The sequence below is a fragment of the Qipengyuania flavescens genome (assembly GCF_029688735.1).
Classification (GTDB): Bacteria; Pseudomonadota; Alphaproteobacteria; order Sphingomonadales; family Sphingomonadaceae; genus Qipengyuania.
Window position 1 is genome coordinate 54,146 of the sequence record NZ_JARULD010000006.1, and the last position, 41,729, is coordinate 95,874.

Genomic DNA, 41,729 nt, shown 5'->3' on the forward strand with positions numbered 1-41,729 from the left:
AGTGCCCTGGGGGCAGAATTCGACTTCCAGCTCGCCGGAGAGGAATTGCCGTTCGAACTCCTTGTTCTCTCCGACATAGCTGGAGATCATCTTCTTCACCTGCTGCGTGCGCAGCAGCATGCCGATGCCTTCGTTGTCGATGCCGGCATTGTTGCTGGCGAAAGTCAGGTTCTTCACGCCCGAATCGCGGATCGCCTCCAACAGGCGCTCGGGAATGCCGCAGAGGCCGAAACCCCCGCTGGCAATCAGCATGTCGTCCTTCAGAAGCCCGTCGAGGGCGGCGGCGGCGTCGGGGTAGAGCTTGTTCATGGGCCGAGCGCTTAACCGCTTCGCTAAGCCCTGTCACCTCCATGCCGTAGGGTCGTCGATTGCGAGTAAGCTGACATTATAGGTTCGTTCGAGACGCCAGTTGCAATCCGCGCAACACAGCTTGTTCTTTTCGCATTTGCACAATCCGATGCTGCAGTGCACATAGAGCGTGCCTTTTAGGCATCCTCTCCCAAGACTTTCATAGCCCGGCTGGTTTTCCAGTCGGGCTTTTTTCTGTCTGCTGCGGACCTCTCGCAGGGGCTCGTTCATTGCATCGAAGAGGTCCAGTTCCCAGCTAGGCCCGGTTACGACAATGGACGAAGGGAAATCGCCCACATGGCAGATGCGGACGCCGCAGTAGCGGACAAGACGGTCAGGTTGCAGGTTGCAGCCGCGCGGAACGAGGAAAGCGGACAGGGCATCGCCCGCATGCCGCGCACCACTTTCCAGGCGCTGGGCATCACCGAAGGCGATGTCGTCGAGATCACCGGCAAGCGTTCGACCGCCGCCGTCGCCATGCCCGCTTATGACGAGGACCAGAGCCTCGAGGTTATCCGCCTCGACGGCCTGCAGCGGGGCAATGCCGAGGTCGGCTCGGGCGAGCATGTGAAGGTCGCCGTGGCGGAATCGCGCCCTGCGACGCGCGTAGTATTTGCGCCCGCCCAGCGCGAGATGCGGCTGCAGGGTCCGGCCCAGGCGCTGAAGCGCAATTTCTTCCGCAAGCCGCTGGTCGCAGGCGATCTCGTCGCAACCACCGGGCAGCAGCCGGTGCAGAACATGCCGCAGGAAGTGCGCCGCATGTTCAACGCCCCTGCCTATGCGCTCACCCAGATCCGTCTCAGCGTCGTCTCCACCACGCCCAAGGGCATCGTCCATATCGACGAGAATACCGAGGTGGAGCTGCGCGCCGAATTCGAGCAACCGCGCGACGCGCGCGCGATCATCAACTACGACGACGTCGGCGGCATGGGCGAAACGATCCAGCAGCTGCGCGAGATGGTCGAACTGCCGCTGCGCTATCCCGAGCTGTTTACGCGCCTCGGCGTCGATCCGCCCAAGGGCGTGCTGCTGCATGGCCCGCCGGGAACCGGCAAGACGCGGTTGGCGCAGGCTGTCGCCAATGAAAGCGACGCCAACTTTTTCACCATCAATGGGCCCGAAATCATGGGCTCGGGCTATGGCGAGAGCGAGAAGGCGCTGCGCGAAGTGTTCGAGCAGGCGAGCAAGTCCGCCCCCGCCATCGTCTTCATCGACGAGATCGATTCGATCGCTCCCAAGCGCGACCGCGTGCCGGGTGAGGCGGAAAAGCGCCTCGTAGCCCAGCTGCTCACGCTGATGGACGGGCTGGAGGCGCGCTCCAATCTCGTGGTCATCGCGGCGACCAACCGCCCGGATGCCATCGACGAGGCGCTCCGCCGCCCGGGCCGCTTCGACCGCGAGATCATCATCGGCGTACCCGACGAAAAAGGTCGCCGCGAAATTCTCGGCATCCATACGCGCGGCATGCCGCTGGGCGACAAGGTGGATCTCAACGAGCTGGCCAAGGGCACCTATGGCTTCGTCGGTGCGGATATCGCCGCGCTGGCGCGTGAGGCTGCGATCGACGCCGTGCGGCGGATCATGCCCAAGATCGACCTCGACGAGCGGACCATCCCGCCCGAAGTCCTCGACGAGCTTTACGTTGGCCGCGAGGATTTCCTCTCCGCGCTGAAGCGCATCCAGCCTTCGGCCATGCGCGAGGTGATGGTGCAGGTTCCCAATGTCGGCTGGTCCGACATCGGCGGCGTCGGCGAGTCGATCGAGAAGCTGAAGGAAGGTATCGAGCTTCCGATGAAGAATCCGGATGCCTTCCACCGGCTCGGCATCCGCCCGGCCAAGGGCTTCCTGCTCTATGGCCCTCCCGGCACCGGCAAGACCCTGCTGGCCAAGGCCGTCGCCAAGGAAGCGGAAGCGAACTTCATTTCGATGAAGAGCTCCGACCTGCTGAGCAAATGGTATGGCGAAAGCGAGCAGCAGATCGCCCGCATGTTCAAGCGCGCGCGGGCCGTCGCGCCCTGCGTGGTCTTCATCGACGAGATCGACAGCCTTGTGCCCGCACGCGGATCGGGGCAGGGCGAACCGCAGGTCACCGGCCGTGTCGTCAACACGATCCTGGCTGAAATGGACGGGCTCGAAGAGCTGCAGTCGGTCGTCGTCATCGGCGCAACCAACCGCCCGACGCTGGTCGATCCGGCGCTGTTACGCCCGGGCCGCTTCGACGAGTTGGTCTATGTCGGTACGCCGGACAAGGCCGGGCGCGAGCAGATCCTCGGCATCCATACCAAGGACATGCCGCTGGCAGACGACGTCAGCCTTGCGGATGTCGCTGGCGAGACGGCGCGCTTTACCGGGGCGGACCTCGAAGATGTCGTCCGCCGGGCTGGCCTAAACGCGCTCCAGCGGGCGGGCGGGGACGTGCAGAACGTCACTGCCGCCGACTTCACCGAAGCGTTGAAGGACAGCCGCGCGACAGTCACCAGCAAGATGGAAGCGGAGTATAAGAAGATGCGCGGTGAACTGAAGAAACGCGCCGCCGACATCCAGCCTATCGGCTTCATCCACGAAGGGATGGTCGAGCCGACGCGCGACCGGAAGCATGGCGTGGAGGTCGATGCCGACGGCAGCGAAAACGCTGCAGACTAACCGCCCGTAACGCGCTGGTTCGCCGCCTCGACTTCGAGCCGGTGGCGGATCAGCGCTTCGGGCTGGTTTTCCTTGAGCCAGCCGAGCATGTGCTCGCGCACGTCGCAGCGCAGTGTCCACAGATCGCCGATGGTTTCCGAACTCATCGCGAGGCGAAGCTCGATGCTTTCGGGGTAAGCTTCGGTCATCAACAGAGCGAGGTTGCGACCGTCCCACAGCGGGTGATCGGTCACGAACCGCTCGAATTCCTCGCGGATCGGCGTGATGTCGGCAATCGGATCGAGATGTAGCATCACCGGAGCTGTCAGCTTCTCGCTGACGCGCGACCAGTTTTCGAAGCTCTGGTCGAGGAAACGGCTGGTCGGCACGACGAGGACGCGCTCGTCCCAGGTTCGCACGGTCACGAAGCTCATGCGGATTTCCTCGACCCGGCCCGCTTGTCCGTCGACCTTGACGAGGTCCCCGATCCGCAGCGGCTGCGTCAGCGCCATCTGCAAGCCCGCGATGAGCGATTTCAGCGCGGGCTGGGCGGCTGCGCCGACCGCGAGCGCGGCGAGGCCGGCGGAGGCCAGCATCGTCGTGCCCACATCCCGCACACCGGGGATGTTCAGCATGATCAGCGAGATCGTTATGATGATGATCGCGACACGCAGAGTGCGCGACAGGATCGCGATGCGCGTCATCCGCCCGCGCTGGGCAACCGGGTCCTCGCTTTCGAGCGACTGCTTTTCGTAGCCGAGCGCCGCGCCCTTTACAGCGGCAAACGCGAGCCACCCGACCAGCGCCGGAACGATGAAGGATGCGAAGATGTCCCAGCCACGCCCGACCAGCGCATCGTTCTCCGCGGCGACGGAAATCGCGAAGCCGACCATAGCCCAGCGCAAGGGGCGGCGGACTGTATCGAAGACGATGTCGTCCACCTGGCTCGACGATTTGCGAACTATCCGCCGAAGCAGGGCGAACACGACCCAGTGCACGATCAGCGCAATCGCCACCGACCCGCCGAGCACGATCAGATGCTCGAGAAGGGCCTCGTAGGAAATCGGCCAGTTTCGCGGGTCGAAGCGTTCAAGCATTGGGCGACCGCTTATGGCCCGCCGCGCGGGCTGACAACCCCGACCGGTCAGGCGTCGTCGAGCGGGAGGTCGATATCGACGACAAGCCCGTCGGCTCCGAACTCGCGCTCGACACTGCCGCCGAACTGGCGCGCCGCGCTGTTCATCAGCATGCTGCCGAAGCCGCGTCTGTCGGGCTCGCCTTCGATGGCCTTGCCCGTTTCTCGCCAGGTAATGAAGACGCGCCCGTCGCGCTCCTCCCAGCTGACCCGCACCGTGCCCTTTTCGCTCCACGCGCCATATTTGACGGCATTGGTGGTCAGTTCGTGCAGCACCAGACCGAGCGGGGTCACGTGTTTGGCCGGCAGCAGAACTTCGTCCCCCTCGATCTCCGCAACCTGAGACGACGAACGATAGGGCGCGAGCGAGGTTTCGACGAGCTGGTAAAGCGATGCCACCGGCCGCTCCAGCTCGCCCTGGCTTACTTCGTGTGCGGTCAGCAATGCGCGAATACGTTGGGCGATGCTGTCGGTGACCTCTTTCGCTTCCGGCTTGTCGCGCGCGCTCATCTGCACGATGGCGAGGACCACTGCGAACAGGTTCTTGACCCGGTGGTTCAGCTCGCGCGCCAGGAGATCGGCCCGGTCGCGCGCTTCGCCGATGGCGGCGGCCTGGGCAGCCTGGGCTTCGGCCAGGGCAGCGCGCGACACCACCCGCATGCCGAACAGGATGGCGACGAGGATCAACAAGATCAGCCCGGCAAGCAACGGCAGTACGCGGGCTTCCAGCCTTGCGGTGTCCGCAGCCTGTTCGCCGAGGATCTGTCGTTCGATGTCGCGCATCTCGTCGAGCGAGCGACGCAGGCGTTCCATCGCTTCCTGCCCCTCGTCGGACAACACAGCGCGGCGAGCGTCCAGCAGGCGGCCCTCCTGCACCAGCCCGACCGTCTCTTCCATCTCGTCGAATTTCAGGCGGGCAAGCATGTCGATCTGGTCGACCAGCTCTTCCTGGCGCGGTGTGATCTCGGTTCCGAGCAGACGCCGCAATTCATCTAGCGCCGGATCGATTTCCTCGCTGCCTTCCTCGTAGGAAGATCGGTATCGCCGATCGAGCGTGATGATATAGCCGCGCTGGCCGGTTTCGGCGCGCAATGCGGCGCGGTCGATCTCTTCGAGAACCCGCACGACGGCGGCAGTCTGCGTCGCCTGCTCGCGTTGGCGGCGTTCCGCCTCCAAGGTCTGGTAGACGAGGTAGATTAGCCCGACCATTGCCCCGAAAAGGACCAGGAGAATGATCGCATTCGGCCAGCGCCGCGTGCGCTTGAGGGTCTTGGCAAGCTGTCTCAATGCGCCGCGCCCCAGCTCTTGCCGGTGCCGATCTCGACGCCCAGCGGCACGGTGAGCTCGACCGCAGGCTGCGCAGCCTCGGCCATCACGCGCTCGATCACCGGCCTGGCCTGCTCGACATCGCTTTCGGGCAGTTCGAAGACCAGTTCGTCATGCACCTGCAGCAGCATGCGGACATGGCCGAGCCCCGCTTCTTCCAGCGCGGGCATCATTCGGGCCATGGCGCGTTTGATGATATCGGCGCTGGTCCCCTGGATGGGCGCATTGATCGCCGCGCGTTCGCTGCCCTGCCGCTCATTCGGGTTCTTGGAATTGATCCGCGGAAACCATGTCTTGCGCCCGAAGAGCGTCTCCGAATAGCCGCACTCGCGCACCCGCTCGGTGGTTTCGAGGATGTACCTCTGGATGCCCGGAAAGCGCTGGAAATAGGTGTCGATCATTTCCTGCGCCTCGTCCGCCTCCACGCCCAGACGACCTGCGAGACCCCAGCGAGAGATGCCGTAGAGGATGGCGAAGTTGATCGTCTTGGCCCGCCCGCGCGTGTCGCGATTGACCTCTCCGAACATCTCCTTCGCCGTGCGCGAGTGGATGTCCTCGCCCTCTTCGAAGGCTTCCTTCAGGCTCGGCACATCCGCCATGTGGGCAGCGAGGCGCAGTTCGATCTGCGAATAGTCGGCGGCAAGCAGGACATTGCCCTCTTCTGCCACGAAGGCTTCGCGGATCTGGCGACCGATCTCGGTACGGATCGGGATGTTCTGGAGGTTCGGATCGGTCGAGGAAAGCCGTCCGGTCTGCGCGCCCACCAGGCTGTAGCTGGTGTGCACGCGGCTGGTTTCGGGGTTGATCGCTTCCTGCAGCGCGTCGGTATAGGTCGACTTGAGCTTCGCGAGCTGGCGCCATTCGAGCACCTTGTTAGCGATCTCCGCCCCTTCGCCGGACAGGCGCTCCAGCACGCTCTGGTCGGTCGAGTACTGCCCGCTCCTGCCCTTCTTGCCGCCCTTGTAGCCGAGCGTATCGAACAGCACCTCGCCGAGCTGCTTGGGGCTGCCGACGGTGAATTCGGTCCCGGCGATTTCGTGGATTTCGCCTTCGAGCCGGCCGATTTCCTTGGCGAATTCCTCGGACAGCCTGGCCAGCCGCGCGCGGTCGACCTTGATGCCATAGCGCTCCATCTGCGCGACGACCGGGACCAGCGGGCGATCGACCCGCTCGTAAACCCGCGTACCGCCTTCGGTCGCCAGCCGCGGTTTGAGCATGGTGTGCAACCGCCAGGTGACGTCGGCATCCTCGGCGGCGTATTCGGTCGCCTTGTCGAGCGGGACTTCGCCGAAGGGGATCGCCTTCCTGCCGGTGCCGCACAGCTCCTTGAAGGTCAGGCATTTGTGGCCGAGGTGCCGCTCGGCCAGCTCGTCCATGCCGTGCCCGCCGCCGATCCCGTCGAGCGCGCGGCCGGCGTCGAGATCGAAGCTTATGACCATGGTGTCGTCGATCGGATGGACCGCCACGCCGTTTCGCGCGAGGACATTGAGGTCGTATTTGCCGTTGTGGAAGACCTTCAGCACGGCATCGTCGGCGAGCAAGGGGCGTAGCGCATCCAGCGCGGCCGATATTTCGATCTGCTCCGGCTTGTCAGCGAACATGTCGCTTCCACCATGCCGCAGTGGAATATAGCAGGCATCGTTCGGACCAAGCGCGAGGCTGATGCCGACGAGATCGCATTGCATGCAGTCGAGCGAGCTGGTTTCCGTGTCCACCGCCACCAGCCGCGCGGCCTTGGCGCGCTCGATCCAGTGCTGCAGCCGCTCCATCGTCTGCACGCATTCATAGGCTGACCGGTCGACCTCCGGCATGTCCGGCAGGGGCTGGCGATTGCCGTCGCTGCTCGCTTCCGCGCCCTTCGTGTCCTGCTTGGCCGGATTGAGATTGTTGGCGCGCGTCGGGCTGCCGGTGCCTGCTTCAAGGCGCTTAAGCAGGCTGGTGAAGCCATGCTTTTCGAGGAAAGCGGCCAGAGGTTCGCTCGGTACGCCATCCAGCTTCATGTCGTCGAGCGCGACAGGCAGTTCGCAATCTTCCTTCAGCGTCACGAGCACCCGGCTGAGTTCCGCATCCGCGCGATGCTCGATCAGGCGCTCCTTCAGCTTGGACTTCTTCATGCCTTCGGCGAAATCGAGTGCAGCCGTGAGGTCGCCATGTTCCGCGATCAGCTTGCTCGCGGTTTTCGGGCCGACGCCGAAGATGCCGGGAATGTTGTCGACCGAATCGCCCATCAGCGCGAGGACATCGCCCACCTTTTCGGGCGGAACGCCGAATTTCTCCTCGACCTCCTCGATATAGATGCGCGCGCTCTTCATCGTGTCGAGCATGTCGATTTTCGCGCCGTCTTTCTCGCCGACGAGTTGCATCAAATCCTTGTCGGAACTGACGATCGTTACATTCCAGCCCTGCTCCTGCGCGGCGCGGGCGTAGGAGGCGATCATGTCGTCCGCCTCCACATCCGGTTCCTCGATGCAGGGCAGACTGAAGGCGCGGGTGGCATCGCGGATCAACGGAAATTGCGGGACGAGGTCCTCCGGTGGATCGGGGCGATTGGCCTTGTACTGGTCGTAAATCTCGTTGCGAAAGGAATAACTCGATTTATCGAGGACCACCGCCAGATGTGTCGGGCCGTCGGCCTTGTCGAGATCGTCGGCCAGCTTCCACAGCATCGTCGTGTAGCCGTATACAGCGCCTACCGGAGTGCCTTCCGGGTCGGTCAGCGGCGGCAGCCGATGGTAGGCTCGAAAGATGTAGGCGGAGCCATCGACGAGATAGAGGTGCGGTTGAGCGGCCATCGGGGCGACTTAGCAGCGTGATTGCGGCATGGGGAGAAATTTCACGCCTACCAAAATATGGCGGAAATCCGGCATTTTCGACAAAATAAGGCAGAAAAAAGGCGAGATTGGTCGCTAATCACTTGCGCTGCCACATTGTCGCCCTTATTTAGACATCGTGAGGCCTGATTTGGGACTCGCGCAGAGGGTCGGCCAAGGGTCGCCCCGATGCTCCAGACTCGCTGTTTGAGGAATTGTATTATGCGTAAGATCGCTCTTGTTGCTGCTGCTTCGGCCGCTGCTCTTTCGCTCGCCGCTTGCTCGGAAGCTACCGAAGATTCGGCTGAAACCACCATGGATTCGGCTGCTGCCGACACCGAAGCCAACATGGAAGCCGCTGGCGACACCATGGAAGCTGCTGGCGCCGAAATGGAAGCCGGTGCTGAAGAAATGGCTGCCGATGCCGACGCAGCTGCTGCTGAAGTCGAAGCTGAAGTCGAAGGCGAAACCGAAGCTGAAGCACAGGCCGACTAATCGCGCCAGCGCTTCGGAACGGTTTATCGGTTCGAAACAGGAAAGGGCGGTGCCGCAAGGCGCCGCCCTTTTCCTTTGTCATCACACATGGTCGAAGAGGTCCGGTAAGCTGACCTGGCGAGCCTTACTCGCCGCCATACTCCGCATTGGCCCAGGCGCGGCCATCATTGGCTGCGCGCCCGAACCCGCGATACAGCGCATCGGTGATCGTGGAGATGCGCCCGTCGCGCAAGCGCCGGGCTTCCAGCTTCTGCGCCCTGCTGCCATTCTCGACCGCCATCGAAGGGCTCTGCCCGGTTACGTAGATCGCGGCTGCGATCGCGCGTCCATCCGGCATATGGAATATGCCGATATCGCTTGCGGTGCGGCTGAGCGTCCCGGTCTTATGAGCGAGCATGGCACTCATCGGCAGGACGGAGCGCATCCGCCGCTTCCCGGTCGTCGTCTCCAGCATGGCATCGACCAGCACGCGACGTGAATTGTCGCTCAGCCAACGGCCTTGGTAGATCCCTGCGAGCAGCTGGCCCATTGCCCGTGGAGTCGCGCTGTCGCGGATGTCGATCGACGATGCCGGATCGCTTCGTCCGTCTTCGCGGATCAGCGTCTTGATATCGCGCGAGAGCGTAAAGCCCTCGATCCCGGCCTTCTGCATCCACGCATTCACCGCAGCAGGGCCACCGACGGCATTGAGCATGGCGTCGGTGCAATCGTTGCAGCTCTTGCTGATCATCAGGCTGATGTGACGAGACGCAGGCATATAGGCACCGCCGGGACGTGGCAGCTGCCATTCGCTTGTCAGGCTCCACTTGCCCGCATCGACGCCTGCGAGATAGGTCGCAGCAATCGCGACCTTGCTGGTGCTGGCCATCGGAAAGCGCTGGTCGGCGAGAACGCCGACTTCCTGACCCGTCGTCAGGTCGACCGCGTAAACGCCGATGCGCCCGCGTGAACCTTCCGCGAGGCGCGCAATCTGCCGCTCGAAGTCGGAATCGTAGCGCGCGACCATCGACGAAGGTTCGCGAACTTCGGTCCCGAGGGTCCTGTCGAAGGCTGATTCGAACGCCTGCGTATCGCTGTTGGCAATGGCGGGCGATGCCAGGGCGATGGCCCCCGCCGTAATAATCTTTCCGAAAAGTCCTGTCCGCATCCCGTCCTGTTACCCTTTGCGTGGTTTACCGATGCTTAAGATGGCTCAAGCGTCGCCAACAAGGGATATAGCGACAGAAAGTGGCGCGAATGCGACAATCGATTCGCTACCAAGGGAACAAACGGGGTGCGGCACGAAGGCTAAGCGTTGGCGATGGCCTTTTCGATCCGGTCGACGGGTTCGCCCGTCATCGTCTTGTCGATCTCGCCGACCAGCTTCTTTTCGAGTTCGCCGTGATAGTGGCGGCGCATTTCACCCAGCGTCTTCGGGTCGGCAATGACGAGCACATCGCTGATCTCCCCGGAGATGGCCTTGGCGTTCAGCCATTCGGCCGCAGCCGCGCCATGGGCCAGCTCTTCGAGGTCCGTCCGGCCGTGCTCCTGACCGATATCGTCCTGGTGCTTGACCCCGGCACTGTAGTTGGTCGCGGTGAGATCGGGCTTCTGGGCGTCCTCCAGCTTGGGTTCGAACATCTGCCCCGAATTGCGCATCACCGTAAAGTTCTCGCCATCCACGATTGCGACATGCGCCTTGTTGGGAAGTTTCATCCAGATTTCTCCTGCTGTGTCTGTTTCTGCACCATCAACGAGCGAGGCCTTGGACGGGTCCGGGCTTGAGCGGCGAAGCGTTTGCCTGCAAGCATGGACTGCATGGGAACGGATGACAGCCGGAGCGCGATCGAGCGCGGCTTGAACGAGGCGCTCGCGCGGGCGGGCATGGGGGAGGCCAACGGGCTCGCGCGCCTGACCGGCGGGGCGACGATGGAAAGCTGGCGTTTCGCTTGCGACGGGGCAGACTACGTCCTGCGCCGCGCGCCGAGCCTCGAGTTCATGGAGGGCCGGCCCTACGGTCACGACAGCGAGGCGGCGATCATCGGCGCCGCATTCGAAGCCGGGGTGACGGCACCCGAAGTCGTCCTGGTGCTCGAGCCGGATGACGGGATCGGCAGCGGCTTCGTGATGCGTGCTCTCCCCGGCACGCCCGATCCCCGCGCGATCCTGGCGATGGACAATCCTGGGCAATTGCTGCGCGAAGTGGCCCGGGACCTCGCCCGCATTCACGCACTCGAACCGGCTAAGCTCCCGGAAGATGTCCCCGAGATGGACTATGTGGAGGCTGTCGAAGGGCTGGCCGAACAGTTCGAGGAGGCGGGCGGCGACCGGCCGATCATCGCCCTTGGCCTAAAGTGGTTGCGCGACAATCTGCCCGAACGGGTTGAGCCCGTCCTCAATCATGGCGACTACAGGCTCGGCAATCTGCTGGCCGAGGATTCGCACCTCACCGGCGTGCTCGACTGGGAGCTGGCGCATTTCGGGGACCGGCACGAGGATCTCGCATTCGGCTGCATGGCGGTCTGGCGATTCGCCCGCGTCGATCGCCCGGCGCTGGGGCTCGGCTCGCTCGAAGACTATGTCGAAGCCTATGAGGCCGAAAGCGGCGTGTCGCTCGACGCCGGCCGGTTCCGCTTCTGGCTGATCTACCGCACCGTGTGGTGGGCGCTCGGCTGCATCCGCATGGCCGATTTCTGGCGCAGCGGAGAAGACCGCATGCTCGAACGCGTCGTCATTTCGCGCCGGACGAGCGAACAGGAACTCGATCTCCTCCTGCTGCTGGAAGACGACGCGCCAGAGGAAGAACAGGCGCGGCCGCTCCCGCCAAGCGATGTGAAGCTCGATCCGCTGGGCGAGGCGAGCGTCGGCGAGATCGCCGAGGCGATTTCCGAATGGCTCGCCACCATCAAGGACCGCATGGAAGGGCACGACCGCTTCCAGCTGGCGGTCGCCCGCAATGCGCTTGGCATGATTTCGCGCGGGGACCGGGTCGATATCGAATTCGCCGACGATCTGCTGGCGCAGGAGCTTCTCGATGGGGAACGCTCGCTCGCGACCCCCGGCCTGCTCGCGCTGCTGCGCCGCTCTGCGCTCGACAAGCTGGCGGCCGACGTGCCCAAATACCCGATGCTCGCGCTGGCTCGCGCAAAATGGACTGGAGAGGACTGATGGACTTCACGATCCCCGAGGATCTCGAGAATTACTACGAGGAACTGGTCGGCTTCATCGAGACAGAAATCATCCCGCTCGAACAGCAGGACGACAATATCCGCTTCTTCGACCACCGCCGCGAATATGCGCGCACCGACTTCGAGAAGGGCGGCCTGCCGCGCGAGGATTGGGAAGAGCTGCTGCGCGAAGCCCGCAAGCGTGCCGATGCCGCCGGCCACTGGCGCTTCAGCGCGCCGAAGAAATACGGCGGCAAGGACGGCTCCAACCTCTGGATGGCGGTCATCCGCGATCGCTTCGCCCAGCGCGGTTTGGGCCTGCATAACGATCTGCAGAACGAGCATAGCATCGTCGGCAACTTCCCCTTCGTCGAAATGTTCGAACAATGGGGCACGGAAGAACAGAAACAGGAATTCATCCTCGGCGGGTTCGAAGGCAGGCGCCGCGTCGCTTTCGGCCTCACCGAACCGCATCATGGCTCCGACGCCACGCATATGGAGACCAAGGCGGTGCGCGAAACGCGCGACGGGGTCGACGGCTGGAGGATAGACGGGGAGAAGATGTGGATCACGGGCATGCATGTCGCCACCCACTGCGCGATGTTCGCCCGCACCTCCGGCGAAGATGGCGATGCCAGCGGGATCACCTGCTTCCTCGTCCCCAACCCGATCGAGGGGCTGGAGATCGAGGAATGGCTGTGGACCTTCAACATGCCCACCGATCACCCGCGCCTCAGCGTGAACAACGTCTGGGTGCCCGACAGTGCCATTCTCGGCGTCGAGGGCAGGGGCCTTTCGCTGGCACAGAGCTTCGTTCACCAGAACCGCATCCGCCAGGCCGCGAGCAGCTGCGGCGCAGCGCAGTATTGTGTCGAGGAAAGCGTGAAATACGCCCGCGAACGCAAGCCGTTCGGGCAGGAGCTGGCGCGCAACCAGAGTATCCAGTTCCCGCTGGTCGAGCTGGCGACCCAATGCGAGATGCTGCGCCTGCTGATCTACAAGACGGCCTGGGAAATGGACAACATGCCACATGAGGAGATCGAGAAAACGATCTCCGACAAGGTCAGCATGTGCAATTACTGGGCGAACCGGCTGGTGTGCGAGGCGGCGGATCGCGCGATGCAGGTGCACGGCGGTATCGGCTATTCGCGGCACAAGCCGTTCGAGCATATCTACCGCCACCACCGCCGCTATCGCATCACCGAGGGGGCCGAAGAAATCCAGATGCGCAAGGTGGGCGCATATCTGTTCGGCTATCTCGGCCCGCGGCGCGGCAAGTTCGCATCAGGTTGATCGCATCAATTTTATCAGGGCGAGAGCGCCGTTCGTAGAACAATCGCTTGACCGCGCGGGCGCGTGAGGGGCTTATTGCACCTTCATACTTCGGGGACCGCACATCATGACAAATTCGCTCCGCGCGCTGGCCGCCGGCCTGCTGCTTACGACCTCCACTGCCGCACTGGCCCAACAGGTGCCCATCGTGCTGCCCGGCGCGCCGGGCGAGGCGCCGCGCGTCATCGGCGAGGACGAGGCGATCGCACTGTCGAAGACGGCCTACTCGCCGGCCGATGTCGCCTTCATGCAGGGCATGATCGTCCACCACCGGCAGGCCGTGGCCATGGCCGACCTCGTCGAAGGGCGCACGAACAACGATGCCATCGTCAAGATCGCCGAGCGGATCGATGCGAGCCAGAAGGACGAAATCGGGTTCATGACGACTTGGCTGGAAGAGCGCGGAGAGAAGCTCGAAGGCCAGCATTCGATGCACATGGGCCACGGCGCGCATAGCCTGATGAAGGGCATGGCGACGCCCAGCCAGATGCAGGCGCTCGCTGCCGCCAACGGCACCGAATTCGACCGCATGTTTCTCAAGCTCATGACCGCCCACCACCTCGGCGCGATCGACATGGTCGACGAACTGCACAAGGCGCCGGGCAGCGCTTACGAGCCGGTGATGTTCGAGTTCACGAATGAAGTGGTGACCGACCAGCAGGCCGAAATCGACCGGATGAACGCCGTTGCGGCGAACCTCTCAACCGATCCGCGCGCGACGCTCGCAGCCGGTTTCCGCGATGCCGAGGAGGCGATCCTGAACTTGCGCCTCGTTGCTGCGCAGCCCAAGCCTGCCGGCTTCTTCGATCCCGCCAATCCCGCCCAGCTCCAGCCGCTGATCGAGGACGACGAGGAAGAGGACGCCGCCGATACCGAAGTCGAGGAACCGACCGACAGCGCCGAAGCCGATGCCGAGCCTGAGGAAGAAGAACCCCGCTTCGGTGAGCGCGGCTCGCTGCTGAGCTTCGCCAATACCGACATCGCCTTCTCCGGCGACATCATGGTTGCGGGCAATTATCACGGCTTCAACGCCTATCGCCTCGGCGAGGACGGGGTGCCGACGCTGGTCAGCTCGACCGTCTGCCCCGGCGGGCAGGGCGACGTCTCGATCGCGGGCGATATCCTCGTGATGAGCGTTCAGGACAGCCGCGCGCGGATCGATTGCGGCTTGCAAGGGGTCACCGGCAATGTCAGCGAAGAGCGCTTCCGCGGCATCCGCATCTTCGACATCTCGGACATCACCCGCCCGCGCCAGATCGGCCAGGTGCAGACCTGCCGCGGCAGCCACACGCACTCCATCGTCAGCGCCGACGACACGCGCCTGATCGTCTACAACTCGGGCACCAGCTATGTTCGCGATGCCGAGGAACTGCCCGGCTGTTTCGACACGGCCGGCGACGAAACCGCGCTGTTCAGCATCGACGTGATCGAAATCCCGCTGGCCGATCCCTCCAAGGCCCGCATCGTCGACAGTCCGCGCGTCTTCGCCAGGGACGGGCAGATCGCCGGCCTGTGGCGCGGCGGCGACCATGGCCTGAACCCGGACGGCAGCCGGACGCAGGAAACCAATGACACCAACCAGTGTCACGATATTACTGTCTTCCCGGCCAAAAACCTCGCCGCCGGCGCGTGCTCGGGCAATGGCATCATCATGGACATTTCCGATCCGCTCAAGCCGCAGCGCATCGACGACGTGACCGACAAGGGTTTCGCCTACTGGCACTCGGCCACCTTCAACAACGACGGCACCAAGGTGCTGTTCACCGACGAATGGGGCGGCGGCGGGCGGCCGCGCTGCCAGGCGGGCGACCCGATGAACTGGGGTGCCGACGCCTTCTACGCGATCGAGAACGGCAAGCTCGAATATCGTGGCATGTACAAGCTGCCCGCGCCGCAAGGCGACAAGGAGAACTGCGTCGCGCATAACGGTTCGATCATCCCGGTGCCGGGGCGCGATATCTTCGTGCAGGCCTGGTATCAGGGCGGGTTGTCGATCATCGACTTCACCGATGCGACCAATCCGTTCGAGATCGCCTATTTCGACCGCGGCCCGGTGGACGAAGACCAGCTGGTCACCGGCGGGTACTGGTCGGCCTATTGGTACAAGGGCCGAATCTACGCGACCGAGATCAGCCGCGGGCTCGACGTCTTCGCGCTAGAGCCGAGCGAATTCCTGACGGCTGAAGAGATCGCTGCGGCGGAAGCAGCCGTCTACGAAGGAGATGTATTTAATCCGCAAACGCAGACGCAGGTGACCTGGCCGGACGAGGTGGTGGCCGCAGCGGAAGCGAGCCGCATGGGCGGTTGATCAAGCGGAGTAGAATTCGGAACATGGACGGGCCGCGGCAGTAATTGTGTCGCGGCCCGTTCTCTTTCGGGCCCGGGGCAAAAACAGTGGAAGACCAATGACCATGCGATCCGTCGCAGGGAAGATCGTGATCGGTGCGCTGGCTGTGCTGCTGATAGCGGCACTGGTGTCGCTATGGGGTACAAACCGCGGCGCGGTGCGCCTGCTCGACACATTGCGCGAACCGTCGATCTATCTTGCTGCGGCGCTCGTCGTATTGGGCCTGTTCGTCGCGAGATCGAAGATGGCGCTTGTTGTGGCGCTGGGACTTATCTCCATCGGTATTAATCTCTGGCGCATATGGCCTTACACCTTTCTGGCGCCCGCGCAGGTCCCGCTGCCCGACGAGGTAAACGGGATGAGCTGCGCCAAAGTGCTGTCGTTCAATGTGCTTCAGACCAATGATCGCTACGATGCGACGGCGCAGCTGATCGAGGCGGAACGACCCGACATCCTGCTGCTGATGGAAACGAACCAGGTGTGGCTCGACGCGCTCCAGCCCCAGCTCGCACGCTACGGCTATACGCTGGCCCGGCCGCTGGAGAATAAATACGGCATGGTCTTTGCGACCACGCTCCAAGTCGACCGCGCAGAGATGGTGGCCAACACGAATTCGAATACGCCCACACTCTACGCAACGCTGCGGATGGGCGACGGCGCGCGGTTCGAGCTGATCGGCCTGCACCCCCGCCCGCCCCTGCCGGGAGAGAGCACCGCTCAACGCGATGCCAATATCGCCCGCGCCGGGTCGCGCACGCCGGACATGCTGTCCAATGTGCTGGCGATCGGCGATTTCAACGACGTGCCGTGGTCCAGCACCACCCAGAAATTCGTCCACGACGGTGGGTTCAGCGACCCGCGCGCTGGGCGCGGCAGTTTCGCGACCTTTCCGGCGGACTACGCCCTGTTCGGCTGGCCCCTCGATCAGATTTTCGTGAAGGAGGGGGTGAAGGTCGAAACGCTGGAGATCGGCGAAGATGTCGGATCCGATCATCTGCCTGTGCTGGCGAAGGTCTGCGTCGATCCGATGTCGGCGAATTCCGATGTGGGCAGCGTTCTACCGATTGGCGACAGCTAACGAGTTATGCCCTCAGGGTAAGTCCACAAAATCAGGCGGCTTTCTCGTTGGCGACCGAACCATCGAGGAACTGCCTTACCAGTGCCCGCATATCGGAAGAAACATTGCCCAAAGCCGCTTCGGGGATGGACCCGTTCGCAATACCCACGCACTCCATCCGCCAACGCGGGAAGCTCCGCTCGCCGATTTCCTGCCGATGCAGGACCTCGATCGAGTGGTGCCTCGGATCGGCTTGCAAGCGCGCCATCAGGCCGTCGATCGCAGCGGCTTCGCCTTCGATGATCTGGAAGAAGCGGTCGTTTGCGAAGATCAGCATTCCCGTAAGATCGTCGCGCAGGTTGTTTCTGGCCGAGGTTTCGATGATTTCGAAAACCTCGTTCGAAGCCAGATCGCCGCGTGCGTCGCTGCTGTAAGCCAATTGGATCATCTGCGAGCTTTCCCTTATTTTATCCTTCGATAGTCGTCCCGACTTACTGCCGGGTTAAGCATGGAAATTATCGCAGCTCAGCGCCGAAGGGACGAAAAAGGCCCGGCGGATCGCTCCGCCGGGCCTTCCTGTTTCGAACCTGTAGGCTGGATGGCTGGTCTTAGAAGCCCATGCCGCCCATGCCGCCCATGCCGCCCATGTCGGGCATTGCAGGTGCAGCGCCCTTGTCTTCCGGCTTGTCGACGATCGCGGCTTCGGTCGTGATCAGCAGGCCGGCAACCGAGGCGGCGTTCTGCAACGCAGTACGCACGACCTTGGTGGGGTCGATGACACCGGCGTTGACGAGGTTCTCGTAGCTGTCGGTCGCAGCGTTGAAGCCAAGGCTTTCGTCGTTGCCGTCGGTCAGCTTGCCTGCAACCACCGCGCCGTCATGGCCGGCGTTGCTGGCGATCTGGCGGACCGGAGCGGCCAGCGCACGGCGGACGATGTCGATACCGCGGGTCTGGTCGTCGTTGACGCCGGTGAGGCCGTCGAGAGCCTTCGAAGCGTAGAGCAGCGCGGTACCGCCGCCCGGGACGATGCCTTCTTCGACGGCTGCGCGGGTCGCGTGCAGCGCATCGTCGACGCGGTCCTTGCGCTCCTTCACCTCGACTTCGGTGGCACCGCCGACCTTGATCACGGCAACGCCGCCCGCGAGCTTGGCGAGGCGCTCTTGCAGCTTCTCGCGGTCGTAATCGCTGGAGGTGTTGTCGATCTGGGTGCGGATCTCGCCGACGCGGGCCTTGATGTCGGCTTCGTCGCCGGCACCGTCCACGATGGTGGTGTTGTCCTTGTCGATGGCGACGCGCTTGGCTTCGCCGAGCATGCCCAGCGTGACGTTCTCGAGCTTGATGCCGAGATCTTCGCTGATCATCTCGCCCTTGGTCAGGATCGCGATGTCCTGCAGCATCGCCTTGCGACGATCGCCGAAGCCGGGGGCCTTGACCGCCGCGACCTTGAGGCCGCCGCGCAGCTTGTTGACCACCAGGGTGGCCAGCGCTTCGCCTTCGATGTCTTCCGCGATGATCAGCAGCGGACGGCCCGACTGGACCGCGGCTTCGAGCACCGGCAGCATCGACTGCAGGTTCGACAGCTTCTTCTCGTGGATCAGGATGTACGGGTTGTCGAGTTCGACCGTCATCTTGTCCGGGTTGGTGATGAAGTAGGGCGACAGGTAGCCGCGGTCGAACTGCATGCCTTCGACGGTCTCGAGCTCGAATTCGAGGCCCTTCGATTCGTCGACGGTGATCACGCCTTCCTTGCCGACCTTCTCCATGGCCTCGGCGATCTTCTCGCCGACTTCACGGTCGCCATTGGCGGAGATGATGCCGACCTGCGCGATCTCGCTGGAGCCCGACACGTCCTTCGAACGGCCCTTGAGGTTCTCGACGACCTTGTCGACCGCGAGGTCGATGCCGCGCTTCAGGTCCATCGGGTTCATGCCGGCGGCGACCGACTTCATGCCCTCGGTCACGATCGACTGGGCCAGCACGGTGGCGGTGGTGGTGCCGTCACCCGCCGCGTCGTTCGACTTGGAGGCGACTTCCTTGAGCATCTGCGCGCCCATGTTCTCGAACTTGTCCTTGAGTTCGATTTCCTTGGCGACGGTGACGCCGTCCTTGGTGATGCGCGGAGCGCCGAAGCTCTTGTCGATGACGACGTTGCGGCCCTTGGGGCCGAGCGTCACCTTGACGGCGTTGGCGAGGGTGTCGACGCCGCGCTGAATGCCTTCGCGCGCGTCGCGGCTGAACTTTACGTCCTTGGCTGCCATGTTGGTTTCTCCTGGAGTGTGTTTCGGTTGGAAAAGCGTTCAGGGTCGGCGCTCAGCCGATGATCCCCATGATGTCGCTTTCCTTCATGATCAGCAGGTCTTCGCCGTCGATCTTGACTTCGGTGCCCGACCATTTGCCGAACAGGACGCGGTCGCCTGCCTTGACGTCGAGCGGGGTGACCTTGCCGTCATCCGCCTTGGCCCCGTTGCCGACGGCGACGATTTCGCCTTCGCTCGGCTTTTCCTGGGCGCTGTCGGGAATGATGATCCCGCCGGCGGTCTTCTGATCGGCTTCGATGCGACGGACCAGTACGCGGTCGTGAAGCGGACGAAATGCCATGTGTGTGACCTCTTCTGTAGAGTGTGAAACAGGTGTTGGCACTCACTCGGCGAGAGTGCCAGCGCGGCGCATTTGGGGTTGCGCTTTCGGGGAGTCAACGGGGGTTCATGTAAAAATTTTCGCTCGCCCGGACGAGCCGTGCCCGAGGGTGGCCAAATGGCCTCGGGTTCCTTAATGCCCGCGCAAATCCGACGTTCTTAGATGGCGAGACCGACCTCGATGACCACCGACCAGACCGTATCCGCGCTGACCGTACCCGAGCAGATCCTGTTGTGGCTGCGGCTCAACATGATGGATATTGCCGGAGCCTTCGCCGTGCTCGTCATCGGCCTGATCGTCGCCAAGCTCTTGTCGGGCTGGGTTGAAAAAGCCCTCACGAAATCGCCGCGCTTCGAACCGACGGTGGCCAACTTCCTGTCGAACCTCGTCAAATATGCGCTGTGGGCGCTGGTCCTTATCACCGTGCTTGGCCAGTTCGGCGTCGAGACCACGAGCATTCTCGCCGCGCTGGGTGGCATGGCGCTGGCTATCGGCCTCGCCCTGCAGGGCACGCTGAGCAATGTCGCGTCGGGGGTGATGATCCTTGTGCAGAAGCCCTTCAAGGTGGGCGAGGGAATTACTGCCGGTTCGGTTACCGGTACCGTCATGCAGATCGGCCTCTTTACCACGGAGCTCAAGCAGTTCGACGGCTTGTTCGTCATGGTCCCGAATTCCGAGCTTTGGAATCAAGCCATCGTCAATTTCAATCGCCACCCGATCCGCCGGTTCGAGCTGGTGGTGGGAATCGGCTACGACGACAGTATGGAGCAGGCACGTACCGAATTGCTGGCGCTGGCCGCAGCGGACGAGCGCATTATCGACGATCCCGCACCAGTCACCTTTGTCGCGTCGCTCGATGATAGTTCCGTCGGTATCGGTATGCGCGTCTGGTGCGCCACGGGCGATTATTTGAAGTTGGGGTGGGATCTCACAGAAGCCGCCAAGGCGCGCTTCGACGATGTCGGTATCTCGATCCCGTTCCCGCAGCGCGAGATCACGCAGCGGGCGGCACAGGCGGCACGCCAACAGGCCTGACCGTCAGGCCCAGCGCATCGCGCCGGTGCCAGCGCCAGCCGAGCAGCAGCGCGGCAAATGTGAGGCCCGTCGCAAGGCCGATCCATACACCCACGCCCTCGAGCGGAGTCGCGAAACCGAGCACCAGCGCCGTACCGATCCCCGGCACCCAATAGGCGAAGGCGGCAATCCACATCGGGATGCGCGTGTCCTGTAGCCCGCGCAGGGCACCGGCAGCGACCGCTTGCATCCCGTCGAACAGCTGGAAGGCTGCGGCGACCACGATGTAGGTGAGCGCGAAGCCCACCAGCTCCGCATTGGCCGGGTCCCACGGGTCGATATAGATCGCCAGCAACGGCTTGGGGATCGCGACCATGGCAATCGCCGTCAAAAGCATGAAGCCGGTGCCGATCACGATCGCGCTCCACCCGGCGCGCTTCATGCCGTCGGGGTTGCGCGCGCCATAGAAGTAGCCGACGCGGATCGTGGCCGCCTGGCCCACGCCGAAGGGCACCTGGAAGGCGAGCGCGGCGATCTGCAGTGCGACCGTGTGCGCGGCCAGTTGGGTCGCGCCGATATTGCCCATCAGGAAGGCGGCCGCGCCGAAGATTCCGGCCTCCGCCGTGATCGTCAGCGCAATCGGCGTGCCGACACGCACGATCTGCATGAAGCGCGGCCAGTCCGGCGACCACCAGCGCCCGAAGATGCGATAGCGATGCAGTCGCGGGTCGAGGCGGATCGCGACCACATAGGCAAGCAGCGTCACCAGCGTGGTGATGATCGTCGCCACCGCCGCGCCGCGTAGGCCCAGCTCGGGCGCGCCCAGATTGCCGAAGATGAAGGCGTAGTTCGCCAGCGCGTTAACGAAGATGCCGGCCGCCGTGATCGCCGTCGCGAAGATCGGCCGGTCGAGCGTCGAGACGAAGCTGCGCAACACATTGTTGATCAGGAACGGCACCATCGAAATGACGAGGATGGTGTTGTACTCCAGCGCCAGCGCGATGATGCGCGGCTCCTGACCTGTCACTCGCATCAGCGGGCCGAGCAGCAGGCACAGCCCGACGCCGCCGAGGCCCGAGAACACGGCCAGCCACAAAGCCATGCGAACCGTCCGCCGGACGGGCCGTAATGCCGGCGCGCGCTCGCCGAGTTCCGCCGCCGCGACGGGTGCGACCGCTCCGGTCAGACCGGACAGCGCCCACATGACCAGCCCGAACAACGCGATTGCCAGCGCCGAAGCCGCCAATTGTTCCTCTCCCAGCCGCGCAATGAAGATCACGTCGATGGCATAGGTGAGCATCTGGAGCAGATTGGCAGCCGCCAGCGGCCAGCTCAGCCGGAAGGTCGCACGGATCTCGTCGCGCCAGCCGTCGCTGCCGGTGCCCGGATCGGACGGCAGGGGCTCTGGGGGCAGGTCGTAGGCCATGCAGCCGGCCCGGATAGGCGCAGTCTTTCCTCTGCGAAAGCGTGGCGCGCAGAAACAGGCATTTTCCCAGTCGGAAGAGGCGAGCGTGACACAGGTTCAGGCGTTAGCTCAAGTGTCCTAGTCGGGCGGTTTCCAAACGTTTTCGCTTTTGTCACAGGCGGTTAAGGTGTAGCGATTAATGCAACGACAGGAGTCGCAGGAAACCAGAAATTAACGCTGCCGGATTAACCCGGACGAGAAAAGAGGTCGCAATGTTTCACTCCTTCCCGAACGGGAAAGGCGGTTTGCTCATGCTCGGGCGTTTGGAAGACAAGTCAGAAGCTTCGGCAGAGACAGGCCAGTCTCGTGCAGCGCCGCGCCGTCGCCTGTATCTTGCCACTGCCATTTCGCAGACAGATGCCGGTTGCGATGTCGATGTGTTCAACATCTCCGAAACCGGAATTCTGCTCGGGACGTCCGGCACGCTCGCCCTCGACGAGCCCATCACCGTCGTCCTGCCCGATATCGGGGAGAGGATGGCGACGATCGTGTGGTATTCCGAGAACCTCTACGGTTGCCGCTTTGCCGAGCCTCTCGACAGCGCGGAGGTAGCAGCCTGCCTCGCCTATTCGATGCCCGAAGGCCCCCGCCGCTTGCCGCCCCGCCTAGAGGAATCGACTTTCGGCGAGAGGCTGAAGTCGCTGCGGACGCGGTCGAAATTCTCCATGGTCGAACTGGCCCGGCAGGCAGGCGTGACAAAACCGACCCTTTGGAAATGGGAAACCGACAAGGTCCGGCCGCGTGAAGCCGCCTTGCAGCGCTTGGCCGCAGCGCTCGAAGTGACGCCGACCGAGCTGCTTTATGGCAAACCGGTTGCTCTGGACGCTCCGCAGGCTGGCCATTCGCCGCACAACCGCGGCGATCCTTCGCCGCACGACCCAACCGAAACCTTGGCGAAAGTCATCTCGCAGAGCCGGGCGAAGATCGCACGGCTCGCAGGAACCGAAGAGTCCCAGGTTTCCATCGATATCGACTGGGACTGATCCCGAAACAAGACAGCCCGCCGGTTGCGATTCGCGAAACCGCAGTTTCCATGGTATTGGCTTGGCCCTGCATCCGAGGGGGAAGCTGTCATGGGGAATGCAAATATCGCCTTCGGCCTGATCGGCCTCGCGATCACCTACGGTCTGTCCGCGCCTGCTGCCCTTGCGGAGGAGGGTGAGGAGGCGGAAGCCTCGAGCGGGGCTCCGCAAGTCCAGCAGCAACCCTTGCAGCCGCCCCCGCGCCCCGCTGTCCGTTTCGGTCGCGCCGTCGATCTGATGGGTGCGGATATCGAGCCCGAGTCTTCGGCCATCGGGGGGCCGGATTTCGAAGCGGGCGCCATGCCGTCGGGACGACCGCTCGCGGCGGGACGACTGACCAGCGGCTTCGGCATGCGCGGCCATCCCGTGCTCGGCGGCAGACGCTTTCACGGCGGGATTGATCTTGCCGCCGCAACGGGCACGCCGGTGGCCGCGACATCGAGCGGAGTGATACTCTCCGCGGGATGGCGCGGCGGTTACGGCATCCTCGTCAGGATCTCACACGGTGGGACGGTCGAAACCCGCTATGCCCACCTGTCCGCCGTAGCAGTCAGGGCAGGCGATCGCGTCCAGGCGGGGCAGACGATCGGCTATGTCGGCTCCACCGGGCGCTCGACCGGACCCCATCTCCATTACGAAACGCGGGTCGGCGGTCGTCCCGTCGATCCTGCTTCCTTGAGATAGCGTCGGTCGTCCGGATCACCCGGCGGTCATCACGAGACTGTCGCTGTTCGGGTCGTAGCGCAGGTCGACACCGTCGTTTCGCAGCTCGGTGAAAGTGAGCAGATTGTCCGCCCTGCGCGATTTTCGCACCGTGCGCGGCCGGCCGGCGCGTTCCAGCATGCGAACCAGTTCCGTGGCATCGACCAGCAGGCGCGAATCGCCATCGATGTGAACGGGCAGGCTGCCGATTTCGCGCGCGCCAATCCTGAGCGGTTTGCGCACGATGACGGCATCGGCGCTCACGCTCTCGCCGGAGGAGCCCGGCTGGACCAGATCGAAGCTCAGCGGGATCAGGCCTTCTGCGGTCCTTGTCGGACCGACAGCCATCCGGTTGCCTTCGGAAGCGGCGGCCATGTCCGGCGCTGCGTCGGGGTTCTGCATCAGGGCTACCACGGCGTCGGCGGCATCGCCTGCGTCCAGGCTGGCCAAGGCCTCTTCGTCGATCGGGCGAGCTGACGTCGTCTCGGGCAGTTCTATCCGGGTGAAGTGGGGTACTGCCACCCGCATGACGGGGCCGGTAGTGGTCGCGCGATCGATCGCGAACCAGACGCCGGCGATGGCTGCCGCCGCAATTAGCGCGACTGCGAAGGGGTGCTTCACCGCCTTGTACCGAACCCTGTCCATTCCCTGTGCCCCACCGAAATGAGGGGCCGCTGTATCACCGTTTCATGCGACAGGCGAATCGGGATGGGGGTTCGCTCAGCCGGGAAGGCGGCTGCGATAGGTGACGTTCACCCGGTCCGACAGCAGCAGATAGGGCAGCCAGATCATGATGCTGATGAGCACCTTGGTGATATTGCCCTCCAGCAATCCTGCAAGAGAGGCGCCGACTTCGGGCGGCAGGTCGGCCTGCGCTTTCACGACGCTCGCGGTCGTCAGCTGCAGGCCGATGTCGAAGGCCCAGGTAAGGGCCAGCATCCGCGGGAACAGCGGGATCGTACGCAGGGCCATCACGAAGCAGACGACGTACAGGAAGTTCATCGCGATGGCTTCGAAGGCCATGGCGAGAAAGATGGCGCGAGCCCAGTCGGGACCTGCGGCGGTAATCGCCGGGACTGCAAGCAGGAACTCGGCGCTGCGGATCACGACGTTGAGCAGCATGCCGACGAGCAGCGATGCCATGAAGCCCACCGGTCCGAACATGCGATGGCCGCGGGCAGCCTCGCGATCAACCTTGGTCCAGCGACCGACGAAGGCCAGGCTGACCCGGTTGTCCCATTTGGTTTCGTTTTCCGGAAACGCGGCTTCGGCGAGGCGAAAGGCCATCGGCGGAGCCAGCGCGATGAGCGCGTAGGGGAGGAAGATGCTGGCGAAGTCTGCGAAATTTGCCACGGGCGAGGGGCTGAGTGCGATGCGTATGCTTGCGAGTGCGAGCCAGCCGACGATCCACCAGGGAATCGCGCGGTCCACGAAGGGGCGCAGGTTCGCAACGATGGCGCGGGATTTCGCTTCCAGCACGTCCGCATAGCGCAAAAACGCTGCAATTAGTGCTTTTCTGTGTCGTTCTGGAACCATGTTCAAATCCAACGCCGAACCTTCGATCGGGTTTCTCAGGCTGCAACTTTTCAGCGAAACCGCCGGAAATCTGCGAGAATTAAGTTAACAAATTGCGAATCGGGACGAAATTTTCGACTCGCTCATCGTGGCGAGAATATACAATTCCTGCACCGTTAACCGCCGATCTTAACATTTGTTGAGTTCATCATTCTGAAATATAATCGGAAATTTAACCGGTTGCCAAAATCTTGACTAAGGTTGCCATAAGATGGATTCTTAGGGCGTTCCGTGAGGGAACAGGCGTCTGATCCGGCGTAACCGTCGGAAAAACATATACCAAGGTCGCGCCGGTTCCAGACATTTACCCGCACGGACAGGGCAAGCCGGAAATAGAGGCCGGAGCCCTCATGTGAATGAAGGGGGGATGATCCCCGCTTGGACTAGGGTAGAAACATCATGACCAATTTTCTGAAGACTTTTGTTGCTGACGAATCCGGTGCTTCGGCTGCCGAATACGCGCTGATCCTTGTTGTCGTCGGCATCGCAATCGTGACCGCTGCCACCACGCTCTCCGGCGCGATTGGTGGCGCTATGGACCGCACCTCGGGCGTTCTCAACACCGGGGCGGCACCGGCACCGGCACCGGCACCGGCACCTTGATTCTAGCCCGGCCCCGGCTTCGAGCCGGGGCCGGACTTTACCCGGCGCAGCGGGGGTTTCTGCGCTTGAGAGGAGCTATTCGGGGGGAGCGGCGCATGGAGCGGCGCAATATCATCATCATCGGCGTGGCCCTGGTTCTGGGTGTGTTCGCCGTTTATCTCGTCAACGCCTATTTCTCGGGCGTCGAGGAAGAGCAGGAGCGGATCGCCGAAGAGCAGCAGCTCGTTCGCGTCGCGGTCGCTTCGCAGGATCTTCCCTTCGGCGCACCGCTGACGACCGATACGGTCAGGTTGGTCAACTGGCCCGCCCAATCGGTGCCCGCAGGCGCCTTCAACGATCTCAACGGTTTCGCGGGCGGCAATGTGGCCATTCGCCCGATCGCTGCGGGTGAGCCGATCCTCCGCTCCCGCATCTCGGCCCGCGCCATCCTGTCGGAAAACATTCCCGACGACATGCGCGCCACCACCATTCCCGTGGACGACGTGGCTGGTGTGGCCGGGTTCGTGACTCCCGGCGATGTCGTCGACGTGATGATGACGCGCGAGATCCCCGGCGGCGACGACGACCTCGTTACCTCGGTCGTGCTCGAAAATGCACAGGTGCTCGCCATCGACCGCCGCGCTTCGGAAGACAGCACCGAACCGCAGGAACTGAAGATGGCGACGCTGCTGACCAATCCGAACGATGCCCAGCGGCTGGCGCTGGCAGCGCAGAGCGGGCGGCTGACGCTTGCGCTCCGCAATGTCGAAAACCAGTCGGTCGGCAGCACGCAAGTGGTGACCACGCGCGACCTGCCCGGCGGCCGCCTGCGCTATGCCTCGCGCAGCAGCGCGGCCCGGTCCGCCCCTGCGCCCGCACCGCGGCAGCAGGTGGCCTATCGCCCGGCACCCGCTTCGGCAGGGACATCGCAGCCATCCGCGCCCGTCTTCTCGGGCCCGACCATGACGATCTATCGCGGCACCGACGGTGCGCGCCAGGAGGTGTCCCGTGGCACGAACTGATTTCATGCGCCGCGCGCTTGCCGCGGCCCTTCCGATCGCCCTGATGGCCGCCAGCCCGGCGCAGGCGCAATTCGCAGGCGCAGGAGAGATTCATGCCGGCACGCTGGAAATCCCGGTCAACAAGAGCCAGGTGGTCACTGCCGACCGGCCGATCGCCAAGGCGCTGGTGGGCAATGCCGATATTGCCGATATCGTCGCGCTGACCGAAAATTCGATCTACGTGCTGGGCAAGGGCATGGGGACCACCAGCCTGACGCTCTACGATGCGCGCGGCCGGGTGCTGTCGGTGATGGACATTGCCGTCGGCCCCGATGCGGAAGCTTTCCGCAGCCAGGCGGCTCGCCTCATCCCCGGCGGCCAGATCGATGCGCATATCAGCGGCGATTCGCTGGTGCTGACCGGCCTCGCCACCGATGTCGGCATGATCGATCGCGCGGTGCGCCTCGCAGGCACCTATGCCGGTGAGAAGGTGGTCAACATGATCGCGCTCGGCAGCAGCCAGCAGGTCATGCTGGAGGTCAAGTTCGCCGAAGTGAACCGCTCCATGGGCGAGGAAATCGGCGTACGCGGCTTCGGCATCGATCGGGGTGGCGATTTCAATTCGTCCTTCGGCCCCGGGGCAGCCCTGCGACGCGGCGCTGATGGCGGACCGGTGTTCGAGTTTTCGGAAATCCAGAACAGCTTCGGCGTCTTCGGAGCGGCCTTCGGGGCTCTCGGTATCGACTTCGATGTCTTCCTGAATGCGCTGGAAGAGAAAGGCTTTGCCAAGACACTGGCCGAACCGACACTCGTGGCGCTTTCGGGCGAAAAGGCATCGTTCCTGGCCGGCGGGGAATTCCCCATCCCCGTCGTCCAGTCGAGCGGGGGCGGCGGCGATGACGACAATATCGGCGGCCGCATCACGGTGGAATTCAAGCCCTTCGGCGTCAGCCTGGGCTTCACTCCCACCGTGCTGGGTGACAACACCATCAACCTGGTAGTGGAGCCGGAGGTCAGCCAGATCGACCCGGCGGCCTCGATCCAGATCAGCGGCCTGGCCATCCCCGGCCTGCAGACCCGCCGCGCGTCCACCACGCTGGAACTGCGCGACGGCGAGAGTTTCGCCATCGCAGGGCTGTTGCAGCAGGATTTCCAGACCACGGTCAACCAGATCCCGCTGCTCGGCAATATCCCGATCCTCGGCGCGCTGTTCCGCTCGACCGAATTCCAGAAGGGCGAGACCGAACTGCTGATCGTGGTGACGCCGCGACTGGTGAAGCCGATCCGCCCCGACCAGGTGCGCCTGCCGACCGATCGCGTGCGCGATCCCACGGCGGCAGGCACCGTGCTGACGGGCGAACCTTACGATCCGGTCCCGGCCGCCGAACTGGCCGCGCCGCAGACCCCCGTCACGATAGAGGAAGGCAGCGATTATGAATATTGAGCCATCCGTCCGGCTGGCGATCTGCGCCGCCTTCCCGCTGGTGATGCTGGCAGGCTGTGCCGACAAGTCGATCTTCGAAGCGCCCGGCGATGCCTCCTTCGGGGAGGCCAACCGCCAGACGATGATGGCGCAGGTCGTCAATCCTGACCCGGTCTATACCGATGAGCTGGTGACCAGCGGCGAACACGCTGCCGATGCCGTCGAGCGCTATCGCGAGGATGCGGTGAAGCAGCCGGAATCGATCCGCACGACCGATGTAGGCGAAGGGGGCGAAGGCCCGAACTGAGGGCTGGAAGAGGCGACCATGGGTATCTGGGGCAAATTTCTGCGAGACGAAAGCGGGGCCAGCGCGGCGCTCTATGCGCTCGCGCTGCCCGCACTGGTCGGAATGGTCGGCCTCGGCTTCGATTATTCGCGCCTGGTTTCCATGGATACCGAACTCCAGAACGCGGCCGATCAGGCTGCGTTGGCCGGGGCGACCCAGCTGGACCAGCTGCCCGGCTCCATTGCACGGGCCACGGCACAGGCGCGCAGCCTGGTGTCCAACGATACGCGTTTCGCCAATGACGATGGCGCTGCGACCGTCGCCATCCCCGAAGGCCAGATCTATTTCTACGCCAACCTTGCGGACGCCGAGGCCGGGACCAACCCGCTGGCATCGGATGCCGACGAGCAGGCGCGCTTCATTCGCGTGCAGGTTGAAACGCGCACGGCGAATTACGCGCTGACGCCCATCGCCGGGGCGATTTCCGACACGATCGACGCCGAAGCGGTGGCAGGCATCGGATCGGCCGTATGCCGCATCCCGCCGCTGATGATCTGCAATCCGGACGAACCGCTCAACAACACCGATCCGACGGTCGATTTCAACGCCAACAACTACATCGGCGACGGTCTGCTGGTGGTGCAACAGGGTAAGTGGGATCCGGGCGCCTTTGGCTTCCTCGACCTGGGGCTGGGCGCGAACGGCGTGGAAGAAGCGCTCGCCTGGGTCTCGCCGACCGGGAATTGCGTGCCCGTCAACGGGCCCGAGGTGATCGATGTGGAAATCGAACCCGGGCTGAAGACCTCGACCATCGACGCCATCAACACCCGCTTCGACATTTACGACAATTGCCCGGCTGGCGGAGCGTGCCCGGCGTCGATCAACTCGATCAAGGACGTGACCCACAAGTCGGACGCGGCGGGCGTTCCGAATATTTCGGCCAACAAGGCCTGCACCTTCGGCACCAACGGGCAGACCGACGGCTGGATGGTGCCGGCCAATCCCTATGCACCGACGACCGATGCCGCGCTGCCTGCGACGACCACGCCGTCGCCCATGGGGCACCCGCGCGACATCTGCCATTCGCTCGGCCCGGACGACAACACCTGCGACCGTTTCGGTGACGGTTTCTGGGATCGCGACGCCTATTTCCGCTCGCGATACGGCTGGGATTCCGCCGCCTGGCAGGCGAACACCGGCTTCACCGCCAGCGGCACGCGCCCGGACCGTCCGACCCGCTACGAAGTGTACCAGTGGGAGATCGCGAACAAGGGCAACGTCATCGACGGAGCGACGATCCTCGGCCAGTGGACCAACGGGACGCGCGGCAATTATGCCCAGCCGATCTGCAGCGCTAGCAAGGGCGGCGCCGGCGGAACCACGCCTTCATCCACCGTGGCCGATCGCCGCCGTATGTCGGTCGCGGTCATCAACTGTCATGCCGAAAACGTCAGAGGGAAGAGCGGGCCCTACGCGATCCGTCGCTTCATCGACATCTTTCTCGTCGAACCGAGCCTCAATCGCCCGGACCGGACCGACAAGAAGGATATCTACGTCGAGATCATCGGCGAGTCCGATGCCGGCGGTGCAGGGGAGACGGCAGGCACCGTGATCCGGCGCGATGTTCCGTTTTTGGTGAAGTGATGCGACTGCGGGATCTCTGGATATGCCGCAGGGGCGCCGCTGCCGCAGAGCTCGCGCTGCTGCTGCCGTTGCTGGCGGGCATGTTGTTCGGGGCGATCGAGGTTGCCTATTATTTCTACAATCAGCACCAGGTCGTGAAGGGCGTCCGGGACGGCGCGCGCTATGCCAGCCGGCAGAGCTTCGCCACGATCAATTGCGAGAGCGGCGCCACCATGGACAGCGGCGTCCAGACGGCGATCCAGGAGGTGACCCGCACGGGGCGCCCCTCGGGCGGCACCACCCGCGTGCCGGGCTGGGAAAATGCCGAGGTGACCGTGGCGGTGTCATGCCCGACAACGGCAGTGACCACCGGCATCTACGACGGGCAGACCAATGCACCCGTGGTGACCGTGACGGCGAATGTGAATTACCAGAGCTTGTTCGACGGCGTCGGCATCATCACCGACAGCTATACGCTCAATGCCACCCAGCAATCGCCGGTGATGGGCATATGAGCGGCGCGGCATTCCTCGCACGGTTCTGCCGGGACCAGCGCGGTTCGGCCGCAGAGTTTGCGCTCGTCCTGCCGCTGATCGTGCTGTTCCTCGTCGGCATCATCGATGCGGGCCGCTACGCCTATGATTTCAACCGCGGAGAGAAAGCCAGCCAGGTCGGTGCGCGCTTTGCCGTGGTCACCGATCCGCTGGTGCAGGAGTTGGCGACCTACAGTTTCTCCGGCCAGACGGTCGGCGGGGTACAGCTGGGCCAGGGCGACCGAATCCCAGTCGATGCGCTCGGCACGATCAGCTGTACGAGTACGCAGTGCCAGTGTGTTTCCGGCACCTGCCTGGGCGGCAATCTGAGTATCGACGCCACCGCCTTCGCCACACTCGCCGATCGCATCCAGGACTTCTGGCCGGAGGTGGCAGACGAGGACATTACGGTGGAATACACCGGTTCCGGACTGGGCTTTGCAGGCAATCCCAACGGGATGGATGTTTCTCCTTTCGTCACCGTTCGCCTGACGAACATGGAATTCACTTCGATCCTTCTCTTCGGCTCGACCGTCGATTTTCCCGGCTTCGATTACACGCTGACGATGGAAGACGGCGCAGGAACGGTGTCGAACTGATGGGCCGCGACCACACGATATTCGGCCAAAGGAAGGGGTCCGAGTTGCAATTGAACGCACCGCTTACGGTGATCGCATCGGAACGCCAGCTCGAGGATTTGCGCTCTTCCTCCGGGGCAAGCTGGATAAGCGATGCGCAATTCATCTCGCTGCAGCCGGACGAGCCCATTCCGGGCAATACGCTTGATGCAACCGGTGTCGTGCTTTTCGAAGTCGACCCGGCCAGCCCCGCCAGCATGGACCGGATCCGCAATATTCGCCGGATGCATCCGGAAATGCCTCAGATCGTCGCCATGCGCGATGTCGATATGCGACTGGTAAGGACGCTGATCCGCGAGGGTGTGGCCGATGTCGTCGAACTGCCCTTCAACGCCGAAGAGATCCTGCAAACCGTTATCGCCGTGCTCGAAACGCATGCGGGATCGGTTGGAAAGGACGTTTCGCTCGCGCCGCTGATTGCGGTCACCAAGCCGATCGGCGGGGCCGGCGCGACGACGATCGCCAGCCATTTGGCAGCGGAACTGGCGAGCGAACCGGGCGAACCGACCGTCTGCCTGTTCGATCTCGATATCCAGGCCGGGCGGATCTGCGATGTGTTCGGCGTTTCTCCGCGCCGGACTCTGACCGATTTGCTCGAAGCTGGCGCAAGGCTCGATGCATCGATGCTCGATACGGTTGCCGAACGTCACGAATGCGGTGTCGACCTGATTGCAGCGCCTAACGAGATAATCCCGATAGAGGCGCTGAAGAGCGAGGATCTCGCGCGGGTTCTCGATCTGGCGCGTGCCGAATACGATTACGTGGTTGTCGACATGCCATCCGGCCTGACCAACTGGGGCCTTGCGATCCTCGCGAAAGCCGACAGCATCCTGATGCTCGTCGAGCAGTCCCTTCCCAGTCTGCGCCAGGCGCGCCGCAGGCTGGACCTGTTCAAGAACCTCGGCCTCGATCACCGGCTCGTCTCTGTCGTGGTCAACCGGGTGGAGAAGAAACTCTTCAAATCGATCGGGATCGATGACGTGGAGGAAGCTCTCGGTCGGCCGGTGACTGCCAAACTGGCGCGCGACACCCAGACGCTGGAAGCTGCGCAAGACCGCGGTGTGCTGGCCGGGCATATCCGTCGCAAGAGCCCGTTCGTCGCCGATGTCGCTGCGCTCGCAGATGCGATCACCGCGCGTATGGCTGGAGGCGAGCAATGAAGTGGCAGTTCGGATCGCAGGACGGCGCAGCCTCCGAAGTCGAGATCGACGAGGAAGGCTTCGCGCCGCAGCGCATAACTACTTTCGAGGTCGACGAAGAAGCCGAAAAGCTGCTCGACCTGAAAACCACGATCCATCGCAAGTTGCTGGACCGGATCAACCTCTCGCTGCTCGAACGGATGTCTCGCGAGCAGATCGAAGAAGAAATCGGCGATATAATTCTCGCACTTCTGCTCGAGGAAGACGCTGCGCTGAACGGAGCAGAGCGCAAACGGCTCACCGGGGAAGTACTGGACGAGCTGCTCGGGCTGGGGCCGCTCGAGCCGCTGCTCGCCGATGAATCCATCACGGATATTCTTGTGAATGGCCATCGCGACGTCTTCGTCGAGAAATTCGGCCTGCTCGAACGAGCCTCCGTGCGCTTCCAGGACGAGCGGCATCTGCTGCGGATTATCCAGAAAATCGTTAGCGCCGTCGGCCGGCGCGTGGACGAATCCTCGCCTTTCGTCGATGCCCGCCTTGCGGACGGTTCGCGCGTGAACGCCATCGTCGCCCCGCTGGCCATCGATGGTTCGCTGCTCTCCATCCGTAAATTCGCCAAGACCCGGATCGACATGGCCAAGCTGGTCGAGCTCGGCAGTGTTCCGGAAGCGGTCGCGGACGTCCTTGCCGCAATCGTCAAATCGCGGCGCAACGTTCTCATTTCCGGCGGTACCGGTTCGGGCAAGACCACGCTGCTGAACGCTCTTTCCGCGAATATCGACGGGCGGGAGCGTATCGTCACGATCGAGGATTCCGCAGAACTGCAGCTGCAACAGGAACATGTCGCCCGGCTGGAAACCCGCCCTGCCAATATCGAAGGGCGGGGCGAGGTTACGCAGCGCGATCTCGTGAAGAACGCCCTCCGCATGCGCCCCGATCGCATTATCGTAGGCGAGGTTCGCTCCGGCGAGGCATTCGACATGCTCCAGGCGATGAACACGGGCCACGACGGCTCGATGACGACGGTTCACGCCAATACCGCGCGCGACGCCCTGTCGCGCGTCGAGCAGATGATCGGCATGAGCGGGATCGAGATTTCGCCCACTTCGGCGCGTGCGCAGATCGCCTCGGCGATCAATGTCGTCGTGCAGATCGGGCGCCAGGCCGACGGCAGGCGGCGTCTGCTGAGCCTGTCCGAGATCGTCGGCATGGAAGGCCAGACCATCACGATGCAGGAAATCTTCCGCTTCAAGATGGAAGGCCGCGGCGAAGACGGAAGCGTGCTCGGACGGCATGAGGCAACCGGCATCCGTCCCAAGTTCCTCGATACCGCTGCAGATCACGGCATCGCCCTTTCGCCCGAACTGTTCCGGCCCAACCTCGATCTGGGGAGGGTCTGATGCTGAGCGCCGAGGTTACCCGAATTCTCGTCCTGTCGGCGGTGTTCGCCTCGATATTCCTGATCTCGCAGGTCGTGCTGAGGTTCGGTATCGAAAACCGCCAACATGCCGGCGCGGTGAACAAGCGCCTGAAACTGATTGCAACGGGCAAACGCCGCGAAGACGTGCTCGGCAGCTTGCGCAAGCACGATCCGCTCAGCAATCCCGTCAGCGCTGGATTCCTCACGGCACCGTACAACAGCTTTCGTCGCAACCTGATGATGGCGGCGGTGCCGTTCAACTTTTCGCAGATCATCCTGGGCATGGCGGCGATTTTCGCCCTGGTCGTGCTGGCCGTAACCATGCTGGCCATATCGTCCGGCTTCGCGCTGTCATTCGGCGTGATCCAGCTGATCGTGGCAGTCGCGGCGGCTGTTGCCATCGGCCTGCCGGTGCTCGCGGTCGGCTATCTCGCCCAGCGACGCCGCAAGAAGATGCAGGAACAGTTTCCCGTGGCGCTCGACATATTCGTGCGAGCGTTGCGTGCCGGCCATCCGGTCGCCTCGGCAATCGAGCTGCTGACCCAGGAAATGACCGATCCGATCGGATCGGAATTCGGCCTGATTTCGGACGAGATCGCTTACGGTGCCGATCTCAACGAAGCGCTGGAAGACATGGCCGAGCGTTGGGACCTCGACGATATGCGGATGTTTGCCGTTTCGCTGTCGGTCCAGAACGAAACCGGCGGCAACCTGGCGGAGATACTCGACGGCCTGTCGAAAGTGATCCGGGAGCGCGCCAGCCTGTACCTCAAGGTTCGGGCGTTGAGTTCGGAAGGGCGGATGACGGGCTGGCTGCTGACCGCCTTGCCGATCATAACATTCGTCCTCCTTTTCTCCATGAACCCGCAATTTTACCTCGAGGTCGCGACCGATCCGATTTTCATGTTCGGATTCCCGGCGATGATCGTGTGGTTCCTGATCGGCGTCTTCGTGATCAAGAAAATGGTCAATCTGAAGGTCTGACATGTTCGATTTTCTCGTCACCAACCAGCTGGCACGCTTTGCGATTCTCGCTCTCATCTTCGCGGTGGTCATCATCGGCGTCGTCTCGGTAGGCCGCCTGTCCGCTCGCCGGGTCGAGGCGCGGCAGAACATTCGCGAGATTGCAGGAGGCGGGATCGGCCGCCGCGAGACGCTCCAGGACAAGCGCACCAATGCATGGGCCGAACTTGCGGAACGGGTCGAGCGTGCGGGATTGAGTCTTGCCGATTCCAAGGGCGATGTGCTGCGCGACAAGCTGCGCGCGGCGGGGTACCAGTCGGCAGCGGCGCCGAAAATCTTCACCCTGCTGCGCTTCATCCTGGTCTTCGCGGTCCCGCTTCTGTTCCTTGCCTATATGCGACTGCTCGATGCGGAGCTTTCGACGTTCACCCTCTATTTTGGCGCGGCGTTCTGTGCGCTGCTGGGATTGTACCTGCCCAACCTGGTCGTCACGGCCAAGGCGGACCGGCGGCGCGAGGCTGTAACCCATGGCTTTCCGGATTGTCTGGACCTGATGCTCGTCTGCGTCGAGGCTGGCCTCGGTATGGAGGCGGCGATGGACCGGGTCGGCCGCGAGATGGTCGAATCGCACCCCCTGATTGCCAAGATCCTGTCCGAAGTGACCTTGCAATTGCGTGCCGGTGCACGACGCGAAGACGCGCTTCGCAAGATGGGTGAAAGCAGTGGCGTCGTCGAAATCAGAAGCTTCGCGACGCTGCTGATCCAGTCCGACAAGCTCGGCACCAGCGTCGCCGATACCTTGCGGGTCTATTCGGCAGAGATGCGCGAGAAACGCAGGCTTCGCGCTGAAGAAAAGGCGCACCGTTTGCCGGTGCTGATATCGATCCCGTTGGTGGTGAACATGCTGCCCACGATGATCGGCGTACTCATGATGCCCGGGATGATCCGGGTGTTCCGTGAATTGATACCTGCGATGGGAGGGGGTTGAGATGACGAAGATCGCCAAATTCGGAACGGTTGCTATTGCGGCCATGCTATTGGCGGGCTGCCAGTCCTCGCCGTTTTCCGGCTGGGGTTTCGCCAAGAAACAGAACAACAAGCGGCCCGCAGCGGAAGCACCGCCTCAGATCGTCGGCGCCCAGCTCATCGAGGAAGGGCGAGCGCAATTGCGCGACGGCCATATCTCGGCCGCGGTTGCGACGCTGCGCCTTGCACGGCTCGATCCGGCAACTGCCGCCGAAGCGGAGAACGGCCTCGGCGTAGCCTACGCAAAACTGGGACGGTTCGACATAGCGGACCGGTATTTCAGGGCCGCGGTGGCTCGCGATCCGCAGGACATGCGTTTTACGGCGAACCTGCTGCGCCTGCAACGCCACGTGATGCTCGCGCGCAAGGCGACCGCGCCCGCGGAGAGAGTGGCTGCAGCGCCGGCGCCGAAAACCGATCCTGCGCCGCTCGCCATGCGGCCCCATCGAATTTCCGATGGTATCGTGAAGATCGCAACGCGTGAGCAATTGGGCGAAGGCCCGAAGATGACTGTCGCGTTCCTGGAAAAGCCCTCGCTCGAGCGCGAGACGAAGGCCGAGCCTGAATTGCAGGACGAGCAGAGCTCGGCAACCGACCTCGGCAACGAAGACGAAGGCAAGCAGAAACTCGTTACGTTTACGCAGTGACGCCCGAAATCGCATTCCTGCCTGCCGCGCTTATCGCGGTAATCGGCGCTGCGCTGGATGTTCGATCCCGTCGCATACCTAACCGCCTGGTCGTTGCGTTGGCCATTGCCGCAGCGGGGGCAACACTTGTCAGTTTCGGTTGGGCGGCCCTTGGCTCGGCGGCCTTGCACGCGCTCATCGCTCTTCTCGTGGGAATGGCGCTTTTCGCCCTTCGCGCGATCGGAGGCGGAGACGCCAAATTCTATAGCGCTGCCGCGTTCGGGGTGCCTCTGTCCGGCGCCTTGGGCATGTTGGCTTTTACAGCGATCTCAGGTCTTGTTGCCGTTGTCGCGATGCTGATCTGGTATCGGGGTTTCAAGATGTTGGCGGGCCAAGAGAGGCGGAGCTGGACGCTGCCATACGGGCTTCCGATCTGCTGCGGCTTCCTGATCCAGGCCTATTCTTTGGCGGGGTTTTTCTGAATTGGCGTTTTCTGGCCGCAACCAGGTTAACCGAAAGCTCTACATTTTCGTCAAATCCCGAAATGGGACTGTTACGATCGATCGGCTTGCTCTTCAAAAACGATGAGAATTCAAAGGGTTGAAAGGCTATCTGGTCTTTCTGCCCGACCGAACCTTTCGTTTCCAGAATAGGTTAATTGAATTGCAACAACCTCTGAAACGATGTTTGATCGGACTCAATTAAACGCGATTCGGGCTCGACTCGTCTCGCCAAGAACACAGGGGCCGCGAAGCAGCTTCCGCAATTCGGATTGCGGGGGGTTGGTTCGAGCAAAAGTCGCCGTTCCATCGTCTGCTTCGCGGGTCTCGCCGAGCCTTGGCTCGATTGCGAAAGCGGAGGTGACGTGATGGTTGATTTCGAAGGGCACGGCCAGGATGGTTTCATGGATCGTTCGACCGATGCGGACCCTGCGGATCTCCAGCAGGCGGACGCCGGTCGGTCGGTCTCTGTCTCCGATGTCGCACAATCCGAAATCTCGGACACCGAGGTAGTTCGCCTCCCGGCAGGCTCTGCTATCCAGGAATTGCGGGCCGAGGGTAGCGACCTGATTGTCGTTCTCGATGACGGTTCGGTCATTCGCGTGCCGGACGGGGCGATCATCGTACCGCAATTCGTGATCGGCAATGTGCAGATTCCGCCGCAGAACATCGCCGCGCTGCTGACCGGCAACGAACCTCAGCCCGCGGCCGGCGCGCCCCAGAGCTCGGGCGGTAATTTCGGACAGAACGTCGGCGATATCCAGGATGCCTACGCACTGGGCGACCTCTTGCCCTATACCGAGCTGTCGTTCCCCGAACGGCGCGAGGAAGAGGTCATTCCAAACCTTGCCGACGACGATCCGGACATCGTGATCGTCACGCCCGACAATCCGGTCGGGGCCGTGAATGCAACCGACGAGGTAAACGAGGCCGGGCTTCCGGCGCGCGGCGACGAACCTGCCGGCACGCGAGCGGCGAGCGACGCTGAAATCACCAATGGAAGCATCGTTTACACGACGCCCGACGGGCTCGCTTCCCTCAGCATCAACGGTATCGAGATCACCCGGGTCGGCCAGACGATCGAAGGCGAGTATGGCACGCTGACGATCACCGCGATCGGTGCAGGCCGGGTCGAATACCGGTACGTCCTCAACGACAACACGATCGGCGTCGAAGTCGACAGTTTCGCGGTTACCGTGACCGACCTCGATGGCGACACCGCCGATGCCAGCCTGGATATCCGCATAGTCGACGACGCTCCGATAGCGCGGGACGACGCAGCCGATCAGGCATCGGAAGGCGCGCCGGTTACCATCGACGTTTTCGCAAACGACACTCCGGGGGCCGACGACGTTGCAATCGGCACTATTGCAATGGTCGCAGGAACGCTGAGTGGTGCGGGACTGCTGGTCAACAACGGCGACGGGACATTCACCTATTTCCCTGCTCCGGGCGAAGAAGGAACGGTTTCCTTCGATTACACGATCACCGACGGTGATGGCGATGTCTCGCGCGCGACAGCGACGCTCACCTTGGTCGACGATACGCAGCCCGGCGGTGGAACCGCGACGGCGACGGTCGACGACGACGGGCTTGTCGGCGGCAATCCGGTCTCGGACGAAGGCGATCTCGACGCGGATGTGGGCGACGATCCCTCCGACGTCGGCGAGGCCACCTTCACCGGTACGCTCGATTTCGATGTCGGCGGCGATGCTCCGGCGAATATCGCTTTTGCCGCCTCGCTGGACGGCAGCACCGCGATCATCGGGACCGAGACCGTTACATACTCCGTCTCCGGCAATGTGCTGACCGCTACCGGTCCGCGCGGCGTGCTGTTCACGGTCGAGCTGTTGGACGACGCCACCGGCGCCTATCGCGTGACGCTGGTCGATAACGTCCTGCACGAAGGCGGGCCGAATGCCGAAGCGGAGGATGCGTCCACGGTCGTTTCTTTCCTCGTAACGGACAGCGACGGGGACGAGGTCACAACCACGCTAACCATCGTCTTCGCCGACGATGCGCCGACCGCATACGACAACGTCGCGTCCACCGACGAGGGTGGCACCATCGGCGGGAATGTTCTGACCGACGGCACGGACGACATACCGGGGGCCGACGGTTTTGGCGGCATCGTGGCCTTGTCGAGCGAAAACCAGCAGACCGATACGGTTACTCTGGTCGACGGCAACCTGGTGCTCGTCGGTCAATACGGCACCCTCACGCTGAATGCTGCGACCGGCGTCTACAGCTACGTCGCCGCGCCGAATTCGACCAATGCCGACGCGGTCGACGTCTTCACCTATACGATCGTCGACGGGGACGGTGACACGGCCACCGCAACGCTCACGATCGATGTCGCAAATATCGAAGGCACGGTCGAAGATGCCGATCTGACAGTCGACGAAGCCGGTCTCGCGACCGGCAGCAATCCGGGATCGGGAAGCGAGACGGCAGGCGGGCAGATCGTCGTATCCGACGCCACCGGTCCATTCGTCTACGTGCTCACCGGCTCGGCCGATGGAACCTACGGCACGCTTACGCTCGACAGCGATACGGGTGCCTATAGCTATACGCTGTCGGCACCGTTCGGCGACGGCGACACTGGGGAAAATTCGCGCAATGTCGTGAACGGGGCGGATAGCTTTGGCTACGAGGTCTACGATACGGCCGGCAACCTTGTCGGATCGGGGACGATTGCGGTCAATATCGTCGATGACGTTCCCGATGCTGTCGACGAAGCGTCCCTCTCGATCGTCGAGGGCGCCAACTCCGGCCTCGCAGGCAATGTCCTGGCAAACGATGTCGAGGGCGCAGACGGTGCAAGCGTGACTTCGGTTTCGATCGACGGCGTCGATTATGTCGTCGCTGCCAGCGGGATCACGACCGTTACCACGGATACGGGTGTCTATACGTTCGACGCTTCCGGCAACTGGACCTTCGACCCCGCAGCGGGTCTCGATCAATCCGATGGCCCGATCGATGCCTCGTTCACCTATACCCTGACCGATGGCGACGACGATTTCGACACGGCGACGCAGCCGATCACGATCACGGACGGTCGCGGCCCCACGGCCGGCGATCCGGTATCCCTTGTGGTCGACGACGAGAATTTGCCGGACGGTTCCGACCCAGCAACGCCGGTAACCGATAGCGCGACGATTTCCTTCACCCCGGGGTCGGACGCCATCGTGGCCATCGCATTCGACGACACGGCCGGAGCGCTCGACAACCTCGGGGGCGGCCTCACCTGGGTGCGTATTTCGGATACGCAGATCGTCGGGCGAAGCGGCGGCGAAGATATCGTCACGCTCGATCTGACCGTCGATGGCGACAACGCTATCGTCACCATGACCCTGAACGATAATTACGCGGCGCATCCGTTGCTTGGCGACGATCTTGCAAACCTCGGTTCGGTGCTCGTCGTAGCAACGGATATCGACGGAGATCGGGCCAGTGTTTCGGTCTCCCTCGGCGTGTCGGACGATATTCCCACCCTCGGAACCACGTCGCCTGCCACCGGCTCGCTCGAAGTCGACGAGAGCGACTTGTCCGTGGATGCCGTTGCCGGTTTCGCAAGCTTGTTCGTTCCTTCCTTCAATGCCGATGGCCCGGGTAGCGTATCGGATTACGTGCTCGGCATAACGGCCGGGTCGACAGGGCTCGTCGATACCGCGTCGGGCGAAGCCGTCGTGCTGTCGCTGGAGAATGGCGCGGTCGTCGGAAGAACCGAAGTCGGTGGCGATGTCGTCTTCGTCCTGACCGTCGATGCGGCAGGCACGGTCACGCTCGATCAGCAGCGCGCCGTAGTGCATGCCGACGGCACCGACCCGGACGACGCGACCGGGCTTGCTAGCGCTGGGCTCATCACCCTGTCGGCAACTGTCACGGACGGCGACGGCGACGCGGCCACGGCGACCGTCGCGATCGGTAACGCGCTGTCTTTCCGCGACGACGGATCGTCCATAGACGCGAGTGTCGTCGATGGCGATACGATCCTGCTGACGACGCAGGATGCCGATACCATTGGCGCAGCCTTCGATACCGATACGACCACTGCCGATCTCGGCGGCGCATTTTCCGTCGCCAGTCAGGCCTATGGTGCCGATGGCGCCGGTTCCGTTTCCTGGGCCTATGCGCTGGTGATCGAGAACACTGCCTCGGGCCTGACCAGCAATGGCAATGCGGTGACGCTGGCATTCGACGGCAGCGATGTTGTCGGCTCGGCCAACGGAGTCGAGGTTTTCCGGCTCTCGGTCGATCCTGCGACCGGCGTGGTGACGCTGACCCAATATGAGGAAATCGATCATCCCTTGCCCGGCGCCACCGGCGCGCCATACGACGATCAGTTCGCGATACTGGGCACAGGCATCCTGTCGCTCGAGGGTACTGCGACCATTGTCGACCGGGATGGCGACAGCGCGAGCGAGACGGTGTCGCTGGACCTCGGCGGCAATATCCGCTTCGCCGACGATGGCCCGATGGTCGAATCCACCGGAGCCTCGCTTGCGCTGGTAGTGGACGACAGTGATTTTGCGGTCGATGCGGAGGCCGAGTACTCGGATGCGTTCGCGTTTGCGTTCGGAGCGGACGGTGCGGCTGCAGGTGGCGGCGAGAGTTATGCGCTGGGCATTGCGGCGGGCGCGAGCGGGCTGACCGATACGCTGTCGGGCCAAGCAGTGGTGCTGAGCCTGGAGGGCGGCCAGGTGGTCGGCCGGGCCGGGGCGGGCGGCGAGATCGTGTTCGTGCTGTCGGTGGATGGCGACGGGACGGTGACGCTCGACCAGCGGCGTTCGGTGGTGCACGATAATCCGGGTGCCGACAACGAGCCGACCGGGCTTGCCAGCGGCGATCTCATTACGCTGACCGCGACCGCGACCGATGGCGACGGCGATACCGACAGCGCGACCATCGCGATCGGCGGCGACCTCGTGTT

Annotated in this window: 35 protein-coding genes (1 of these 35 cut by a window edge); 23 read left to right on the forward strand and 12 right to left on the reverse strand. The window is 63.4% G+C overall.

Going from position 1 to position 41,729, the window contains the following annotated elements:
* Nucleotides 1-309, reverse strand: partial view of a CoA transferase subunit A gene (locus P8R33_RS14215; RefSeq protein WP_278329633.1) — the 5' portion only. It extends 414 nt beyond the left edge of the window; only the first 309 of its 723 coding nucleotides appear in the window; its start codon is at nt 307-309; its stop codon lies off the left edge, out of view.
* Between the two features lie 336 nt (nt 310-645).
* Between P8R33_RS14215 and P8R33_RS14220 the strand changes: the two genes are divergently transcribed.
* Entirely contained in the window at nt 646-2,991 is a 2,346-nt protein-coding gene (locus P8R33_RS14220; protein ID WP_278329634.1) for a CDC48 family AAA ATPase, read from the forward strand.
* Here P8R33_RS14220 and P8R33_RS14225 read toward each other — a convergent pair.
* Genes P8R33_RS14225 through polA form a run of 3 tightly spaced genes read right to left on the reverse strand, consistent with a single transcriptional unit; the run spans nt 2,988 to nt 8,223 of the window.
* Complete coding sequence (locus P8R33_RS14225) at nt 2,988-4,067, reverse strand: mechanosensitive ion channel family protein (RefSeq protein WP_278329635.1); 1,080 nt, start codon at nt 4,065-4,067, stop codon at nt 2,988-2,990. The two genes, P8R33_RS14220 and P8R33_RS14225, sit on opposite strands and share 4 nt — an antisense overlap.
* A gap of 47 nt (nt 4,068-4,114) precedes the next feature.
* Nucleotides 4,115-5,392 (reverse strand): sensor histidine kinase, encoded by a 1,278-nt coding sequence (locus P8R33_RS14230; RefSeq protein WP_278329636.1) that lies wholly within the window; start codon nt 5,390-5,392, stop codon nt 4,115-4,117.
* The gene (polA, locus tag P8R33_RS14235) at nt 5,389-8,223 is read right to left on the reverse strand and encodes a DNA polymerase I (RefSeq protein WP_278329637.1); all 2,835 of its coding nucleotides are present in this window, start codon (nt 8,221-8,223) and stop codon (nt 5,389-5,391) included. The genes P8R33_RS14230 and polA overlap by 4 nt, the downstream gene beginning before the upstream one ends.
* 207 nt (nt 8,224-8,430) lie before the next feature.
* On the opposite strand from polA, the gene P8R33_RS14240 reads away from it, so the two are divergent.
* Entirely contained in the window at nt 8,431-8,736 is a 306-nt protein-coding gene (locus P8R33_RS14240) for a hypothetical protein (RefSeq protein ID WP_278329638.1), read from the forward strand.
* A 124-nt stretch (nt 8,737-8,860) separates the two neighbouring features.
* On the opposite strand, the gene P8R33_RS14245 is transcribed toward P8R33_RS14240, so the two are convergent.
* Together P8R33_RS14245 and P8R33_RS14250 are read right to left on the reverse strand one after the other, a co-directional pair.
* The gene (locus tag P8R33_RS14245; RefSeq protein ID WP_278329639.1) at nt 8,861-9,883 is read right to left on the reverse strand and encodes a serine hydrolase; all 1,023 of its coding nucleotides are present in this window, start codon (nt 9,881-9,883) and stop codon (nt 8,861-8,863) included.
* Nucleotides 9,884-10,023: 140 nt separating this feature from the next.
* Nucleotides 10,024-10,431 (reverse strand): host attachment protein, encoded by a 408-nt coding sequence (locus tag P8R33_RS14250; protein ID WP_278329640.1) that lies wholly within the window; start codon nt 10,429-10,431, stop codon nt 10,024-10,026.
* 102 nt (nt 10,432-10,533) lie between these two features.
* Here P8R33_RS14250 and P8R33_RS14255 point away from each other — a divergent pair, with 102 nt between their 5' ends.
* The 4 genes from P8R33_RS14255 (at nt 10,534) to P8R33_RS14270 (ending at nt 16,639) form a co-directional block, all read left to right on the forward strand.
* Complete coding sequence (locus P8R33_RS14255) at nt 10,534-11,883, forward strand: phosphotransferase (RefSeq protein ID WP_278329641.1); 1,350 nt, start codon at nt 10,534-10,536, stop codon at nt 11,881-11,883.
* Nucleotides 11,883-13,175, forward strand: a complete 1,293-nt coding sequence (locus P8R33_RS14260) for an acyl-CoA dehydrogenase family protein (RefSeq protein ID WP_278329642.1) — start codon at nt 11,883-11,885, stop codon at nt 13,173-13,175. The genes P8R33_RS14255 and P8R33_RS14260 overlap by 1 nt, the downstream gene beginning before the upstream one ends.
* A gap of 106 nt (nt 13,176-13,281) precedes the next feature.
* A complete protein-coding gene (locus tag P8R33_RS14265) occupies nt 13,282-15,522 on the forward strand; it encodes a DUF305 domain-containing protein (protein WP_278329643.1) in 2,241 nt (746 codons plus the stop codon).
* Nucleotides 15,523-15,619: 97 nt separating this feature from the next.
* The gene (locus tag P8R33_RS14270) at nt 15,620-16,639 is read left to right on the forward strand and encodes an endonuclease/exonuclease/phosphatase family protein (protein ID WP_278329644.1); all 1,020 of its coding nucleotides are present in this window, start codon (nt 15,620-15,622) and stop codon (nt 16,637-16,639) included.
* Nucleotides 16,640-16,670: 31 nt separating this feature from the next.
* Here the strand turns inward: P8R33_RS14270 and P8R33_RS14275 are convergent, their stop codons facing one another.
* The 3 genes from P8R33_RS14275 to groES form a co-directional block, all read right to left on the reverse strand.
* The gene (locus P8R33_RS14275) at nt 16,671-17,066 is read right to left on the reverse strand and encodes a BLUF domain-containing protein (RefSeq protein WP_278329645.1); all 396 of its coding nucleotides are present in this window, start codon (nt 17,064-17,066) and stop codon (nt 16,671-16,673) included.
* Between the two features lie 160 nt (nt 17,067-17,226).
* Nucleotides 17,227-18,876: a chaperonin GroEL gene (gene groL, locus P8R33_RS14280; protein ID WP_278329646.1), complete on the reverse strand. Its 1,650-nt coding sequence runs from the start codon at nt 18,874-18,876 to the stop codon at nt 17,227-17,229.
* Between the two features lie 52 nt (nt 18,877-18,928).
* Nucleotides 18,929-19,216: a co-chaperone GroES gene (gene groES / locus P8R33_RS14285; protein WP_278323521.1), complete on the reverse strand. Its 288-nt coding sequence runs from the start codon at nt 19,214-19,216 to the stop codon at nt 18,929-18,931.
* Between the two features lie 201 nt (nt 19,217-19,417).
* Between groES and P8R33_RS14290 the strand changes: the two genes are divergently transcribed.
* On the forward strand, nt 19,418-20,290 hold the full coding sequence (locus tag P8R33_RS14290; RefSeq protein WP_446532524.1) for a mechanosensitive ion channel family protein: 873 nt from the start codon (nt 19,418-19,420) through the stop codon (nt 20,288-20,290).
* On the opposite strand, the gene P8R33_RS14295 is transcribed toward P8R33_RS14290, so the two are convergent.
* Entirely contained in the window at nt 20,250-21,695 is a 1,446-nt protein-coding gene (locus P8R33_RS14295; protein WP_278329647.1) for an MATE family efflux transporter, read from the reverse strand. The two genes, P8R33_RS14290 and P8R33_RS14295, sit on opposite strands and share 41 nt — an antisense overlap.
* A 290-nt stretch (nt 21,696-21,985) precedes the next feature.
* On the opposite strand from P8R33_RS14295, the gene P8R33_RS14300 reads away from it, so the two are divergent.
* Nucleotides 21,986-22,717 carry a helix-turn-helix domain-containing protein gene (locus P8R33_RS14300; RefSeq protein ID WP_278329648.1) on the forward strand — a complete coding sequence of 244 codons (732 nt, stop codon included), beginning with the start codon at nt 21,986-21,988 and terminating at the stop codon, nt 22,715-22,717.
* 90 nt (nt 22,718-22,807) lie between these two features.
* Nucleotides 22,808-23,440, forward strand: a complete 633-nt coding sequence (locus P8R33_RS14305; RefSeq protein ID WP_278329650.1) for a M23 family metallopeptidase — start codon at nt 22,808-22,810, stop codon at nt 23,438-23,440.
* A 15-nt stretch (nt 23,441-23,455) separates the two neighbouring features.
* Here P8R33_RS14305 and P8R33_RS14310 read toward each other — a convergent pair whose 3' ends face one another.
* Nucleotides 23,456-24,103 carry a hypothetical protein gene (locus P8R33_RS14310; protein ID WP_278329651.1) on the reverse strand — a complete coding sequence of 216 codons (648 nt, stop codon included), beginning with the start codon at nt 24,101-24,103 and terminating at the stop codon, nt 23,456-23,458.
* A 75-nt stretch (nt 24,104-24,178) separates the two neighbouring features.
* The gene (locus P8R33_RS14315) at nt 24,179-24,937 is read right to left on the reverse strand and encodes a DUF2569 domain-containing protein (protein ID WP_278329652.1); all 759 of its coding nucleotides are present in this window, start codon (nt 24,935-24,937) and stop codon (nt 24,179-24,181) included.
* Between the two features lie 495 nt (nt 24,938-25,432).
* Here P8R33_RS14315 and P8R33_RS14320 point away from each other — a divergent pair, with 495 nt between their 5' ends.
* The 14 genes from P8R33_RS14320 to P8R33_RS14385 all read left to right on the forward strand — a co-directional run.
* On the forward strand, nt 25,433-25,636 hold the full coding sequence (locus tag P8R33_RS14320; RefSeq protein WP_278329653.1) for a Flp family type IVb pilin: 204 nt from the start codon (nt 25,433-25,435) through the stop codon (nt 25,634-25,636).
* A gap of 95 nt (nt 25,637-25,731) precedes the next feature.
* Entirely contained in the window at nt 25,732-26,637 is a 906-nt protein-coding gene (cpaB, locus tag P8R33_RS14325; protein WP_278329654.1) for a Flp pilus assembly protein CpaB, read from the forward strand.
* Nucleotides 26,624-28,060, forward strand: a complete 1,437-nt coding sequence (locus tag P8R33_RS14330; protein WP_278329655.1) for a type II and III secretion system protein family protein — start codon at nt 26,624-26,626, stop codon at nt 28,058-28,060. Before cpaB ends, P8R33_RS14330 begins: the two co-directional genes overlap by 14 nt.
* Entirely contained in the window at nt 28,050-28,346 is a 297-nt protein-coding gene (locus P8R33_RS14335) for a hypothetical protein (RefSeq protein ID WP_278329656.1), read from the forward strand. The genes P8R33_RS14330 and P8R33_RS14335 overlap by 11 nt, the downstream gene beginning before the upstream one ends.
* A gap of 18 nt (nt 28,347-28,364) precedes the next feature.
* Entirely contained in the window at nt 28,365-29,969 is a 1,605-nt protein-coding gene (locus tag P8R33_RS14340) for a pilus assembly protein TadG-related protein (RefSeq protein ID WP_278329657.1), read from the forward strand.
* Nucleotides 29,969-30,463, forward strand: a complete 495-nt coding sequence (locus P8R33_RS14345) for a TadE/TadG family type IV pilus assembly protein (RefSeq protein WP_278329658.1) — start codon at nt 29,969-29,971, stop codon at nt 30,461-30,463. The genes P8R33_RS14340 and P8R33_RS14345 overlap by 1 nt, the downstream gene beginning before the upstream one ends.
* Nucleotides 30,460-31,080, forward strand: a complete 621-nt coding sequence (locus tag P8R33_RS14350; RefSeq protein WP_278329659.1) for a TadE/TadG family type IV pilus assembly protein — start codon at nt 30,460-30,462, stop codon at nt 31,078-31,080. Before P8R33_RS14345 ends, P8R33_RS14350 begins: the two co-directional genes overlap by 4 nt.
* A 50-nt stretch (nt 31,081-31,130) precedes the next feature.
* The gene (locus tag P8R33_RS14355; RefSeq protein WP_278329660.1) at nt 31,131-32,279 is read left to right on the forward strand and encodes a CpaE/TadZ family protein; all 1,149 of its coding nucleotides are present in this window, start codon (nt 31,131-31,133) and stop codon (nt 32,277-32,279) included.
* Nucleotides 32,280-32,458: 179 nt separating this feature from the next.
* A complete protein-coding gene (locus P8R33_RS14360) occupies nt 32,459-33,661 on the forward strand; it encodes a TadA family conjugal transfer-associated ATPase (protein WP_278329669.1) in 1,203 nt (400 codons plus the stop codon).
* Nucleotides 33,661-34,665: a type II secretion system F family protein gene (locus P8R33_RS14365; protein WP_278329661.1), complete on the forward strand. Its 1,005-nt coding sequence runs from the start codon at nt 33,661-33,663 to the stop codon at nt 34,663-34,665. The genes P8R33_RS14360 and P8R33_RS14365 overlap by 1 nt, the downstream gene beginning before the upstream one ends.
* A 1-nt stretch (nt 34,666) precedes the next feature.
* A complete protein-coding gene (locus P8R33_RS14370; protein ID WP_278329662.1) occupies nt 34,667-35,632 on the forward strand; it encodes a type II secretion system F family protein in 966 nt (321 codons plus the stop codon).
* Between the two features lies 1 nt (nt 35,633).
* Complete coding sequence (locus tag P8R33_RS14375) at nt 35,634-36,317, forward strand: hypothetical protein (protein WP_278329663.1); 684 nt, start codon at nt 35,634-35,636, stop codon at nt 36,315-36,317.
* A complete protein-coding gene (locus P8R33_RS14380) occupies nt 36,314-36,778 on the forward strand; it encodes an A24 family peptidase (protein ID WP_278329664.1) in 465 nt (154 codons plus the stop codon). The genes P8R33_RS14375 and P8R33_RS14380 overlap by 4 nt, the downstream gene beginning before the upstream one ends.
* A 386-nt stretch (nt 36,779-37,164) precedes the next feature.
* Nucleotides 37,165-41,729: DUF5801 repeats-in-toxin domain-containing protein (locus P8R33_RS14385; RefSeq protein ID WP_278329665.1), on the forward strand; the 4,565-nt coding region annotated here is incomplete at its 3' end.

Coding starts and splice junctions, on each gene's coding strand:
- cpaB (WP_278329654.1), top strand. CDS start 25,732: ATGGAGCGGCGCAATATCATCATCATCGGCGTGGCCCTGGTTCTGGGT.
- P8R33_RS14270 (WP_278329644.1), top strand. CDS start 15,620: ATGACCATGCGATCCGTCGCAGGGAAGATCGTGATCGGTGCGCTGGCT.
- P8R33_RS14360 (WP_278329669.1), top strand. CDS start 32,459: ATGTCTCGCGAGCAGATCGAAGAAGAAATCGGCGATATAATTCTCGCA.
- P8R33_RS14320 (WP_278329653.1), top strand. CDS start 25,433: ATGACCAATTTTCTGAAGACTTTTGTTGCTGACGAATCCGGTGCTTCG.
- P8R33_RS14250 (WP_278329640.1), bottom strand. CDS start 10,431: ATGAAACTTCCCAACAAGGCGCATGTCGCAATCGTGGATGGCGAGAAC.
- P8R33_RS14260 (WP_278329642.1), top strand. CDS start 11,883: ATGGACTTCACGATCCCCGAGGATCTCGAGAATTACTACGAGGAACTG.
- P8R33_RS14345 (WP_278329658.1), top strand. CDS start 29,969: ATGCGACTGCGGGATCTCTGGATATGCCGCAGGGGCGCCGCTGCCGCA.
- P8R33_RS14365 (WP_278329661.1), top strand. CDS start 33,661: ATGCTGAGCGCCGAGGTTACCCGAATTCTCGTCCTGTCGGCGGTGTTC.
- P8R33_RS14310 (WP_278329651.1), bottom strand. CDS start 24,103: ATGGACAGGGTTCGGTACAAGGCGGTGAAGCACCCCTTCGCAGTCGCG.
- P8R33_RS14295 (WP_278329647.1), bottom strand. CDS start 21,695: ATGGCCTACGACCTGCCCCCAGAGCCCCTGCCGTCCGATCCGGGCACC.
- groL (WP_278329646.1), bottom strand. CDS start 18,876: ATGGCAGCCAAGGACGTAAAGTTCAGCCGCGACGCGCGCGAAGGCATT.
- P8R33_RS14375 (WP_278329663.1), top strand. CDS start 35,634: ATGACGAAGATCGCCAAATTCGGAACGGTTGCTATTGCGGCCATGCTA.
- P8R33_RS14290 (WP_446532524.1), top strand. CDS start 19,418: ATGGCGAGACCGACCTCGATGACCACCGACCAGACCGTATCCGCGCTG.
- P8R33_RS14350 (WP_278329659.1), top strand. CDS start 30,460: ATGAGCGGCGCGGCATTCCTCGCACGGTTCTGCCGGGACCAGCGCGGT.
- P8R33_RS14265 (WP_278329643.1), top strand. CDS start 13,282: ATGACAAATTCGCTCCGCGCGCTGGCCGCCGGCCTGCTGCTTACGACC.
- P8R33_RS14255 (WP_278329641.1), top strand. CDS start 10,534: ATGGGAACGGATGACAGCCGGAGCGCGATCGAGCGCGGCTTGAACGAG.
- polA (WP_278329637.1), bottom strand. CDS start 8,223: ATGGCCGCTCAACCGCACCTCTATCTCGTCGATGGCTCCGCCTACATC.
- P8R33_RS14240 (WP_278329638.1), top strand. CDS start 8,431: ATGCTCCAGACTCGCTGTTTGAGGAATTGTATTATGCGTAAGATCGCT.
- P8R33_RS14300 (WP_278329648.1), top strand. CDS start 21,986: ATGCTCGGGCGTTTGGAAGACAAGTCAGAAGCTTCGGCAGAGACAGGC.
- P8R33_RS14340 (WP_278329657.1), top strand. CDS start 28,365: ATGGGTATCTGGGGCAAATTTCTGCGAGACGAAAGCGGGGCCAGCGCG.
- P8R33_RS14220 (WP_278329634.1), top strand. CDS start 646: ATGGCAGATGCGGACGCCGCAGTAGCGGACAAGACGGTCAGGTTGCAG.
- P8R33_RS14275 (WP_278329645.1), bottom strand. CDS start 17,066: ATGATCCAATTGGCTTACAGCAGCGACGCACGCGGCGATCTGGCTTCG.
- groES (WP_278323521.1), bottom strand. CDS start 19,216: ATGGCATTTCGTCCGCTTCACGACCGCGTACTGGTCCGTCGCATCGAA.
- P8R33_RS14225 (WP_278329635.1), bottom strand. CDS start 4,067: ATGCTTGAACGCTTCGACCCGCGAAACTGGCCGATTTCCTACGAGGCC.
- P8R33_RS14305 (WP_278329650.1), top strand. CDS start 22,808: ATGGGGAATGCAAATATCGCCTTCGGCCTGATCGGCCTCGCGATCACC.
- P8R33_RS14335 (WP_278329656.1), top strand. CDS start 28,050: ATGAATATTGAGCCATCCGTCCGGCTGGCGATCTGCGCCGCCTTCCCG.
- P8R33_RS14245 (WP_278329639.1), bottom strand. CDS start 9,883: ATGCGGACAGGACTTTTCGGAAAGATTATTACGGCGGGGGCCATCGCC.
- P8R33_RS14370 (WP_278329662.1), top strand. CDS start 34,667: ATGTTCGATTTTCTCGTCACCAACCAGCTGGCACGCTTTGCGATTCTC.